The following is a 57361-nucleotide window of genomic DNA, read 5'->3' as shown; positions in this document are numbered from 1 at the left end:
ACTTCGTAATGAATTACGTATGTTCACTCAGAGACTTTGGTATTCATTTAGTGTCCGAAGACATTAAGAATCCATGTCACTTTGAGTGCCCACACAGATTGTCTGATAAATTGTTAAAGAGCAGTGCCGCTTCGTTTTCGCTGCGGCGCGGGGTGTGCATATTACGCTTTCCCGCTTCAGAGTCAAGCATTTATTTTCGCTTATCTCTGCTGACCCGGCGGCGTGTGTGCCGTTGTTCCGTGTCAGTGGAGGCGCATTATAGGGGGTAATTCTGAAGCTGCAAGGATAAAGTGAAAATTATTTACTGACTGCTCACTTTCCAGGCGATTTGCATCCCAGACCTCAATTCTGGCCTGGTTTTTAAACAAAAACGAGCCGCAAGCGGCCCGTTTTTGCGTTTTGTGACTTACTGCACTGCCACAATTTTGTCGTCGTTGGCTTCCAGACGGATAACTTTGCCCGGAATCAGCTCCCCGGAGAGTATCTGCTGCGCCAGTGGGTTTTCGATCTGTTGCTGGATTGCGCGTTTCAGCGGACGCGCCCCATAAACCGGATCGTACCCATTTGCGCTCAAGAGCTTCAGCGCATCATCGGAGATGTGAATTTCATATCCACGCTCTTCCAGACGTTTATACAGACGCTGCAGCTGAATCTGCGCAATCGACGCAATATGTTTCTCACCCAAAGGATGGAACACTACCACTTCATCAATACGGTTAATGAACTCTGGACGGAAGCTATGGCTTACCACGCCCATCACCAGATCCTTCATATGGCCGTAGTCCAGTTCACCGAAACGTTCCTGAATCAAATCGGAACCCAGGTTCGAGGTCATGATCACTACCGTGTTACGGAAGTCGACCGTTCTCCCCTGTCCGTCAGTCAGCCGTCCATCGTCAAGAACCTGCAGCAGAATGTTGAACACATCCGGATGCGCTTTTTCCACTTCATCCAGCAGGATGACGGAATAAGGACGACGGCGCACCGCTTCTGTCAGGTAGCCACCTTCTTCATAACCCACATATCCTGGAGGCGCACCAACCAGTCGCGAAACGGAGTGTTTCTCCATAAACTCGGACATATCGATACGCACCATCGCGTCATCGCTGTCAAACATGAAGTTAGCCAGCGCCTTACAGAGTTCGGTTTTACCGACCCCCGTAGGCCCCAGGAACAGGAACGAACCGATCGGACGATTAGGGTCAGACAACCCTGCACGGCTACGGCGAATCGCATTAGAGACCGCTTCAACCGCCTCGTTCTGACCAATCACGCGCTGATGCAGATCCTGCTCCATGCGCAGCAGTTTGTCGCGTTCGCTTTCCATCATGCGCGCAACCGGAATACCGGTCCAGCGAGCCAGCACTTCAGCGATCTCCTCATCCGTTACTTTGTTTCGTAACAGACGCATCGTTTTGCCTTCTGACTGTGTAGCGATCTCAAGCTGTTTCTCAAGCTCAGGAATTTTGCCGTACTGCAGTTCAGACATTCGCGCCAGGTCACCCACACGACGCGCTTGCTCAATGGCAATTTTCGCCTGTTCCAGTTCAGCTTTAATTGTCTGAGTACCCGAGAGTGAAGCTTTCTCCGCTTTCCACTCTTCTTCCAGCTCAGAGTACTGACGTTCTTTATCGTCCAGTTCTTCGTTGAGCATATCCAGCCGTTTCTTACTGGCTTCATCAGACTCTTTCTTCAGTGCCTGCTGTTCCAGTTTGAGCTGGATGATGCGACGGTCGAGCCTGTCCAGCTCTTCCGGTTTCGAGTCAATCTGCATACGAATGCTCGAGGCCGCTTCATCAATAAGGTCGATTGCTTTATCGGGCAACTGACGGTCAGCGATATAACGATGCGAAAGCGTGGCCGCTGCAACAATCGCCGGGTCAGTAATCTGCACATGGTGGTGCAGTTCATAACGTTCTTTCAGCCCACGCAAGATCGCGATGGTATCTTCAACGCTTGGCTCAGCAACAAACACTTTCTGGAAACGACGTTCCAGCGCAGCATCTTTTTCGATGTACTGACGATACTCATCCAGTGTGGTAGCCCCTACGCAGTGAAGCTCCCCACGAGCCAGGGCTGGTTTCAGCATGTTGCCGGCATCCATCGCGCCGTCCGCTTTACCCGCGCCGACCATGGTGTGCAGTTCGTCAATAAACAGAATGACGTTGCCTTCCTGTTTCGCCAGGTCGTTAAGCACGCCTTTCAGACGCTCTTCGAACTCACCGCGGTATTTCGCCCCGGCCACCAGCGCACCCATGTCGAGCGCCAGTACACGACGACCTTTCAGCCCTTCCGGCACTTCACCGTTCACAATGCGCTGCGCCAGACCTTCGACGATGGCGGTTTTACCGACCCCCGGCTCACCAATCAGCACCGGGTTGTTTTTGGTACGACGCTGCAGTACCTGGATAGTACGGCGAATCTCTTCATCACGGCCGATCACCGGGTCAAGCTTGCCCTGCTCGGCACGCTCGGTCAGGTCGACCGTAAATTTTTTCAAAGCCTGACGTTGGTCTTCGGCTCCCTGATCGTTCACGCTTTCACCTCCGCGCATTTTCTCAATCGCCTGAGTCACATTGGCGGTGGTTGCGCCGGCAGATTTCAGCAGGTCGGTCAAGGTACCGCGTGATTCAAGCGCCGCCAGAACGAAAAGTTCTGACGAAATAAAGTTGTCCCCACGTTTTTGCGCCAGCTTGTCGCAAAGATTCAGCACACGCACCAGATCCTGAGACGGCTGAACGTCGCCACCGGTACCTTCTACCTGGGGTAAACGGCTCAGAGCCTGATCGATGGCGGTGCGTAACTGGCCAGCATTAATGCCGGCAGACGTTAATAACGGACGCACCGATCCCCCTTCCTGATTCAGCAAGGCGCTCATTAAATGAAGAGGTTCGATGAATTGGTTGTCGTGCCCCAGTGCAAGGGACTGGGCATCGGCGAGAGCAAGCTGGAATTTATTAGTAAGACGATCCAGACGCATAACTCCTCCCATAACAGGTCAAATTTGCTACTGGAGATTAAATGAGGTCATCCCTCAATTATTCAAGGTTAATGACCTGAATTATGTGAAAAGAAAACGGCACGTTCCGGATCGTCTTGATTCTTTAGGTTATATCAGCCAAATAAAACTTGCCATACGACCTGTCGTCTTGTCGCGGCGATAAGAGAAAAAATCACCCTTTTCGGTGAAGGTACAGCGATCGCCGCCGAAGATCTGCGTCACGCCGACATTATTCAGGCGCTGGCGGGCCAACAGGTAAATATCGGCCAGATATTTTTCACCGGCAGGAAGGAAAGCATCCGCGGCTTGCAGATCTTTCTCCATAAAGGCTTCGCGGACCTCGGGTCCCACTTCAAACGCACGAGGACCAATGGCCGGGCCGAGCCAGGCCATGATATTCGCAGGGTCATCTTTAAAGCAGGCGACGGTCTCTTCGAGCACACCTTCACACAGACCACGCCAGCCCGCATGCGCTGCTGCCACCTCGGTACCGGCACGGTTACAGAACAGAACCGGCAGGCAATCGGCAGTCATTACCGCACATACCGTTCCCGGGGTATCACTGTAAGACGCATCGGCCCGTTTAGACGCATAGGGTTCGCCCGTTAACGGCAGTACCGTTTTACCGTGAACCTGTTCCAGCCAGACCGGTTTCGACGGTAAATTCCCGGCAGCAAACAGGCGTTTGCGGTTTTCTTCAACGTGCTCCAGGTTGTCACCACAGTGTGCGCCGAGATTCAAAGATTCCCACGCGCCCTGGCTCACACCGCCGATACGGGTTGAACTGCAGGCAGCCACGCCCTCAGGCAGTGGCCACTCCGGGACAATCAGTTTGGTCATAACCAGTCCACTTGATCTTTATGTTCTTCAAAATCAACACGCATGGCGTCAATAAGGTCGACCATATCCTGTGGGATCGGCGCGTGCCATTCCATCTGAATACCGGTGATAGGATGGTAAAGACGCAGCATCGTTGCGTGCAGCGCCTGGCGATCAAACTTACGCAGTACGCTAATGAACTCATCCGATGCACCTTTTGGCGGACGCGGACGACCACCGTAGACCTGATCGCCCACCAGCGGATGGGTAATGTGCGCCATATGAACACGGATCTGGTGAGTACGACCGGTTTCCAGACGCAGACGCAGACGCGTATGAATGCGGAAGTGTTCCATAATGCGGTAGTGCGTTACCGCAGGCTTACCCATCGGGTGCACCGACATATGGGTACGTTTGGTTGGGTGACGGCTGATAGGTTCTTCCACCGTGCCGCCAGCGGTCATATGACCAATGGCCACCGCTTCATATTCACGGGTGATTTCACGCAGCTGCAGAGATTCCACCAGACGTGTCTGAGCTGGAACGGTCTTTGCCACCACCATCAGACCCGTGGTGTCTTTATCCAGACGGTGAACGATGCCGGCGCGCGGAACATCCACGATAGGCGGGTAATAATGGAGAAGTGCGTTAAGCACCGTGCCATCAGGGTTCCCCGCGCCCGGATGAACAACCAGGTCACGTGGCTTGTTGATCACCAGGATGTCATCATCTTCATAGACGATGTTCAGCGGGATATCCTGCGGCTCGAAGCGGATATCCTCTTCGATTTCAGCATTGATGGCGACGGCTTCCCCACCTAACACTTTCTCTTTTGGTTTGTCCCAGATCTTGCCGTTTACCAGCACGCGCTGGTCAAGGATCCATTCTTTTATGCGTGAACGCGAATAATCAGGGAACAATTCGGCCAAAGCCTGATCTAAGCGTTGACCGAGCTGATTTTCGGAGACTGTTGCGGTGAGTTCTACTCGTTGTGCCATAAACTGCTTCTTCGTTTAACGTTGGGTTTTACGGCTTTGCCGTTTAATATAGTGTGCTATTGTAGCTGGTCTTAATCGGGAGCAGGAACAGAGTTTCTCCCGGACAAACATTTGAGGAAAGTCAAAACGTCATGACGCGCATGAAATATCTGGTGGCAGCGGCCACGTTGAGCCTGGCTTTGGTGGGCTGCTCCGGTTCAAATGAACAGGTCCCTGACAATCCGCCGAATGAAATCTATGCGACTGCACAACAAAAGTTGCAGGACGGTAACTGGAAACAGGCGATAACGCAACTGGAAGCGTTGGATAATCGCTATCCATTTGGTCCGTATTCGCAGCAGGTACAGTTAGATCTCATCTATGCCTACTATAAAAATGCCGATCTGCCGCTGGCTCAGGCAACCATCGATCGTTTCATGCGTCTGAACCCGACTCATCCTAACATCGATTACGTCATGTACATGCGCGGTCTTACCAACATGGCGCTGGACGACAGTGCCCTGCAAGGTTTCTTCGGTGTGGATCGTTCTGACCGTGACCCGCAGCATGCGCGTGATGCTTTCAACGACTTCTCCAAACTGGTGCGCGGCTACCCGAACAGCCAGTACGTCACTGACGCGACCAAACGTCTGGTGTTCCTGAAAGATCGTCTGGCGAAATACGAATACTCCGTTGCGGAATACTATACCCGCCGTGGCGCATGGGTTGCCGTGGTTAATCGTGTAGAAGGTATGCTGCGTGATTACCCGGATACACAGGCAACGCGTGATGGCCTGAAGCTGATGGAAAATGCTTACCGTCAGATGCAGATGACCGCACAGGCTGACAAAGTGGCGAAAATCATCGCCGCGAACAGCAGCAACACCTGATATTGCCTCAATGCAAAACGGCAGCCTTAGGGCTGCCGTTTTTTTTATGCGTTCAGAGATCAGCTGAAGCGGTTTAGCCTCAACACATCCTATCAACTATGACCGCAAATCGGGCCTTCCACAAGGTAAATATCACCTCTTCCTGCCCTGCCTCACAAAAAACATTCCCTGACAAAAACCGACAAAATAACGTGATCTAAATCACACATTTTGACATTAGGACAGGTATGCTGGAATCACCAAGACGGAAAGACAAGAGGTAAAATTTATGACAATGAACATTACCAGTAAACAAATGGAAATTACTCCGGCAATCCGCCAACACGTCGCAGACCGTCTCGCCAAACTGGATAAATGGCAAACACATTTGATTAACCCACATATCATCCTGTCCAAGGAGCCGCAAGGTTTCATCGCTGACGCAACTATCAATACTCCAAACGGCCATCTGGTCGCCAGCGCAAAACATGAGGATATGTACACCGCTATTAACGATTTGATCAACAAGCTGGAACGGCAGCTCAATAAAGTGCAACACAAAGGTGAAGCCCGTCGCGCCGCAACGTCGGTGAAAGACGCCAGCTTCGCGGAAGAAGTTGAAGAAGAGTAATCCTTTAAATTGAGTTTACCGCCAACGCGCCTTCGGGCGCGTTTTTTATTGACAGCGTGAAAACAGTACGGGTACTTTAACGGTATCAACGACAGGATGATTTCATGAAACACACACCGTTTTTCTTCGCATTCTTTTTTACCTTCCCCTGATTGGGAGGCGTTTCGTCGTGTGATAAAGAATGCGAAGACGAACAACAAGGCCTCCCACACCGGGAGGCCTTTTTTATTAATAACGATAAACGAGACAGGCAACACTATGACACCGGAAAACCCGTTACTGGACCTGCGAGTGAAAATCAGCGCACTGGACGAAAAATTACTGGCCCTGCTAGCAGAACGTCGCACACTCGCCATCGAAGTGGGAAAAGCCAAGCTGGACTCCCATCGGCCGGTGCGTGATATCGACCGTGAACGCGACCTGCTGGAACACCTGATTCAGCTTGGCAAAGCGCACCACCTCGACGCCCATTACATCACCCGTTTGTTCCAGCTCATCATCGAAGACTCCGTTCTGACCCAGCAAGCGCTACTCCAGCAGCATCTGAATAAAACGAACCCGCACTCTGCACGTGTCGCCTTCCTCGGCCCTAAAGGCTCTTATTCTCACCTTGCCGCGCGCCAGTACGCAGCACGTCATTTCGAAGAGTTTATTGAAAGCGGCTGCGCAAAATTTGCTGATATTTTCAATCAGGTCGAAACCGGACAGGCGGATTACGCCGTCGTACCGATTGAAAACACCAGCTCAGGCGCCATTAACGACGTGTACGATCTTCTGCAGCACACTACGCTGTCGCTGGTTGGCGAGATGACCATCCCTATCGATCACTGCGTACTGGTCTCTGGCTCAACCGACCTGAGCCAAATCGAGACGGTGTACAGTCACCCACAACCGTTCCAGCAGTGCAGTCAATTCCTCAACCGTTATCCGAACTGGAAAATTGAGTACACCGAAAGCACTTCTGCGGCGATGGAAAAAGTGATGCAGGCCAATTCCCCGGCGGTGGCCGCGCTTGGCAGCGAGGCGGGCGGAGCGCTGTATGGCCTGCAGGTACTGGAACGCAACCTGGCGAACCAGACGCAAAATATCACCCGCTTCGTGGTACTGGCCCGTAAAGCCATCAATGTCTCTGAGCAGGTTCCGGCTAAAACGACGCTGCTGATGGCGACCGGGCAGCAGGCGGGTGCGCTGGTTGAGGCCCTGCTGGTACTGCGTAACCACAACCTTATCATGACGAAGCTGGAATCTCGCCCGATTCATGGTAATCCGTGGGAAGAGATGTTTTATCTGGATATCCAGGCCAACCTGGAATCTGCATCCATGCAGAAAGCCCTGCGTGAACTGGGAGAAATCACCCGCTCAATGAAAGTGCTGGGCTGCTATCCGAGCGAAAACGTCGTGCCGGTTGACCCCGCTTAACGTTCGATAAAGCGGCTTTTCTTCATCCCTGCCACGCTAACGGGCAGGGTGAAGATGGCGCCGGAGAGCGGATACTGCGCCACTTCATCCGCATCCATATTTTCCCGCGTGGTCGTGATAAACAGGGTCTTCATATCCTCGCCGCCAAAGCAGACCATCGTCGGACAACGAACCGGCATGCGATACTCTTCCAGTTGCTCCCCCTGCGGTGAAAAGCGCGCAATACGCCAGCCATCAAACATTGCGCTCCAGTAGCAGCCTTCTTCATCCATCGCAGCACCGTCGGGTATGCCCTCCCCCTCTTTAAAGCGGCGGAATATCTCGCGTTTCCCCGGCTCACCTTGCTCATCAAGCGGCGTGCGGTAGATAACGCCATTTGGCGTGTCAGAGGTGAACATCCACTGTTTGTCCGGGCTGAATGCCAGACCGTTGTGCCCGTGAATATCACACTGGATCACTTTCGGCGTCAGGTCATTATCGATACGCATCAGCATGGCGCCGTCGTAATCCCCCGGCCCCCAGAAGGTTCCCGCATAGAACCGTCCATGATGATCGGTACCTCCATCATTAAAACGCGCCAGTTGCGGGTTAGAGGGGTTATCACACACCTTGCGCTGAAGCAGACCGTGCTTGTCAGCAAGCCAGATGCCATTGCGCATCGCGACGATAAAGCCGCCACGCTCACGCAGAGCGAAACAGCCTACTTCTTCATGGAAAGAGAGTACCGTGTGTTCCGCGGTGGGCAGATGATAACGGTGGATCTCCCCCTCCAGAATATCTGCCCAGTAGAGCGCATGCTCTTCGGCACTCCACGTCGGACATTCGGGCAGATGCCCGGTGTAATTCAACAGCGGCTGCGGTTCGGCCATAACAGTTCCCCAAAATGAAAAAAGCCAGCATTGCTGGCTTTTAGTATATACATCATCGCATTACTGGCGACTGTCATTTGCCTGACGCAAAAGCGTGCGGCTCTCACTCTGAAAACGTTGCGCATAATCGCCAAACCAGTGCTCGACTTTACGGAAGCTGTCGATAAACGCCTGTTTATCGCCATGCTCCAGTAAGGTGATCGCTTCACCAAACCGCTGGTAGTAACGTTTGATAAGCGCCAGGTTGTTCTCAGAGGACATAATAATGTCGGCGTAAAGCTGTGGATCCTGAGCGAACAAACGCCCGACCATCGCCAGTTCCAGGCGATAGATCGGTGAAGAGAGCGCCAGCAGCTGTTCAAGCTGCACATTCTCTTCCGCCAGATGCAAACCGTAGGCAAAGGTCGCAAAGTGGCGCAGCGCCTGAATGAACGCCATGTTCTGATCGTGCTCTACCGCGCTGATCCGGTGCAACCTGGCACCCCATACCTGAATCTGTTCCAGGAACCACTGATAGGCCTCCGGCTGACGACCATCGCAGTACACCACAACCTGCTTCGCCAGGCTGCCACTGTCCGGACCAAACATCGGGTGCAGGCCAAGCACCGGGCCAGTATGCGCCGCCAGCATCGCCTGCAGGGGGCCATTTTTGACCGATGCAAGGTCAACCAGGATGCAATCTTTCGGCAACGGTGGAAGCTTGCCGATGATCTGCTCCGTCACGTGGATAGGCACGCTGACGATAACCATCCCCGCATCGGCCATCAGCGCTGGCGCGTGTTCCCAGTCCTCTTTTTCCAGAATGCGAACCTGATAACCAGAAAGCGTCAGCATTTTTTCAAACAGACGCCCCATCTGGCCCGCACCACCCACAATAACCACCGGGCGCAGGGACGGACAGAGGGTTTTGAAGCCCTTATCGTTTTCGCTGGAATAGGATTCCCGCATTACGCGACGCAAGACATCCTCAATCAGATCCGGCGAGACGCCCAGCGCCTGGGCCTCTTTGCGCCGCGAAGCCAGCATGGATGCCTCACGCTCCGGGACATAAATCGGCAGGCCGTATTTGCTTTTTACCTCACCCACTTCGGCAACCAGAGCCATACGGCGCGCCAGCAGGTCCAGCAACGCCTTATCCACTTCATCAATTTGATCGCGTAACGCGGTCAATTCAGCAACCATAACTACCCTCTTAAGCCAGACGCGTCGCCAGCTGGCCGCTTACATCTTTATGGATCTCACGCAGCAGCGCGTCGGTGGTTTCCCAGCTGATGCAGGCATCCGTGACGGATACGCCGTGCTTCATTGCGCTGCGCGGTTGTTCAGATGACTGATTGCCTTCATGAATATTGCTCTCAATCATCAGACCGATAATAGAACGGTTGCCGTCTTTTATCTGTGCCACCACAGATTCCGCAACCGCAGGCTGACGACGGTAATCTTTATTCGAATTACCATGACTGCAATCTACCATCAGTGCCGGGCGCAGTCCCGCCTGCTCCATCTCTTTTTCACACTGTGCCACATCTGCCGGGCTGTAGTTCGGTGCTTTACCACCGCGCAGGATCACGTGACCATCCGGATTACCCTGCGTTTGCAGGAGGCAAACCTGCCCCGCCTGGTTAATGCCAACAAAACGGTGCGGCATTGCCGCGGCACGCATGGCGTTAATTGCGGTGGCCAGGCTGCCATCGGTACCGTTTTTAAAACCAACCGGCATCGACAGGCCAGACGCCATCTCGCGGTGGGTTTGTGATTCCGTGGTACGTGCCCCAATGGCAGACCAGCTAAACAGGTCGCCCAGGTACTGCGGGCTGTTCGGATCCAGCGCTTCAGTGGCCAGAGGCAGCCCCATGCTGACCAGCTCCACCAGCAGGCGACGCGCAATTTTCAGCCCTGCTTCCACATCAAACGAGCCATCCATGTGCGGATCGTTAATCAACCCTTTCCAGCCAACGGTGGTACGTGGCTTCTCAAAATAGACGCGCATTACCAGATAGAGGCTATCGCTGACCTCCTCCGCTAATGTTTTAAATCGACGAGCGTACTCAATGGCGGCTTCAGGATCGTGAATAGAACAAGGACCACATACCACCAGCAGGCGCGGATCGCGGCCAGCGATAATGTCTGAAATGGTCTGACGCGAGTGCTCAATTTGAGCCTCCTGCGCGACGCTCAGCGGGAATTCCGCTTTCAGTTGATCCGGAGTAATCAAAATCTGTTCGTCAGTGATATGTACGTTGTTCAGCGCGTCTTTTTGCATGATTGCGATCCTGTAAAGCTCGTTTGCGATAGTTGTTTTCCTCGAAGAGGTGAAACAACGATACCATAACAAGTAAAGATTTCAATCCAAAATACGTACACTTTTCTTTACGAATGCCAATTTATTGCAAAAATCAGCCGCCATAGCCGTAAACTTTAAATTACATCCTTACTTTCCGTTACCAGGCTATGCTGAAGAAAAAAGGAGAATGGCTATGCGTTCAATTGCTCTGGTGCTGTTGTCGCTCATTTTATCGGGTTGCCAAATCAATCCTTATACCTTCCACCCGGACTGGACCAGCCCCAGCTGGTTTGATGCAGGTAAAGAAGACGCCATGAATGGTCTGCCGGTTAAAGATAACCAGACGCTGGCCGATAATTTTAATGATCCACAAGTTGATCGTAGTGAATATCTCCGGGGATATGCAGACGGACAGAAGAAAGTGTGTGAAGAAGGTTTTCTCCACGCCTGGGGATTAGCGGGCAAATCTTTTCCTGCCAGCTGCGATACTGCTGAAAATGCAGCAAAACTGCACGAGTCATGGCAAAAAGGCATGGATGAAAGCATGCGCTCCAGCAGACTTAATTAAGCCTCTTTTTATTCACCGGAATATAACAAAGTGTAGGATTTAGCTTAGGTCGAGGCAGGGAAAATTCTGACATAATGACGGCTTTGGTAAACAATGGTATTCTGCCCACAACTCTTAAGGACATCTATTTCCGGAGCGAAGTGGCGGATTCTGGTGAGAAATTTATCCTTGATCTCTTTTTTCCGACTCACTCTGGTGCTAATGCTGTTCCTTATGGTGGGCGCAGCGGCGGCAGGCACGTTCACCGAAACCGATAAATCGGTACGTTCGATCGTTTCAGGTATTGTGAGCTACACCCGATGGCCGTCACTTTCCGGCCAGCCAAAACTCTGTGTTTATGCTTCTTCTCACTACACGCATGCACTCACCAGCAAGGACGGGCAAAGCGAATTACCTTATACCCCCGTTATTGTGCGTAACGATCAGGAAGCCCTGTCCGCGACGTGTGATGCTATTTATTTCGGGGCGGAATCCCCCGTAAAACAACGTGAATTAATAAGTCAGTATCAGGGCAGAGCATTGCTATTAATCTCAGAGCAAAATCCGGAATGTATTATTGGCAGCGCCTTTTGCCTGATAATTGATCGCAACCATGTCCGGTTTTCCGTCAATCTGGATGCGCTGACTCGCAGTGGCGTGAGAGTCAATCCGGATGTATTAATGCTCGCACGGAATAAGCAGCATGGATAAAGATTTCACTTCAGCGCCACGTCCGACGTTTAAAAGAACACTCAGACGAATCAGCATGATAAGCGTCATCATCACGATGACATTAATATGGCTGCTCCTCTGTTTTGCCTCCGTCGTGACATTAAAGCAATACGCACAAAAGAATCTCGAATTAACCGGCGCCACCATGAGCCACAGCCTTGAAGCCTCCCTGGTGTTCAACGATTCAGTGGCAGCCAATGAAACGCTTGCCGCCCTTGGCAAACAGGGCCAGTTTGCCGTGGCTGAAGTCCTCAACGTGCACAAAAAACGCTTTGCGTACTGGTCGTGGAACCCGGCGGATAACAACGACACCCTGGGCGCACTGGTCAGCCGCTGGCTTTTCCCCGAGCCGATTTCCCAGCCTGTATTCCATAACGGCTCAACGATTGGCGAAATACGCCTTACCGCGCGTGACAGCCTGATAAGCCACTTCATCTGGATGTCGTTTGCCGTTCTCACCGGCTGTATTTTGTTTGCGACGGTGGTCGCACTGACCATTACGCAATCCTTGCATCACGGCATGGTTACAGCGCTGCAAAACATTACTGACGTCGTTCATGACGTACGCACTAACCGTAACTTCTCCCGACGGGTGAAAGACGGGCGGATTGAAGAGTTTCACCAGTTTGGCGAGGACTTCAACAGCCTTCTGGATGAAATGGAGGAGTGGCAGCTTAAACTGCAGGCGAAAAACGCCCAGCTATTACGCACCGCCATGCACGACCCGCTGACGGGTCTTGCCAACCGTGCGGCGTTTCGTAACAGCATCGCGGCATTAATGAATGACCCCTCAGCAAAAACAAACTCGGCCCTGCTCTTCCTCGACGGTGATAATTTTAAGTTTATTAATGACACCTGGGGACACGCGGCAGGAGACTGTGTGCTGATTGAAGTCGCCAGAAGAATGGTCGAGTTCGGTGATAAGCGCCATCAGTCATACCGCCTTGGCGGCGACGAGTTTGCCATGGTGCTGTACGACGTCCATTCAGAGCCTGAGGTTCAACATCTTTGTGCTGCCTTATCGCAGCAGTTTATCCGCCCGTTCGAATTGCATAACGGGCAAAAAGCATCAATGTCACTCAGTATTGGCTTTGCTCTGGCGTGGGAAAATGGTTCTGTGGAAGCATTACTGGAGAAAGCCGACCGCAATATGTACCTGGTTAAAAACCAGCGTACAAAAACGATAAATTAGAAGGGAAACGATATGTTAAAGCGATACTTCGCGCCGTTGTTATTAGCCTCAGTCGTGCTGGCAGGTTGCCAGTCACCGCCGCAAGGCAAGTTCACTCCTGAGCAGATTGCGGCGATGAAGTCTTACGGTTTTAACGAACTGAACGGCGACTGGTCTCTTGGCCTGTCAGATACCATCCTGTTTGATAAAAACGACGCCAGGCTGCGTGCGGAAAGTGAAACGCAGATCAAGACCATGGCCTCTCGCCTCGCGGCAACCGGCCTGAACCACGCGCGTATGGACGGTCACACGGACAACTACGGCGAAGAGCGCTACAACGAAGCGCTGTCATTGAAACGTGCAAATGCGGTAGCCGACGCCTGGGCGAAGGGAGCCAATATCCCGCGCAGCAACCTCACCACGCAGGGGTTAGGCAAAAAATACCCTGTTGCGAGCAACAGTACTGCAAAAGGGCGCGCTGAAAACCGCCGGGTTGCGGTGGTTATCAGCACGCCATAAGGTTATTTAACCGATGATTCTGCGAGCGACACGCCTGTTGCCGCTCGCCAGCGCAGCCAGTCGACCAGCACAAACAGGGCCAGACTCACACCCATCACCGGCATCACCAGCCCCAGCAGGACACTCACCATCGCCGTGACGGCTCTTCCCCAGCCCGATAGCGCCAGCCAGCTCTGACAGAGCGTCTGAACCGGGTTCACGACCGATTGCGCCGGACGACGCATCCACCACATCCGGTATCCCCAGACGATCAGCACGCACAGGGCAATACCGAACGCGATCAGCAACAGCTGATTGGCCAGCCCAAACAAGATCCCCATGTGGAAATCCACGCCCCAGCGGGTCAGTTTTGCCATTAACGGGAAATCTTCAAACCGGGTTCTGTCCAAAATGTGCAGGGAGTGCGGATCGACCGACACCGCGTCGACCTGAGTAGGCCAGCTGCGATCGATTTCCGTCACGGTCCAGGCCTGTTCAGCCGTTTTCGCCGGGCGGATTTCGAGCTTGCTGGCATCTATACCCGCCGTGCGGGCGGTATGCAGGACGTCATCAAAAAGCGTCGGATCCATCACCATCCCGGGCATCATCATCCCGCTATGATGCCCCCGGTGCTCAGCGTGCTCGTCCATGATGGCAGGCACACCGGAGAGCGTAGTATTGACCTGCGGCGTAAGCCAGTTCATCCGGGCACGCAGTGTATCCACGTTACCGCCCGCCCACTGAGACCACGTCAGGCCTGTCGCTGAGAACAATAACATTCCCCCCAGCAACACCCAGCCCAGTGCCACATGCACACGACGGCGGTTCTGGAAACGGTTGTTCATCCGACGTTTTGGTCGGGTGTAAAACCACAGGGCGATTCCCCCCAGCGCGGCAACCCACATCCAGGAGGCGGCCAGCTCGCTATAGAGACGCCCGACATCGCCAAGCATCAACGAGGTGTGCAGATAATCGATGGTCTGGCGCAACGGCAGAATGCCACTCGTGCCGTACACCGTCATATCGCCCCGCACCTCAAGGCTCACGGGATCCACAAAGATAGCGCGGTTCTCCGACGGGCCAAGCGCAGGGTCAGCGAACATCACGCGGGTAGTATCACCGTCAACCAGCCCCGGACGAACGGCATGCAGGCGCAGATCTGAACCCACGGCGTTTTCCGCCACGGCAATCTGCTCGGCCAGAGGCCGTGCCTCTCCCACCGAATCCGTGTGCAACGCGTGCCGGTAGAGCGTGTTTTCCAGCTGCGGCGTCGCCACATACAGCGTACCGGTCAGCGCGGCGAAGAAGATAAACGGGCCAACAAACAGCCCGACATAGAAATGGAGTCGACGCAGCAGGTTTCCCCATGCCGCGCGCGGAGTGCAGGTAATCATACTTTTCCTTTTTAAGGCAAAAAGTTATCGATTTTTTTTAAAGGGAAAAAGCAGACTGCCGCGGCGGCGCGCGGGTATCAGGAAAGAGCCAAGGGAAAAAGTGCCAGTGGCTGACCGGCGGTTGCGGCGGTGTAACGCGGCTCCTTTGCAGTACGACACTGAGCAGTACAATCAGCGCCAGCATCACGCCCGGCACATGCGCTAACAGTACACAGTAGCCACACGCTTCCGCATGGTCGACGGGCATCGAGTGCGGCATATCGCCATGGTGCTCATCCATCGACATCATGCTCATGTCATGATGCATTCCCGGCATGGCGCTCATGGGATCTTTTTGCAGCGAGATGGAGATAAGCGGCGCAACCACGATCAGCAGGATCGCAAACAGCGCGGTCAAAGCCGCTGCGCGTTTCCAGTTATGCCGATGCAGTACGTTATCCACTTTCCCTCCCGTTAAGAGGCCAGCATTGTAAATGATTTATGACGAAAGGGTTAATACGAGAGGTGCGATGGAATAAAAAAGGGCCAGCCTTTCGGCCAGCCCTTTTTAACAGGATGTCGCTTAAGCGAATCTTAGTTCAGACGCTCTTTAATACGAGCAGACTTACCAGTACGCTCACGCAGGTAGTACAGTTTAGCTTTACGTACAGCACCACGACGTTTAACAGCAATGCTGTCAACTACCGGAGAGTGAGTCTGGAAGACACGCTCAACGCCTTCGCCGTTGGAAATTTTACGAACAGTGAATGCAGAGTGCAGACCGCGGTTACGAATAGCGATAACCACGCCCTCGAATGCCTGCAGACGTTTTTTGGAACCTTCAACAACCCATACTTTCACTTCCACGGTGTCACCTGGACGGAAGGAAGGTACGTCCTGCTTCATCTGCTCTTGTTCAAGTTGCTTAATAATGTTGCTCATAATTTAATCTCTTATCCTGGGTAAACTGATATTCGGGAGCGTATTACGCATTCCCATCATGTTCATGCTGCTGTTGCGCGTGTTCTTTTTTGAACTCGGCCAGCAACTTTGCTTGCTCTTCAGTCAGAGCCAGGTTTTCCAGAAGTTCAGGTCTTCTAAGCCAGGTTCGGCCCAGCGACTGCTTCAAACGCCAGCGACGTATCTCAGCATGGTTTCCTGACAGTAACACTGCCGGTACTTCCATCCCTTCTAACACTTCAGGACGAGTATAGTGTGGACAGTCCAGCAACCCATCAGCAAAGGAATCTTCCGTTGCCGAAGCTTCATGGCCCAGTACACCCGGAATGAACCGGGCAACGGAGTCAATCAGCGTCATCGCTGGTAACTCACCACCGCTGAGTACGTAATCGCCGATAGACCATTCTTCGTCAATCTCGGTTTGAATTACGCGCTCATCTATTCCTTCGTAGCGACCACAGACCAGAATCAATTTTTGATTCGTCGCCAGTTCGCTGACGCCCGCTTGATCAAGCTTGCGTCCCTGAGGTGACAGATAAATCACCTTCGCGCCTTCACCTGCCGCGGCTTTTGCTGTGTGAATGGCGTCCCGTAAGGGTTGCACCATCATTAACATCCCCGGTCCGCCGCCGTAAGGACGATCGTCCACGGTACGGTGCCGGTCATGCGTAAAGTCACGAGGACTCCAGCTCTGGATGTTCAGCAGGCCATTCTTTACTGCCCGGCCAGTTACCCCGTAATCGGTAATCGCGCGGAACATTTCAGGAAACAGGCTAATTATGCCAATCCACATAGCGCCGTCTTTTACCGTTTATCCGGAGAATTTAAAAACCAGGATCCCAATCTACTTCAATCGTTTGAGTAGCGAGATCGACTTTCTTGATAACCTGTCCATCGAGGAACGGAACCAACCGCTCCTTGATGCCAAATGCATCTTTCAGGTTTGCCCTAATGACGAGAACGTCATTTGACCCGGTTTCCATCATGTCGATGACTTTCCCCAGGCTATAACCTTCAGTGGTAACCACCTGGCAACCCATAAGGTCTTTCCAGTAGTAGTCGCCCTCTTCCAGCTGCGGCAACTGCGACGAATCCACGATAATTTCACAATTAGTCAGTGCATTCGCGGCATCACGATCGTCAATGCCTTTCAGCTTGATGATGATGTCCTGATTGTGGTGACGCCAGCTTTCCAGCTCGACCTCTTCCCACTTACCGGCTTTCTGGATAAACCAGGGCTGGTAATTAAAAATGCTATCAGCGTCTTCAGTGGAGGAAAACACTCTGAGCCAACCACGAATACCGTAGCAAGAACCCATTTTGCCCAATACAATCGGTTCAACAGGTGCTTTATTGCTCATCATGACCACCGTGACAGATTAAGCTGCTTTGTTTGCTGCTTTGATCAGCGTAGCAACGCGATCGGAAACAGTAGCGCCCTGGCCAACCCAGTGAGCGATACGATCCAGATCCAGACGGGTTTCTTCTTCAGAACCAGAAGCGATCGGGTTGAAGAAACCAACGCGCTCAATGAAGCGACCGTTGCGTGCATTACGGCTGTCAGTAACAACAACCTGGTAGAACGGACGCTTTTTAGCGCCGTGACGTGCTAAACGAATAGTTACCATAACATCCTCTTGTGTGAATAAAACAACCGGGCCCCATCGAGGAACGGAGCCCGGGTGTCATATTAAAAGCCCGAAAATTTTACTGATTTCTGGGGAAAATGCAATCAGCAGTTAAAACTCTGCTGCAAAACACGGCCAGGGTGCGCTTTTCGGGCACACCCCGGCATCAAAATAGCCAACAGCCAGGCGATTAACGGCCAGGGAATCCTGGTGGCATCATGCCCTTCATGCCACGCATCATCTTCGCCATGCCGCCTTTCTTCATTTTCTTCATCATGCGCTGCATGTCGTCGAACTGTTTCAGAAGGCGGTTTACGTCCTGCACCTGCATGCCGCAACCGGCTGCGATACGGCGTTTGCGGGACCCTTTGATGATGTCCGGGTTAGCACGTTCCTTGAGGGTCATCGAGTTGATGATCGCCTCCATACGCACCAGCACCTTGTCATCCATCTGCGCTTTTACGTTGTCAGGGATCTGGCCCATGCCCGGCAGTTTGCCCATCAGGCTTGCCATGCCGCCCATGTTTTTCATCTGACGCAGCTGCTCAAGGAAATCGGTCAGGTCAAAACCGTCGCCTTTTTTCAGCTTGCTGGCCAGCTTCTCAGCCTGGGCGCGGTCAACCTTGCTCTCGATATCTTCGATAAGCGACAGCACGTCGCCCATGCCGAGGATACGGGAGGCGATACGGTCCGGGTGGAACGGCTCCAGCGCTTCGGTTTTCTCACCCACACCGAGGAATTTAATCGGCTTGCCGGTGATATGACGAATCGAAAGCGCCGCACCACCGCGGGCGTCACCGTCCACTTTGGTCAGCACTACGCCGGTTAACGGCAGCGCTTCGTTAAACGCTTTCGCGGTGTTCGCCGCATCCTGACCGGTCATGGCGTCAACAACAAACAGGGTCTCTACCGGATTGATAGCGGCATGCACCTGTTTGATCTCATCCATCATCGCTTCGTCAACGTGCAGACGACCGGCGGTATCCACCAGCAGCACGTCGTAGAATTTCAGCTTCGCCTCTTTCAGCGCCGCGTTAACGATGTCGACAGGCTTCTGGGCAACGTCAGACGGGAAGAAATCCACGCTGACCTGCTGCGCCAGGGTTTCCAGCTGTTTAATCGCCGCCGGGCGATAGACGTCCGCAGAAACGACCAGCACTTTTTTCTTGTGCTTTTCTCGCAGGAATTTACCCAGCTTACCCACGCTGGTGGTTTTACCCGCACCCTGCAGGCCCGCCATCAGCACAACTGCCGGTGGCTGTGCCGCCAGGTTAAGCACCTGGTTCTCTTCGCCCATCGCCGAAACCAGTTCGTTACGGACGATTTTGACGAACTCCTGACCCGGGGTCAGGCTCTTGTTAACTTCATGACCAACCGCCTTCTCTTTAACGCGGTTGATAAAATCACGAACAACCGGCAACGCGACGTCTGCTTCCAGCAGCGCCATGCGCACTTCGCGCAGCGTTTCCTTGATGTTGTCTTCGGTAAGGCGTCCGCGGCCGCTGATGTTGCGCAGCGTGCGCGACAAACGATCGGTTAAATTATCAAACATTGTCTCTCGCCTGAGTAGAAACGTTGGGTCGCTGGCAGCGACACATACACAGAATTTTGCCGGAGTATAACATGAAGGCGGCTTTGTTGTTATGCAACGGTTGGAGCAGGCGTCACGTAACGTTATACTGCTTCTCTTTCTTATTAAGACAACTGTCGATGCCTATATGCCTGTTTTCGCACTGATCGCCCTTGTTGCCTACTCTGTCAGCCTCGCGCTGATCATTCCTGGACTGCTGCAAAAAAACAGCGGCTGGCGACGCATGGCTATTCTTTCGGCGGTGATCGCACTGATAAGCCATGCGTTCGCGCTGGAATCGCGCATTATCCCCGGCGATGGCAGCGTACAGAACCTGAGCGTGCTCAACGTCGGCTCGCTGGTCAGCCTGATGATCTGTACGGTGATGACCATTGTCGCCTCTAAAAACCGTGGCTGGCTGCTACTGCCGATTGTGTATGCCTTCGCGCTGATCAACCTGGCCCTGGCCACGTTTATGCCCAATGAGTTTATTACGCATCTGGAAGCGACGCCGGGAATGCTGGTGCATATCGGCCTGTCACTCTTCGCTTATGCAACGCTCATTATCGCCGCGCTCTATGCCATGCAGCTCGCCTGGATTGACTACCAGCTGAAAAACAAAAAGCTGGCCTTTAACCATGAGATGCCGCCGCTGATGGTGATTGAGCGTAAGATGTTCCACATCACGCAGGTCGGTGTCGTGCTGCTGACGTTAACGCTGTGCACGGGCTTGTTTTATATGAAGAACCTGTTCAGCGTAGAGAATATCGATAAAGCGGTCCTCTCCATCATCGCGTGGTTTGTCTATATTGTCCTGTTATGGGGCCATTATCATGAAGGCTGGCGCGGTCGTCGCGTGGTCTGGTTCAACGTCGCGGGCGCGGGCATTCTCACCCTTGCCTATTTTGGCAGCCGCTTCATACAGCAATTTGCTGGCTAAGTAACAAAGGAGTTCCCCCTGGAACACATCTCTACCACCACGCTGATCATTACCCTGATCGTCATGGTGGTCATCTCCGCCTATTTCTCCGGCTCGGAAACCGGCATGATGACCTTAAACCGCTACCGGTTACGTCATCGTGCTAAGCAGGGTAACCGTGCCGCCCGTCGCGTCGAAAAACTGCTGCGTCAACCGGATCGTCTGATCAGTCTGGTGCTTATCGGTAACAACCTCGTCAACATTCTTGCCTCTGCGCTCGGTACCATCGTTGGGATGCGCCTGTACGGCAACGCCGGCGTCGCCATTGCCACCGGTGTGCTGACGTTTGTAGTGCTGGTGTTTGCAGAAGTGTTGCCTAAAACCATCGCCGCGCTCTACCCGGAAAAAGTGGCCTACCCCAGCAGCTTCCTGCTCGCGCCACTGCTGATCCTGATGATGCCGCTGGTCTGGTTACTGAACATGGTGACGCGTGTCCTGATGCGGATGATCGGTATCAAAGCAGACGTCACCATCAGCAGCGCGCTCAGCAAAGAAGAGCTGCGCACCATCGTGCATGAATCGCGCTCGCAGATCTCCCGGCGTAATCAGGACATGCTGCTGTCGGTACTGGATCTGGAAAAGGTCAGCGTTAACGACATCATGGTGCCGCGTAACGAGATCGTCGGCATTGATATCAATGACGACTGGAAAGCCATCGTCCGCCAGCTGACCCACTCCCCGCACGGGCGTATCGTGCTGTACCGCGACTCTCTGGACGATGCCATCAGCATGCTGCGCGTGCGTGAAGCTTATCGTCTTATGACCGAGAAAAAAGAGTTCACCAAAGAGGTGATGCTCCGCGCCGCCGACGAAATTTATTACGTGCCGGAAGGAACGCCGCTCAGCACCCAGCTGGTGAAGTTCCAGCGTAACAAGAAGAAGGTCGGCCTGGTGGTCAATGAGTACGGGGATATCCAGGGGCTGGTGACGGTTGAAGATATTCTGGAAGAGATTGTCGGGGACTTTACCACCTCAATGTCCCCTTCCCTTGCGGAAGAAGTCACCCCGCAAAACGACGGCTCGGTGCTGATCGACGGTAGCGCGAACATTCGCGAACTCAATAAAGCCTTTAACTGGCATTTACCGGAAGATGAAGCGCGCACCATAAACGGGATGATTCTGGAAGCACTGGAAGAGATCCCGGCGGCGGGCACGCGGGTGCGCATTGAGCAATACGATATTGATATCCTGGACGTGCAGGACAATATGATTAAGCAGGTGAAAGTCCTGCCGGTAAAACCGATTCGGGAAAGTATTGCTGAGTAGAGAGTAGGCCGGGTACGGCGCAAGCCGCCACCCGGCACTACAGATGGCAAATTACGCTTTCGCTTTCGCCACGGTAACCATTGCAGCACGAATGGTACGACCGTTCAGGGTATAACCTTTCTGCATCACGCCAAGCACTTTACCGGCTTCAACGTCTTCTGATTCCACCATCGCAATCGCCTGGTGTACGTTTGGATCCAGCGGAACGTTGGTATCGCCAACCACTTCCACGCCAAACTTACGTACCACATCCAGCATGGATTTCAGCGTCAGTTCGATACCTTCGATCATCGCGGTGTTGTCCGGGTTTGCTTTATCAGCCACTTCCAGTGCGCGATCCAGGCTATCAATCACCGGCAGCAGTTCGTTGATGAATTTCTCCAGCGCAAATTTATGCGCCTTCTCAACGTCCTGCTCGGTACGACGGCGCAGGTTTTCCATTTCCGCCTTGATGCGCAGAACACTGTCGCGTTCGCGATTCTGTGCTTCTACCAGCTGAGCTTCCAGATTCGCAATTTTTTCATCGCGCGGGTCCACCTGCTCAGCAGATGCGTCCGGCTCTACAGCCTCAACATCATCGTGCTGTTCCGTGATAATTTCTTCAGGGGCTTGCCCCTCAGGCGTTTTCTGTTCTTTACTACTCATGAATTTCTCCGCGTTTTTCTGCATTCATATCGCTAACTTCGCTTATTATGGGGATCAGTTTCCGGGATTCAAGGGAACAAGACAGATTGTCATCATTCATCAGGCACAAGGACCTCCAGAAAATGAATAATCATTTCAGGTGTATTGGGATCGTCGGGCATCCGCGTCACCCTACCGCATTGACGACACATGAAATGTTGTATCGCTGGCTGTGTAGCAAAGGCTATGAAGTGATGGTCGAGCAGCAGATTGCCCAGGAGCTGCAGCTGAAGAGCGTCAAAACCGGCACGCTGGCGGAAATTGGCCAGCAGGCGGATCTCGCCGTGGTGGTCGGTGGCGACGGCAATATGCTCGGCGCGGCCCGAACGCTCGCGCGTTATGACATCAAGGTCATCGGTATCAACCGCGGCAATCTCGGCTTTCTGACCGACCTCGATCCGGACAACGCCCAGCAGCAGCTGGCCGACGTGCTGGAAGGTCATTATATCAGCGAGAAACGCTTTTTGCTGGAAGCGCAGGTGTGTCAGCAGGACTGCCAGAAGCGCATCAGCACCGCGATTAACGAAGTGGTGCTCCACCCCGGCAAAGTGGCGCACATGATTGAGTTCGAAGTCTATATCGACGAAATCTTCGCCTTCTCGCAGCGTTCTGACGGGCTGATTATCTCCACGCCGACAGGGTCGACTGCCTACTCGCTCTCTGCGGGTGGTCCGATCCTCACCCCTTCACTGGATGCCATCACCCTGGTACCGATGTTCCCGCACACGCTCTCGGCGCGTCCGCTGGTGATCAACAGCAGCAGCACCATTCGTCTGCGTTTCTCGCACCGCCGTAACGATCTGGAGATCAGCTGCGACAGCCAGATTGCGCTGCCTATTCAGGAAGGTGAAGATGTTCTCATTCGTCGGTGTGATTACCACCTGAATCTTATTCACCCGAAAGATTACAGCTATTTCAATACATTAAGCTCGAAGCTTGGCTGGTCAAAAAAATTGTTCTGATTTTGCATCCAGTACTTTACTGTATATAAAACCAGTTTATACTGTATGAAAACACAGTTATGGTTTTTCATACAGGAAAACAATTATGCTGGCACAACTGACCATCAGCAACTTTGCCATAGTTCGTGAGCTTGAGATCGATTTCCACAGCGGCATGACGGCGATCACCGGGGAAACCGGAGCGGGTAAATCCATTGCCATAGATGCCCTCGGCTTGTGCCTCGGCGGCCGTGCAGAAGGTGACATGGTGCGCAGGGGCGCAAACCGTGCCGATCTCTGCGCTCGCTTCTCCCTGAAAGATACCCCTGCTGCCCTGCGCTGGTTGGAAGAGAACCAGCTGGAAGACGGACGTGAGTGTTTACTTCGTCGCGTTATCAGCAGCGATGGTCGTTCCCGCGGCTTTATCAACGGCACTGCAGTCCCGCTTTCCCAGCTTCGCGAGCTCGGCCAGTTACTCATTCAGATCCACGGCCAGCACGCGCACCAGCAACTCATTAAACCGGAGCAGCAGAAAGCGCTGCTTGATGGCTATGCTGGTGAGTACGCACTTACTCAGCGCATGGCGGAGCACTATCGCCAGTGGCATCAAAGCTGCCGTGAGCTTGCCCAGCACCAGCAGCAAAGCCAGGAGCGTGCCGCCCGCGCTGAGCTTCTGGAATACCAGCTTAAAGAACTCAACGAATTTAGCCCGCAGGCGGGTGAATTTGAGCTTATCGACGAAGAGTACAAGCGCCTGGCTAACAGCGGTCACCTGCTCTCAACCAGCCAGAATGCCCTTAACATGCTGGCTGACGGTGAAGACGTGAACCTGCAGAGCCAGCTGTATAATGTTCGTCAGCTCATCACCGAGCTGGCCGGCATGGACAGCAAACTCTCTGGCGTACTGGATATGCTGGAAGAGGCCGCGATTCAGATTTCAGAAGCCAGTGACGAACTTCGCCACTACTGTGAACGTCTGGATCTCGACCCGAACCGTCTGTTTGAGCTGGAGCAACGCATCTCCCGTCAGATCTCGCTGGCGCGCAAGCACCACGTTATGCCAGAAGAGCTGCCTGGCTATTATCAGTCCCTGCTTGATGAACAGCAGCAGCTTGACGATCAGGCTGACTCGCTGGAAACCCTGTCACTGGCGGTGAACCTGCACCATGAACAGGCGCTGACGACGGCGAAACAGCTGCATGAGATCCGTCAACATTACGCCCAGGAACTGAGTCAGCACATCACCGACAGCATGCACACGCTGGCGATGCCGCACGGCGTATTCACCATCGATGTCCGTTTCGAAGAGAACCATCTGACGGCGGAAGGTGCGGACCGTATCGAATTCCGCGTCACCACCAACCCGGGGCAGCCGTTGCAGCCCATCTCTAAAGTGGCTTCCGGCGGTGAACTGTCGCGTATCGCGCTGGCGATTCAGGTGATTACCGCACGTAAAATGGAAACCCCGGCGCTGATTTTCGATGAAGTGGATGTGGGGATCAGCGGCCCAACAGCGGCAGTCGTCGGCAAACTGTTGCGCCAGTTGGGTGAATCAACGCAGGTCATGTGTGTTACCCACCTGCCGCAGGTGGCCGGGTGTGGTCATCATCACTTTATCGTCAGCAAAGAAACTGACGGTGAAATGACGGAAACGCACATGAAGCCACTGGATAAACGCGCACGTCTGCAGGAGCTGGCACGCCTGCTGGGCGGCAGTGAAGTCACGCGAAATACGCTCGCGAACGCGAAAGAACTGCTGGCGGCATAAACTTTTTCGGGATCTCAGGGTCATAGAGAACAACAAAAACGCCGCCAGACCGGTTTCAAAGTGGGGCAAGGTCTATTATCATCGGCATATAACATATGAGCCGCGTTCTGCTCGGGCCCGAAAAGGAATCAAATCACTATGCGTTGTAAAATGCTGACCGCTGCCGCAGCGGTTCTTCTGATGTTGACCGCAGGCTGTTCCACTCTGGAGAAAGTGGTTTACCGTCCTGACATCAACCAGGGGAACTACCTTACCCCTAACGATGTGTCCAAAATCCGTGTGGGGATGACACAACAGCAGGTCGCTTATGCACTTGGAACCCCAATGATGTCCGATCCGTTCGGCACAAACACCTGGTTCTATGTATTCCGTCAGCAGCCGGGCCATGAAGACGCGTCCCAGCAGACGCTGACGCTGACCTTCAGCAGCGCCGGTGTGTTGACCAACATCGACAACAAGCCTGCCCTGACCAAATAATCAGGTGTCAGAGATGCAAAAAGGTGCTCAATGAGCACCTTTTTTGTCTTCCTTCATCACCCTCGCCCCTTTGAGAACAGGCTTAAGGTGAGGAGCGAACTACTTACCCGATTTCTCCGCACGCTGGCGACGCAGCTCTTTCGGGTCGGCAATCAGCGGGCGATAAATTTCGACCCTGTCACCCTCATTCACCACATCAGCCAGTTTGACCGGACGGCTGTAAATGCCGACTTTATTTTTCGCCAGGTCGATGTCACGACGAAGCTCAAGGATGCCAGAAGCGCGAATAGCCGCCTCAACGGTCGCACCTTCTTCCAGCATCACACGCTGCAGATATTGCTTCTCCGGCAGCGCATACACCACCTCGACAGCTATCTTATGCGACACTGTAAACCTCTTTGGCGCGGGTCGTGAACGCCTGAACCATATTCGAGGCCAGCTCTTTAAAGATGCGGCCAAACGCCAGCTCAATCAGTTTATTGGTAAACTCAAAGTCCAGCTGGAACTCGATGCGACAGGCATCAGCGCTGAGGGGGGTAAACTTCCAGCCCCCCATCAGGGTTTTAAAAGGACCATCTACCAGATGCATCAAAATACTCTGATTGCTCGTCAGCGTATTGCGGGTGGTGAACGTCTTGCTGATCCCCGCTTTGGAGACATCGACCGCCGCCGTCATCTGCGTCGGGCCAGACTCCAGCACTCGGCTCCCGGTACATCCCGGAATAAACTCTGGATAAGACTGAACGTCGTTCACTAACTGATACATTTGTTCCGCGCTGTATGGAACAAGCGCAGTACGGCTAATCTGAGGCATAGCATTTCCCATGGTCACACAACCGACAAATAATAACATTTATCACCTGTTAAAAAAACGCTAAGCCTCATCTCGTGCTAATATAGCGCGTTAGACCTCACAGGACGCAATGAGGTGACTTTTTGAAATCAGATTACCGATGGCTTTACGATACTTATGACGAAGAAAAAAGCACATAAACCAGGCTCGGCGACCATTGCGCTCAACAAGCGTGCTCGCCACGAGTATTTTATTGAAGAAGAATTCGAAGCTGGCCTTGCATTGCAGGGCTGGGAAGTAAAATCGCTGCGCGCCGGGAAAGCCAACATCGGTGATAGCTACGTGATCCTGAAAGATGGCGAAGCCTTCCTGTTCGGTGCCAACTTCACGCCGCTGACCGTCGCCTCGTCACACTACGTGTGTGACCCAACGCGTACCCGTAAGCTGCTGCTGAACAAGCGTGAACTGGAGTCCCTTTATGGGCGCATTAACCGTGAAGGCTTCACCGTGGTTGCCCTGTCGCTGTACTGGAAAAATGCCTGGTGCAAAGTGAAAGTTGGCGTCGCGAAAGGTAAAAAACAGCACGACAAACGTACCGATCTGAAAGAGCGCGAATGGCAGCTCGACAAAGCACGTATTATGAAAAACGCAGGACGTTGATTCTGCGCACTTATTGTACTATTCAATAAGTTAGCGTTCCGGGCTGGTATCCAGGATCTAAAATCTGGTATACTCAGTTCAACACTATTGGGGCTGATTCTGGATTCGACGGGATTTGCGAAACCCAAGGTGCATGCCGAGGGGCGGTTTGCCTCGTAAAAAGCCGCAAAAAAATAGTCGCAAACGACGAAAACTACGCTTTAGCAGCTTAATAACCTGCTCTGAGCCCTCTCTCCCTAGCTTCCGCTCTTAAGACGGGGATTCAAGAGAGGTCAAACCCAAAAGAGATCGCGTGGAAGCCCTGCCTGGGGTTGAAGCGTTAAAACTAATCAGGCTAGTACGTTAGTGGCGTGTTTGTTCGCAGCTGGCGTGCGAATGTAAAGACAAACTAAGCATGTAGTACCGAGGATGTAGAAATTTCGGACGCGGGTTCAACTCCCGCCAGCTCCACCAAAATTCTCCATCGGTGATTACCAGAGTCATCCGATGAAGTCCTAAGAGCCCGCACGGCGCAAGCCCTGCGGGCTTTTTTGTGCCCTCAATTTGTCCCGCGAAGTCCGAAGAGAACTAATTAAATCCGAACCTTTTAGGCCCATTGATAGGCCCAACGAAAAGCTTTATTGTTTTCGTTGGGCCTAAACGCAGGGAGACTCCCCATGGCAAGAAAAACCAAGCCGTTAACCGATACGGAAATCAGAGCCGCCAAACCTAAAGATGCCGATTACCAGCTGTATGATGGTGACGGGCTTACTCTGTTAATCAAGTCCAGCGGTAGTAAGCTCTGGCAGTTCCGTTACTATCGGCCTCTGACCAAACAACGAACCAAACAGAGCTTCGGTGCCTACCCTGCCGTCTCACTTTCTGATGCACGTAAACTCAGAGCCGAATCTCAAGTTTTATTGGCGAAAGACATTGATCCTCTGGAACATCAGAAAGAACAGGTGAGAAATTCTCAAGAGGCCAAAACCAACACTTTCCTGTTAGTTGCCGAGCGTTGGTGGAATGTGAAGAAAGCCAGCGTAACAGAGGACTATGCCGACGATATCTGGCGCTCGCTTGAGAGAGATGTTTTCCCAGCAATCGGTGATATCAGCGTCACTGAGATTAAGGCTCATACTCTGGTTAAAGCAGTTCAGCCGGTTCAGGCCAGAGGTGCATTAGAGACCGTCCGACGCCTTTGTCAGCGAATTAACGAAGTCATGATTTATGCGCAGAACACGGGCCTGATTGATGCGGTTCCCAGCGTAAACATCGGGAAAGCATTCGAGAAACCGCAGAAGAAAAACATGCCTAGTATCCGCCCGGATCAACTTCCACAATTAATGCAGACTATGCGCACGGCAAGTATCAGTGTGTCCACGCGGTGTCTGTTCATGTGGCAGCTTCTGACCATTACCCGCCCTGCCGAAGCTGCAGAGGCTCGATGGGATGAGATCGATTTCAATGCTAGCGAATGGAAAATTCCTGCAACCCGAATGAAGATGAACCGGGACCATACGGTTCCACTATCCGATGAGGCTCTCTCTATTCTGGAAATGATGAAGTCACTCAGTGGTGACCGAGAGTTTATCTTTCCCAGTCGCATCAAACCAACCCAGCCGATGAACAGTCAGACAGTGAATGCAGCCCTCAAGCGTGCAGGCTTAGGAGGTGTACTTGTTTCACACGGCTTGCGTTCTATCGCCAGTACGGCACTCAATGAGGAAGGATTTTCACCTGATGTCATTGAAGCAGCATTGGCTCATGTAGACAAAAATGAGGTACGTCGTGCCTATAATCGTAGCGATTATCTTGAGCAACGTCGTCCGATGATGCAATGGTGGGCTGATTTTGTGATAAATGCGGATCGTGGAAATGTAGTTGATCGTGGAGTAAAAGGTCTCAGGTTAGTCGGTTAGCTAAAACTCGATGAAAAGTGCTCCCCTCGATGAGGGGGGCTCTCTGCACGGTATCTTCTTTGACCTAGCTTGTTGTTAAAACTTGATAGTTTAGTCAGCAGCTAATCATCATTACGCAAAAAATATTTCTCTTTATCTTTAATTTTTCTCATATTTAAGGGTTATTATCTGGCTCAATTGAATCCATCGTAGAGCCCGACCATGATACGTTGCCATCTCGCTCGCAGGATGGGAGAGTGAAAAATGAAGATCTCTGACGTTTTGCGTCAAACCGGTCTTAGCCGTAATAGCGTAACTTTAATGTACAAGGAAACGACATCTAAGATTGAACTCGGGGCGTTGGATAGCGGCCAGAAAAAAACCAAGGCAGCAAAGCTACCCGGGCTGAAAAACTACCAGACGCTGAACAATTGGATGGGAAAAAACAGTATTTTCCAGTAATTACATAATGTTGGCACGGTCATTGCTGAAACTTGCTTATGTGGGACGTGGGCCGGTTGGGGTATAAAATTATTATGAAATCATTTAACTTTGAATTCTTACGACCTGAGAATGATTTGCTCGCCAACCTCGGTGGTCTGGCCGAAGCGGTACTGCATGTTGATCCAGGCAGCGCCCTCACCCGCCTGCGTAGTTTTGCTGAAGAACTGACCAAGGCTATTTACAAGCACGAACTGCTGCCACGCATGCCACAATCCAGCTTCTATGAGCTGATCAAGAGCCCGGTTTTTAAAGACTGCGTCAGCAAATCGCTGGTTCATCAGATCAATTTTTTGCGTATACAAGGTAACGATACAGCGCACGGAGCCGAAGGCGAAATACGTAATGCACAAATGGCACTGGAGACTGCACATCAGTTGGCCATGTACATGGGAATTAAGTACTACAACAAAAAAAAGGATCAAATTCCCTCTTTTGTCGATGTAAAAGACCCAACGGCAACTCTGAATCAACTTCAAAAATCAGTTTCTAGTTACGAAAAAGAACTGCAAAAACAGCAGGAAGAGCTCGAAAGAGTGATGGCACAGGTGGAGCTTGAACGAACTCGAAATATCGATAAGCTTGAGCCTATCGTCAAGTCCGATCAACATAAACGCCAGCAACAGAGCCAAAAAGTGGCTGATAGCCTGCAATGGAACGAAGCTAAAACCCGTGCATTGTTGGTCGATGCCATGCTGTTGCAAGCCGGTTGGGATACTAAGAACCCCGATCAGGTTGGTCAGGAATTTGAAGTTCTCTTTCCCAACAATCCCTCAGGTAAAGGCCGGGTGGATTATGTTCTATGGGGCGATAACGGTCAGCCGCTGGCCGTTATCGAAGCGAAAAAATCTGGTAATACTAATCTTCAAGCAGGTCGTGAGCAGGCTCGCTTTTATGCCGATGCCTTTGAGCATATGGGTTATCAGCGCCCGGTAATTTTTTATTCCAACGGCTACGAAACTTTCATTTGGGACGATCACCAATACAATACCTATCGTCCGGTGTATGGCTTCTACAGTAAAGACAGCCTGGACTATCTGATCTATCAACGCCATTACCGTGCCGCTGAATTGGAAAAATTCAACCCAGAACTTAGTATTGCTGATCGCCCTTACCAGATTGAAGCCATCAAAACAGTTGCGGCCCATTTCCAAAATCAGCGCCGCAAGGCATTGATTATTCAGGCAACCGGTACAGGAAAAACCCGCGTTGCCATTGCACTAGCTGAATTACTGCTTCGCACTGGTTGGGCCAAACGTGCTCTTTTTTTGTGTGACCGCAAAGAGTTGCGGGTGCAGGCCGATGATGCGTTTAAGCAAAATCTACCATCTGAGCCGCGATGTGTGATCGGTGAAACCAATAAGATTGATCAAAGTGCACGTATCTATATTGCTACTTATCCCGGCATGATGAACCGTTTCGCTCAATTGGATGTGGGCTTCTTTGATCTGATCATTGCTGATGAGTCTCATCGCACGATCTACAACAAATACCGCGACCTGTTTGAATACTTCGATGCCCTTCAAGTGGGCCTGACAGCGACTCCCGTGAAATTTATCAGTCGCAATACGTTTGATATATTCGACTGCGAAACTACTGACCCTACATTTGAATTTGGGCTGGACGCAGCGATTAACAATGAGCCATCATATTTGGTACCGTTTCGGGTAAAAGATCTTACAACCGACTTTCTGCGTGATGGTATTCACTACAATGACCTTACTGAAACACAGAAATTCCAACTCGAAGAAGACTTAGGTAAGGAAGAAGCCCGGAACACCACCATTGCGGGTAAAGACATTGGCCGCAAGATCTTCAGTGAAGATACTGACCGCATTATTCTGGAAAATCTGATCAACAATGGCATTAAAGATGAAACCGGTTCTCTAATCGGTAAAACCATCATCTTTGCCCAACGTCAGGAACACGCTGAGCACCTTGAAAAAATCTTCTGCGAGTTGTACCCGCAGTACGGTACCAAAGTATGCAAGGTCATCCACAATGACATTCCCCATGTCGGAAGCCTAATCAAGGAATTCAAAAAGGCAGACAATGAATTTCGAATCGCTATTTCGGTCGACATGCTCGATACGGGCATCGATGTACCCGAAGTGGTTAACCTGGTATTTGCCAAGCCTGTTAAAAGTTGGGTAAAGTTCTGGCAGATGATTGGCCGAGGCACGCGCCTGAGGCCTGATCTTTTCGGGCCAGGCAAGCACAAAACTGAATTTCTGATTTTTGACCATTATGGCAACTTCGATTTCTTTGAAGAAGAATACCAAGAGCCTGAAGACACCGGTGGCAAGTCCTTACTGCAAACCACATTCGAAGCCCGGTTTGAACTTGCACAGGCAGCCTTACGACAAAATCATGCTGCCGCCTTTGATGCCGCTATTGAGTTATTGCGTGCAGATATTAACGACTTGCCTGATACCAGTATTGCAGTAAAACGTGAATTGCGGGTTGTACACCAGTTACAGCAAACCGATTTATTAAAGCGCTTTGATGCTAAAACCCAACATTTGCTGGTCAATAATATCGCTCCATTAATGTCAGCCCGTGTGTTACGCGACAAACACGCTATTCAACTGGATAAGCTCATAGCCATCATAGAGCGTAACCTGGTGGAGCAAGCAAGCGGTTTTGACGATGGTCGAGCTCAACTGTTAACTGAGCTTGATACACTGGCGGTTAACATTCAGACCGTACGCCATAAAGATGCCATCATAGCGGAAGTGCGCAGTGCAGACTTCTGGCGAAACACCACTATTGATAAGTTGGAAGAGGCTCGCAGAGAACTGCGCGGCATTATGAAATATCGACAAACTAATAGTGGCGGTGTGTACTCCATGCCAACAACAAAAACAAGTGACTCTGGCTTACATGCTAAAGACCGCGAGATAATAATCGCAGGTGCCAACGAGGCGATGCTCTACCGCCGCAGACTCAAAAATATTCTGGATCAAATGATCTCGAACAATCCTACTTTGCAGAAAATCCACAAAGGCGAATCTATTACCGAGCAAGAACTGAAAACTTTGACCTCTACCATTCTCACCAGCAATCCCGGTGTGAGTTTGGAAGTTCTCAATGAATTCTACGGTCGCACAGCTAACCAACTGTACCTAACTCTGCGTGAAATAATAGGATTGGACCCTCAAGCCATCGAAGACCACTTTAAAGGCTTTTTGCACACCCATCCTACACTTACAGCAAAGCAGGTGAGCTTCATGAACTTACTGAAAAATTACATCGCCCAGCACGGTTCTATAGTGATCGACACTCTATATGACAAGCCTTTCGTTTCAGTTTCGCACGAGGGCGTTGACGGCATATTTCCCCCCGATGACGTTGGCGAGCTGATAGCTGTGTTGGGGCCTTTTTTGAAGCAGGAAGATTCCCGTAATTTAGTTAACGAATGAAAACGATAAATGTAACGTTATTCGGATTAAGTATTTTTGATTGGATAAGTGGCGAAGCAGCTTATCTGACACTTTTTAATGAACAGAGAAAAACATGCTAACTGGCCAAATACGTAACGATATCGACAAACTTTGGGAAAAATTCTGGACTGGTGGTATCACCAACCCTCTAACAGTTATAGAGCAGATCAGCTACCTGATGTTTGCCCGTATGCTCGATATGCAAGAGGACATGGCTGAGCGCAAAGCGAACCGCACGGGCAAAAATTTTGACCGACTATTCCCCACCACACCTGCAGGGCAACTACTACGCTGGAAAAATTTTAAAAACATTTATGGTAAAGAACTGCACAAGCACCTAAAGCAAAATGTTTTCCCTTACTTCGCAAAACTCGGCAAGAAGTCCGACGAGCATGATGGTTTGGGCAATGAAGGTAGCGCTATCGAAGCCTTGGGTCATATCGGTGTATATATGCAGGATGCCGATCTTGAAATCAAAAATGAATCGGTACTGGTCAGCGCTGTGGAGATGGTGGATGGACTACCTCTGACCAACAGCGACGTCAAAGGCGATATTTATGAATATCTACTCAGCAAACTTACCACCGCCGGTATCAATGGCCAGTTCCGCACCCCACGACATATTATCGACGCCATGATCGAACTGGCTGCTCCCCAGCCTACTGAAACTATTTGCGACCCGGCTTGTGGCACCGCCGGATTCCTCACTCGCACCATGGAATACCTAAACCGTGTGCATTCCAGTAAAGCTGGTATTTTTGAAGACGAGGAAGGTAACAAACATTACTCTGGCGACCTGTTAGAGCCTTACCGCAATCATATCAACAAACACATGTTCTGGGGCTTCGATTTCGACACAACAATGCTGCGTGTCAGCAGTATGAACATGGCTTTACACGGGGTGAATGGAGCCAAGATTCTCTATCAGGACAGCCTCAGTAAATCCATTAAAGAAAACTTCCCACAGCAGGAAGAAAACTTCTTCGATGTCATCCTCGCTAACCCGCCATTCAAAGGAAGTCTGGACGAGAGTAACACTAATCCTGATGTGTTAGGTTTAGTTAAAACTAAAAAGACAGAGTTACTATTTGTTGCCCATATTCTGCGAGCACTTAAGCTCGGTGGTCGTGCCGCGGTGATCGTGCCCGATGGGGTTTTATTCGGTTCGTCCAAAGCCCACCAGCAACTGCGCCAGGAGTTGATAGAAAATAATCAACTTGAAGGTATCGTGAGCCTACCTAGTGGTGTGTTTAAACCTTATGCCGGTGTAAGCACCGCCATTTTGATGTTTACCAAAGGTGGCAGCACAGAGCATGTGTGGTTCTATGATCTGCAAGCCGACGGTTATTCATTGGATGATAAGCGAACCCCGCTAAAAGGAGAAGGCAGTAACGACCTGCCCGATGCCATCACTAAGTGGAAGCAATATTGTTCTTTGGTACAGAAGAATGCTTCAGCGGGAGAGATCAACAACGCGTTTGGGGACAAAACCCAGAAAGCCTTTGTTGTAGATGCAAAAGATATTGTCGCCAATAAATTCGACCTATCTATAAACCGCTACAAGAAAGTGGTGTATGAAGAAGAATTTTTTGAGGACCCGAAAACTATTATTAAAAAGCTGAAAGTTCTGGAAAGCGAGATTATGGCTGATCTGAATGATTTGGAGGAGATGCTATGAGTTGGCCATTAGTTGCTATCAAAGATGTCGCTAAAGTTATAACAGGTAAAACACCTTCAAAATTGGAGGATGATAACTTTGGTGGAGAAATTCCATTCATAACTCCCTCAGAACTGAGCGGCAGCATTTATGTGAGTGATAGCCCCCAAACTATTACTGAAAAGGGCGCTTCGAAGTTAAAGCTTGTTCCAAGAGATGCTGTTATGGTTTGTTGTATCGGCTCTTTAGGGAAGCTTGCGATTGCTGCACGAGAAGTAGCGACAAACCAGCAAATTAACTCTGTTATTTTCGATAAAGATAAAGTTTATCCAAAATATGGATACTACTGCCTCTCTCGATTAAAACCGATTATGGAGTCTTTGGCTTCATCGACAACGATAGCAATTATAAATAAAAGCAATTTTGAATCATTAGAGATTCCTCTTCCATCGCTAACCCAGCAAAAACGCATCGCCGACATTCTAGACAAGGCTGATGCAATACGTCATAAACGCCAGCAAGTTCTCAGGATCACCGACGAATTACTTCACGCTGTATTTTTGGATATGTTTGGTAATCCGGTGACCAATTCGAAAGGATGGATGATAGTAAGTTTGGGGGATGTTCTCGAATCAATTGAGAGCGGAAAAAGTCCTAGATGTGAAACCAGACGGGCAGCGCAAGATGAGTGGGGAGTACTGAAATTGGGAGCGGTAACAAAATGTAATTACCTCGCTGGTGAAAATAAAGCAGTACTCCCTGATTTTGTTCCAGATCCGAGATATGAAGTTAAGAAGAATGATTTACTCTTTACCAGAAAAAATACTTATGAATTGGTAGCGGCTGTTGCATTAGTCGAAGATACCAGAAGTAAATTATTATTGCCTGATTTAATTTTTAGGCTCAATACTAACAATCGCGTTGATAAGTATTTTTTATGGAAATTACTTTCAAATAGGTCCATGAGGTCTAAAGTGCAATCTCTAGCATCTGGTGCAGCAGGATCTATGCCAAATATTTCACAAGCAAATCTGAAAAAATTAAATATCATTTTGCCTCCTATAGAGAAGCAGAGACAGTTTCAGAATATATGTAGGAATGGGGCTTTGCTAAAAAATAGAGTTGAGAAATTTGTGAACGATCAATCAGATTTGTTTGCTTCTCTCAATCAGCAAGCTTTTTCAGGCCGACTCTAAGGAGAGAGTATGCTAAACGAAATCCAAATAAATGCACCTATAGCTACCTATCTGAATCCGACAAGACTCACTGATCTTCGTCGTATCAATTACATTTTTGGTGCGAATGGTACAGGTAAAACAACCATAAGCCGTGTTATTGCCCAACAGCAAGGGCACAATCATTGTCCATTAGTATGGCATGGTGGAACAGAGCTTGAACGGATGGTGTATAACCGGGATTTCGTCGATCGAAACTTTAATCAGGACGGCCCCCTGCAGGGTGTTTTTACCTTAGGTGAGAATCAGGTTGAAGCCGAAAAAGAAATCGCTCGTTTACAGCCTGAAATAACTAAGATAAATGATCAAATATCAAGTATAAATATCCAATTGGATGGTTCAGAAGAACAAATAGGCAAACGTAAAGAGCTTCAAGACCTCGAACCTGTACTGCGGGAAAAGTGTTGGAAGCAGAAACAACTTCATGACACCTACTTTCAGGCTGCATTTTCTGGCGTAAGAAATAATTCCGAAAATTTTAAAAGCCGCGTGTTAAGTGAGCACACATCAAATACGGCTGATTTGCTCACTCTGGAAGTTCTGAAACTCAGAGCACAAACTGTTTTTTCAAGAAACATTGAGCGTGCAACGGTACTTGGAAATATGCTAGCCGACGATCTTATCGCTATCGAGATAAATGCATTACTGCAAAAAGTGATTATCGGTAATCAAGATGTTGATATCGCAGCTCTCATAAACTATTTGGATAACAGCGACTGGGTAAAGCAAGGCCGTAAGTATCACGAACAGAATCCTGAGACATGTCCTTTCTGCCAACAGCCTACGGACGATAATATCTCTAACAATCTTGCGGCATTCTTTAGCGAAGCCTATGACAACGACATCCAATTGCTAAGAGAATTGCAAGCAGGCTACCAAATGGCTAGCGATCAACTGACAGCATCCATACAACGCAATGCGGACATTAATAACCCATTCCTGAATGTTGATCTATTTAATACAACAGCCTTGACTCTTGTTGAACGTCTGAAATCCAATCAAACTAAATTGACAAATAAGATCAATGAACCAAGTCGAAAAGTGGAAATGGAGTCAGTCCAACCTCTGATTTCCCAGCTGCAAAACTTAGTAATAGAAGCCAATGAAGCAACAACACGTCATAACCAAACCGTGGATAATATTGCCAATGAGAAGCAGACATTAACTTCACAAGTCTGGCGCTATGTATTAAATGAATTAGCAGATGACTTGCTTCTGTATCAGCAAAATAAAAACCGCTATACAAGCACCATTAATGGCATGGAGAAGTCGCTGACAGATAAAAATACTCAGATCAACAGTCTGAAAGATCAAATTAAAGAGTTAGAAAGGCAAACAACATCTATTCTACCAACTATTACAGCTATTAATGACCTGCTACTGAAATTCGGTTTTAATTCCTTCTCGGTCGGTCAAACCGATGAAGGTCGTCACTATCGAATAATCCGCGCGAATGGTGAAGATGCTAGTGGTTCACTGAGTGAAGGTGAAAAAACATTTATCACCTTTTTGTATTTTTACTATCTAATTAAAGGATCCCAATCCTCTTCAGGAATCACAGCGAATCGGGTGGTCGTTTTTGATGACCCAATATCTTCGTTAGATAGCGATATTCTTTACATTGTCAGTAGCCTTATTAAAGAGTTGATGGAAGAGGCGGCAAGCCAGAATTCAAATATAAAACAGATATTTATACTGACACATAATATCTATTTTCACAAAGAGATAAGTTTCAATAGAAGAAGGTCCTCTGATGGTGTACTCAGTGAGGAAAGTTTCTGGCTGGTAAAAAAATTACAAAATGGTTCGGTTGTTGAGCGCTGTGACAAAAATCCAATCCGATCAGCCTATGAACTGCTATGGGAAGATGTGAAATCAGAAAATATTTCCAGTATCAGCCTTCAAAATACATTACGCCGAATACTTGAAAACTACTTCACTATGTGGGGCGGAATGAGCAAAGACGAAATCTGCTCCTTATTCGAAGGGCGTGACAAGTTGATTTGTCAGTCTCTTTTTTCCTGGGTTAACGATGGTTCTCACTCGATTCATGACGATCTTTATATTAATCATGGTGAGCAAACTAATGAAGCGTATCTTCGTGTATTTCGCACCATTTTTAATAAAGCGGGTCAGCGTGGCCATTACAATATGATGACAGGTTCTGTCATCGAAGAACTGAATGTTCACTTTGGTGATCAATCGGTGGTTATTGGATCAAAATTGGAATCAGTAAAATGAGAATAACTAAAATATCACTGACGAACTTCCGCTCGTTTAAACACACTCAAACAATCGATATTGCACCAGTGACACTTTTATTTGGACCGAATAGTGTCGGTAAGAGCTCTGTGCTAATGGCACTCGCTTATGTGCAGCAAATTTTGAAACATGGCCATTGTAATCCCCAAAAGCTAGATTCCTTGGGTAATAAAACGATAGGTGGTTTTCGTGCACTTGTTTATGGCCAAGATCTAAAAAATACAATTAGAATTCGACTGGATTATTCGCCGGATAAAACGCCGTTTGTCTACTATGGTGCTAATGTCGACGAAATGACAAACCATGTTCAAAGCGTCAGCTATGTTTTGATGAATGACTTTGGTGGCAGTACCGAATCTGGAGCGGTGGAGTTTGAAATTGCATGGTCAGAGCGTTTTAAGCGGGCTTATGTAAAGAATTACCGCGTCTGGACTAACGATATCTACGTCGGTTGTATTAGTTCTTCTGAAGATCAAAGAAATAGCGTGATTCGAGAGATCAATACCCAACACCCTCTGCTCATACCCTACAATAATGATGATTGGCTTGAGAGGGAATATGGGGAAGTAGAACAAAGAGAACCTCTTGAGCTGGACGAATATCATACCGAATTTGAGCAGGTTCTGAATCATTTGAATCCTAATCCGGCGGCCACAGCTGCTATAGCGGATAAAGACAATTCAGGAGCTGACTTTGTTAATCGTATTGCTCCTGTTGCTTTGGCTTGTAGAAGTGGTGCGGTCCCTTTGCTTGGAGTCCCTGTTATGACCAATTTGGTTGGGCAGGATTTTGATGAGTTAGAGGAGCACTTTAACTTTCTGGTCGTACAGGAAGTGCTGAGTCAAGCTTTCGTCTTACCACTGGATAAGCTACTGGAATATTTGGATAAAAGCGTTCAGATTGGCCCACTTCGTCTGGTGCCGGATAACGATTATGTGCCGAATCCTCATCCCGAGCAAATTGACTGGGTAGATGGTTCAGCGGCATGGGATTTACTTTACAAAGACCCAAACAGTAGTGGTTCCATCGAAAAGCTCATCAGAAACACAAGTGACTGGTTTGCATCTAGCGACAAACTCAATGCAGGTTATGAGATCATCAACCAGTCGATCGCTGAGATAGCAAATATCGATAGCGATGATGAACATATGGGGTTGCTCAGAAAGAGGCATGTTTTCTTTAGAGAGCTACGTAGCAATATTCTGCTGTCAGCAAATCAGCTGGGCACGGGTATTTCTCAAGTTCTTCCTATAGTTGTTGCAGCAAATCATGATGACATTGCACTCATAAGCGTTGAGCAGCCGGAGCTACATGTCCATCCTCGCTTTCAAGTAGAGATTGCAGATGTCTTTCTCCAGACAAAAGATAAACACTCGTTTTTGATCGAGACGCACAGCGAACACTTGATTCTTCGGCTTCTAAAAAGAATAAGGCAGACCACAGATAATCAGCTACCTAATGATTCTAAGCCTGTGCATGGGGAAGATGTTTCAATTGTTTACCTGGAGCCTACAGAGAACGGTGTGGTGACGAAGCGAATTCGTGTGGATGAAGATGGCGAATTTGTTGAACGTTGGCCTCACGGCTTCTTTGTTGAACGTCGAGAGGAGCTTTTGTCATGATATACGAATATGCACTTGATCCTGTCGTTTTATCTACATGGGCGTCCAATGAGCGTGACTACGCCGAGTTTCTTAGGGAATACGGCTTGGGCACTCCTCGCATGATCAGTAGTTTCCCCAAGAAAAAAAAATCTAAACTTCGTAGCTACTTGCTCACGTTTTGTCCTGAGGTAAGCCAATCATTAGCTGCTCAGAGATATACCGAAATGGTTGTCAAACTCGTGGATTCATTAGTTATCCGGGAGATTCAGGAACCTGAGGTAGTTAATTGGCAGGAAAACGCTGTTATTGAGAATCACAGAATTCCTTTTGGCGTTATTTTGTCATCAATGGCGATTGCAGAGGATAATAACATAACTCCACATTCAATGTATTCGCATGACAGTATCTGGAATCATCCTGATCAGTTGGTTGTTTCCCGCACGAATGCAGGTCTCTTCTCTATCATCTCAAATTTAGTATCTCTTGCTGAAAGCAAAATTGTCATTATTGATCCTTACGGTTGGACAGCGGAGTCAGTGAGTTTTATCCGATTTATGCTTCAATCCATCCCTCGCAATCGAGTTAGTGGTAATTTTCCAGCAATAATTCTGTTTTACAAGGAAAAACGGGGTAGCGAGAATGGCGGTAGAGGAAGTCCTTCTGCTGATCACGTCAGGAATCAGATTCTAGAGGGATTAACAGGTGATTTGTCGAATCTACAGGTTCAGGTTTATGAGCTCAGGGAGAGAGGCGATGCTGACGTTTTTCATAACCGCTGCATCTTGACCGAGCATGGGGGGATCATTACTGGTCATGGTTTCGGAGTATCTGGTTCACAAGAGCATACAGATGATGCAGTATTAATGAGATTAACTATGTATCAGAAAAAGTGGGATCAATTTGTAGAGCGAAATGGTTACGAGGTAGTTTCTGAGGCCTAAAATGTATTAGTCACAACTTGATCTAACACATGGCCTTGAAGGGTTGAGAGTTACCGGTTTTGGTATGGGTGTCGATTTCATTTTTAAAGATCGAACAGCTTAAATGTGGAGTGCTTACATTCACCGTGAAAAAATTAAACACAATTCCAAGTAGCACTTCATATACAAACGTCTAAAACGCGTCGGGGCATTTATTGAATAAATATTCTCTACTAATTGGATCATTACCTTATTTCAGAACTATCAAACCCCAGAGCCATGTCGTAACAACTATTGTCATTAAGATACCAAGGGAAGATGCATGGCTGATTCAATAAAAGGACATAATAATATCGAATTTTAGAGTAACTATTTTTTCTTACCGTTTTATGCCGCAAATACAAATTTCTGGCTGATACACTAAAACCAAACCCCATAAACTTAGATTTAATTTTTTCTGAAATTGTAAGACTATTATTACCCTCGTAATAAATCGCCAACTCTGGTTCTACCCAACGGCTAACCTCAATATCAAATGCTCCAAGCGTTCCCAGCCAGCTTCCCTGCGTACCATCAAACATACGTTTATGAAAATAAAATCTGCTCATATTTTTAAGAAGTATTTTAACATCTAAATCCGAAACATCGCTGTTACACTGAAAAACCACAAAGGAACTAGGCTTATTTTCCAGCAACCAAACATCAACAAGCCTTTTATAGTAATCAGAAATGTTCTTTCGCTCTGTAAAGGACATTCGGAGATCTGCAGCGGGTAAAACAAGAGTACCATTTTTATTGAGGGAGGTTATCACCTGCACTGCTCTTTGCAGCATCTTAAACTCAAAAAGTATGCCTGCACGAATGAACAAAAGTGATAATTCTGAATCAGACTTCTTCACAAACTGGTCACGATGACGTGAGTATTTTCCACATAAAACAATACCCAGACTCACCAGCTCCCGATAAAAAAAGAGAGGAGCATCAGGATATTCCAGTGCATAGCAACATTCGGTAAGACGATATCTGATAAAACGCGGCATGGTAGATAATATCTTATCATTAAATAACTCTTCTGTTGCCTGAAAAAAGAACCCTCTGTCAACACCATTAAAATCAGCAATATTGCAAAGTAAAGCGACACTATAATTTCGGTTGTGTTCAACAAATTGCTCGAGAAGTTCTCTGTTATAAGGTGCATCACCATCAACACCTTTATTATTGTGCTCAACTGTATCCGAAAAATAGTTGCTATCAATAGACAAGTAGATTTCAAGAGCACCCAGCAAATAATGCTTTGCTATCTGAGCCTGTTTTCCGGTTATCCCTGCATTCTGAAGTATGCTGTTGATTCTGCCAAAAATACGGCCATACCACTCTTCTGCAACGGGGTCTGCGCATATGAGACTCATCATCACCTGGCTGAAGTGAAGACTGTCGATAGCATCAAAAGCGGCTTTCTGTACGGATGTTGTGGCTGGCATAAGTTAGTGTCAAAAAAAGTAAGTAGTAATTGCCAATTTTAGACACTATTCGACTTCATTACCATCCATCGTATACCAGCCAGTCGGCTCAGGTATTGAATAACGGAGAACCGTTATTCAACAAATAACTTACATCCATACAGTTCAATGAGATAGAAAGATGACCACCTACACCCAGACGGTAAAAATCCTGCGCATGCGAGCAGTTGCGGCCAAACTCGGCATCGCTCGTTCCACCATCTACGACTGGCTTAATGCCAAATCCCCACGTCACGATCCGGCGTTCCCGAAGCCTTATCCTCTCGGCAAGCAATCTGTTGGCTGGCTCGAATCCGAGCTGGATGAATGGGTTCTCCAGCGCAGAGCTGCATAGACCCCACCTCTCGTTTCGCAAGGCGAGGTGTTTTCACCGACGCCCCCATAATCCACCTCAACTATATGCCCTAATCCTGCGGGATAAGGGCATCAGTGGTGTTTCACGACATAAACTCAGGATAAGCAATATGACGTACAACCCAATTACGACTCTCTCGCAGCTGGTAAGCCAGTCAGAGGAATCGTCCTTTCCAATCACTGCCTTCCCGCAAGCCTTACAAGATGTTATTCGCTATCTTCAGGATGGCAGTAAGTATTCAGCCGTGTTAGCAGCCAGCACGGTATTAGCTGCCGTCTCAAACTGCTGCCAGTCACTGATTGAAGTTTTCAATAATAATCACGGCTCATCAGAGCCGACAGCGCTTTACTGTATGACACTTGGTGAATCGGGTTCAGGAAAAACAACCCTCAGCAAACTGGTGATGAAACCGTATGATGCATTGAAGGCTGAACTGGCGCAGGAATACCTGGAGAGACTGGCCACCTATGGACGTGATTTTGCCGTCTGGAAACCAGAATTGCAGGCTCTGGAAAGCAAACTCCGCACCGCAATCAAAAAGGATGACAATCCTGAGGAAATCCAGGCGAGGTTACAGCAACATATCGCTCGCAAACCCGTTCAACCGATTATGCCAATCCTTGTATACAACGATACCTCGCTTGCGGCTCTGCTTGATGGATTGAGCGTATATCCGAGCGCTTTTTTACGGTCTGAAGAAGGAAGTCGCTTTTTCGAGCATTGCAATATCGCTCAGCAGGCATTCTATAACGAGGCATGGGATGGAGGGGTTTATGATTATAAGCGCAGCAATCGCGAGCCCTGTAGTTTCAAACCAACACTGACGGTATCGCTCATGTTGCAGCCATCTCTTTTTCTCAGTTATATGAAAAAACATGGTGCTGAAGCATTAGACAGTGGTTTCTTATCTCGCTTCCTGTTTGCCTGCATTCCATCCAACAATCATTATCCTTCCGGAGATATGAGCTATCGTTACCGCCAAGATACATTTTCCCGTGATGAGGAGGCTTTACGCGCTTTTCATAACCGGATTACTGCATTGCTGGCAAAACAAAAAGAACTTATTTGGTCCGCGGAAGTAAAGAAGAAAACACTCAAACTCTCACCTGATGCGGTTGCATATTGGGAAGGTAAACACGATGAGTGGATTTCAAGAACAATGGCTGACTCGTCATGGTCATTCATTAAGCCGATGGTAATGAAAGCGAATGGGAATACTTTGCGCATCGCTGCATCGCTTCATTACTTCGTTAATCAGGATGATGAGACTATTTCTCTGGATTCTCTTCATCGAGCAGCGGCTATCATGGAATGGTATCTCAGTCATACTGCAGAGTGGTTTTATCAGTTCACTCCACACTACAAATTCCTGCAAGACGTACAGGAACTCACCCAATGGATCCGTCATAAATTCGCATCCAACAATGGTTTGCCGTTCAAAAAGAATGACGTTATTAAATATGGACCGAACAAGTTTCGCCGAAGTGATAAGCTGGAGCCACTTTTGAATTACATTATGAACACCGGTGAATTTATCTACATCCACAAATCTCCGCCGCATTCGGCGGTATATATCACCTGGCGTATGCCCAATGGGCACTATGCCCCTATTGCAGAACATAATGTACATCACTATTTACCTCCACAACAAGATACTGACCAGATTAGCTAGCAGTTCTCAATCGTACTGCTGACGCTGATTCTCATTGTTTCGCAATGATGCGTAATTGTTATCAATAACTCGTATTCAAGGGCTCGTGATCCTCTAGTATCAACGAGCCTTTTTCTTTTGAAAAAGTTTCCGGTGGTCAGTTTTAGCTCCGCTACAATCGCTACAGTAGCGAGTTGTAGCGGCATTTTGAAAGATATCCGCAGTGAAAACACACCAAATTGCTTAATTATCACCCATCACTGGCCAGGACATTTAAATCGCTACAGGCCTGCTACAACAGATTGCAACGTACGCATGTTAACATTTTGCTACGAATAAAACCGCTACAACGTGGCTACAGCCTCTTTCAAATCACAAACTATCAATGCCAGAAATAATCAGGACTGACTACAACCAAAATTACGCATCCCATCAGAACTGTCTTTGGTGGCGAGTTTCGTTAAATACGACAAACTGCGCTCCAACTGGCTGTAATAGTACTCAAAGTTTTTACCCTTCTTATCCAGCCTAAAATCCCCTTCCCTAACAAAATGCACCAGTGGGTAATACTTTTGATAGTCAGGCGTGATATTGAGACACAGCGTTCTCATCCAGGCTTCCATAATCATCAATGCCAGATTATGGATATACAGACCTTGTATGGGATAGTAGGTGCCCGCATTACAGTACACATCGTTATTCAGCATCAATGCCACATGATAATGCTTCTTCCCTTTTTCTTCACCAAACTCTCTCGACCAGGCATATCGAACATTACAGGAGCGAATACGTTTACCCTGGGAAGCTTTACGTTTCTGCGTATGCTCAATCTGAGATTTCAATGACTCAATAAACCGGGTTATCAATGTAGGGTCTGCCTTGTAATGCTCATAATTCTCATCAGGCAATCTTAGTATGATATTTAACACAAACGTTCTTGGGTATTCCTGTAAAGACTTATCAAGTGTTTCACGAATACGGTCCATATGATGCCGATTACTCACTCCAAAAGGACTGATGAATGTTTTCACGTTTAGCTCCTGATATTAATCATCTCAATACGATGGACTGGATATGTAATTTATCACTGCTATTTATATTTGCATTATTGTGATGGGGGTGTGGTAATACTAAATACAATACTTCTTTATTATTATAATACCAATCAGCCACATATATCCTTCTGCATGTTAAATTTTCAATAGAAGAAGGAAACATCTAAAAACGTCAATTCACTTACATAATATAGTCCGTATTTGGTCCGAAGTTAAATCATCTGAATAAACTAATAACAACCTGCATCAAAGCGATTTATTAATAATGCATCGATAAAAACATATCGCAAAAAATTTCATACCTATATCACTCAAACGAACCAGGACTGCTCTCTATTTCCGGACTGCATCTTGTTGATCTGCGACACCGATCGATACTCAAACCATGATAGCCACAAGCTATCGTTTTATGTTTATTGATCGTTTTAATGATAGATAATGACGATCAATTTCAGCAAACCGATCTGTATTAACGATTATCCCATCCCCTGCCAAATGCATACGATTGGATGGCCTCAGACAAAGCTCAAAGGCCATTTTTGTCTTATAAAACACTTAGTAAGGATTTTTATGTTGAAGATAACCTCTGTACTGCTCTTGAGTGCCATGCTGTTCAGCACTGCTTCGCACGCCATGGGCCGGGAACAGCAATGGGGTAGCTGGTTTGGCACTATCAATGTGATGGAGTTTGAACTTAACACCGAAAACAGCGCAGGCGAACGCATGACTCTGACCTGCCGAGACAATCAGCTGGTTGTGGGTTACAGCGCACCAGATAAAGCTCATGCAGAATCTCCCGACGAAGGACAAAAAACGGTGGGACTGAATATCAACGCAGTGCATTACCAGCCTGGCGAGGCGGCCTTTATGGCGCTTAAAAATACAAATGATGATGGTCGAATTGAAGTCACCCAGATGAACGAGCCTTTATCTCACCCCTTTAAAGCCGCTGGACTGCATGACGCATTACAGGACCTGACCTGGAAAGACTGCATTAGCCATTAATCTCCTCCCCCACTACAAACTCACCCGTATCGTTAACAATAATGAATAAGGATGTCTTTATGTCGACATTACTCTCACGCCTGGTTTTACTCCCGATCCTTTTGTTCCCGGCACTTAGCTTTGCCATCACTATCCAGGGGCATATTCACCCTGAGCGGTACACCTTCTTTCTTACGGAGAACGGCGGTGAAATGCTGCGTGATATGAACAATGAGGCAGTCAGCGTCAAACTCAACAATAGAGCCGGTTTCAACGCTGAGGCACAAAGCAAGGCTGCGGCGGCAAATATATCTCCCTTACTGTATGCCGCCTCACCGCTTGAAGAGAACTTTATCCGCTACGACGGAAAGCCTGTAAAAGTCCTGACCTGCCTCATCACCACCCGCAACATGCCGGGCCAGAACAAAAATTATGCATGGGAGGAAACCTACTGCCTGGATGAAACTGGTGCGGCCTACATTGGCACTAAAGGCTGGCCGTCTCGCACTATTTTCAGTAAGAGCTGTGCCGTGGGCGCTGCTGATTGCCCTGTTTACCTGAGCATGAACAACGACCCACAAACCCTGCGTAACGACACTGTTCAATATGTTCCTTACAACCGCGAGCGCGTGAATGGGCAGAAAGAACATAATCATGAGCCAAAACCAACGCCTGCAGAAACCGTTGCAGAGCAGGACGGTTATGTGGTGAGTTTTGTAAAAGCCAGCAACTGCGCAGACAACAAGCTCATTGTGAAGAACACAAGCTCGGGGAAAAGCGCGGTAATTGCAGGACTAAACGGGTGCACGTTTGATCCAAAGACCAATGCAGTCATCATCTTTACCCAAAATGAATACGTCGGCGTTTACAGTGGCCCCACTAACGCTTCTCAGGAAATAGCCTCCGCAGACCTTCCCTAATCACTCACCCTGTCCGGTATAGGCTTCCTGCGATGCCGGACGTTTTATGGACTTACCAATGAAAAACGCAAAATCGCCAGGCGATGCCGTGCCAGAAGAGCAACCGCAGGATCTGACCTGGCCCGTTGTTTTCAGTGTCGCCGGACTCACGCTGCTGCGAAGCAAATCGGTTGTATGCCAGACGCTCGGCGCAACCCTGACGACGCTGAGCCTGATAAGGCTTATAAAAAAACTCGCCACCCTTGCCTAAAAAGTTCGTTGTCAGGCAAGCGGTCTATACCTGCGTCTAAAACTCACTCGCTCAGGAAATATCGACGCTGGCTGCAACGCACCGCTATCAACGGACTCTCCGTCGTTGCAGAGGACAGACTCAATGATGACATTTTTATGTTATCCGTCTCCAGCAAAGTCTACCGGAGCTTGCCGCTGCCCATCAGGAGGTTCGTTAAGCGTGAATGGTGTCTTCGATGTCTGCATTACGGAAAGCCCATGATTCTGAGGCGATTGCAGCATCTTCGGACCCACAGAGACAATTCGTCTGCGTTACCTGACGATAAAGCCGCAGAACAGCACGAACAAACCCCGCACCAGCACTGAATACTTTCCCTCAATCCAGAACCACTCTTCGGAGTGGTTTTTTTATGCCCAATTCAAAGGAGATACCCATGCGATTAGCCAGCCGCTTTGGCCGTATAAACCAGATACGCCGTGACCGGCCTCTGACCCACGAAGAGCTGATGAGTCATGTCCCCAGCGTGTTCGGGAGTGACAAGCATGAATCTCGTTCAGACCGTTATACCTACATCCCTACCATCACCATCCTCGAAAGCCTGCAGCGTGAAGGCTTTGAGCCGTTCTTTGCCTGCCAGACGAAGGTTCGGGACCAGAGCAAGCGGGAGCTCACCAAACACATGCTTCGCCTGCGTCGTGCCGGACAACTGACCGGGCATCAGGTGCCGGAAATCATTCTCCTCAACAGCCATGACGGCTCATCAAGCTACCAGATGCTGCCGGGGCTGTTTCGTGGCGTTTGTACTAACGGTCTGGTCTGCGGCCAGTCATTCGGAGAAGTGCGCGTACCGCATAAAGGCAATGTCGTCGAGAAGGTGATTGAAGGGGCTTACGAAGTGCTCGGGGTCTTTGACCGGGTGGAGGAGAAGCGCGATGCAATGCAGTCGCTGGAGCTACCAGCCCCGGCCCGTCACACGCTGGCAAATGCCGCGTTGGAATATCGCTTTGGTGAGGACCACCAGCCGGTCACGGTATCGCAGTTGCTGACCCCACGTCGCCGGGAGGACTACAGCGATGACCTGTGGACCGTCTACCAGCGCATGCAGGAGAACCTGATGAAAGGAGGTCTGTCGGGGCGAACCGCTCAGGGGAAAAGCAGTCGCACCCGTGCTGTTACCGGCATTGATGGTGATGTGAAGCTCAATCGCGCCCTGTGGGTTATGGCAGAAAACATGCTCGCGTTTTTCGGGCGTTAAACAACAGTTCCGGCATAAGGAGATAGTTTGATGGATACACAAAACCTTCAGTTCACTGAGCAAACAGCAACCACGGCCTCAGTGGTCCCTGACGAGTTACACATCGGCTTCTGGCCGCAGCACTTTGGCTCCATCCCACAATGGATAACCCTTGAACCTCGTATTTTCGCCTGGATGGACCGGCTGTGTGTAGATTATCACGGCGGTATTTGGCGCTTTTCGACGCTCAGCAACGGCGGCGCTTTTATGGCTCCCGAGTCAGCGCAAAATGAGAAGGGGGCATTGTTCAACAGCATGAACGGCAACGGCGCGGAACTTACTGGCGAAGCGGCAGGGATCGTCGCCTGCCTGATGACATACAGCCACCATGCCTGTCGTACGGAATGTGACGCGATGACTGAGCACTATTATCGCTTACGTGACTTTGCGCTGAACCATCCAGAGCGCAGCGCCATTATGTATCTAATCGACTGAGGAATCCCTGACATGAATACTGCATTATCCCCGGTGTCAGCACAGCCCGAACTCTTTCCGCTGACGGTTATGAGCCAGCATGGTTGCCTGCTTCCCGCGACATCCGGATTGACACCTTATGCCCAACGGACCATTCGCCGCGCTATCAATCTGCTGGATAAATTTCTGCGCCAGCCCGGTATAGCCTTTACCTCAAGCACTGCTGCCCGTGACTGGCTTCGGTTACAACTGGCAGGACAAGAACGGGAAATGTTTATGGTGCTCTATCTCGATAACCAACACCGTTTACTGGAGAGCGAAACGCTATTTGCCGGTTCGGTTAACCATGTCCAGGTCCATCCTCGTGAGATAGTGAAGTCAGCGCTTCGATTCAATGCGGCAGCTGTTGTATTGGCGCATAACCACCCATCCGGCGATCCGGAGCCCAGCCAATGCGACCGCAACATTACGGGCAGGCTTAAAGAAGTGTTAGCACTAATTGATGTGAAAACGCTCGATCATCTGGTTGTCGGCCAGGATGGTATTGTGTCGTTTGCGGAGCGAGGGTGGATATGAAAATCATCAGTAAACGCCAGGCAATGGCCTTGTACCGACAGCATCCAGGCTCCCGGCTGTTTCGCTTCTGTACCGGCAAATATAAATGGTCTGGCAGTATCTGCCATTATGCTGGCCGGGAAGTTCAGGACATACGTGGCGTTCTGGCCGTGTTTGCTGAACGTCGTCAGGACCGCAATGGTCCCTATGTGATTCTTCGTAGCGTCACTCTCAATTAATCCTTCCCTTTTATCAGGAAAAATAATGAACAATCATTCAGAATCCGGTACCAAGCCGGAGAGTCCCGCCTGCCAGCTGTGGGGACTCAAACGTGCTATTACCCCCTGTTTTGGGGCTCGTCTGGTACAGGAAGGCAACCGGGTGCATTTTCTCGCTGACCGCACCGGGTTTAACGGTGCTTTCAGTGACAACGATGCATTGCGCCTCGACCAGGCCTTTCCGTTGATACTCAAACAACTGGAGTTGATGCTGATTAGCAGCGAGCTCAATCCCCGCTATCAGCACTGCGTCACGCTTTACCACAACGGACTCACCTGCGAAGCCGACACACTCGGCTCCTGTGGCTATGTCTACATTACTATCTATCCTGAGCAGACTGAGCCGCAGTAAATCCCCGCTTATTCCCTGAACATCACAGAGTAAACATCATGCAAACCTTATCATCACACCCGACACGGGCGACTCAGCCCAATCTGTCACCCGTTGAAACCTGGCAACGGCTGCTGACTCATCTGTTATCGCAGCACTATGGCCTCACGCTGAATGACACACCGTTCAGTAATGAAACCACCATCCGTGAACATATAGATGCCGGAGTATCGCTCAGCGATGCGGTGAACTTTCTTGTCGAAAAATACGGGCTTGTCCGTATCGACCGAAAGGGATTTTCGTGGCAAGAACAAACCCCGTATATTTCCGTAGTGGATATTCTGCGAGCAAGGCGCTCTACCGGCTTGCTAAAAACTAATGTGAAATAAACGCTTAAATACAGAGCAGACTGAAGGAAAGCAAAATGCTAATCTCACAGACGAAGAGACTCCCGCTGTAACCTCCCCTCCCCCGAAAAAACCTGACATTTTCTTTTAGGACCAACAATGGGACCAAAATGAAAATTGAACTGAAGGTTATCAGCTATTAAACAACAAGTTACACAACCAATTCAGACTCCGCCAGCCCAAAATTCTCCATCGGTGATTACCAGAGTCATCCGATGAAGTCCTAAGAGCCCGCACGGCGCAAGCCCAGCGGGCTTTTTTGTGTCTGTCGTTGTCCGAGGGCAACCAGCTTAATCCAGAGAAATTGAGGCAGCTCTCGCGTTTAGGAAAAGGGCTCGTCGTGCCCTCGATTGCAATTTCTGTTTACGAAATTTATACCGCTGAGGATAAGATCTCAGAATCGGAGCGGCAAATAGCGATAAACGCCGCAGGCTGCGCAATAGTGGGATTGATGTGTGGGCCAGATTCATCTGTTTGTGTACTTATTGGTGGTTTTGTCAGCGGTGCTCTTGCAGTATGGGAGATGGGGAGTGTGTGGAATTGATTATGCAACAGGTTAATTCAATATCTCTGGTAAAGGGTCAGGAAGCGACAGATTTATCCCAGGCGCAGCCTAACGTAGTGATCAATGGCAATAGCACAGACATTATTGTACCAGGGCAAATACTGGAAACAGCTGTTCAGGTTAATGATCATCGCTATATCTTTTTTTAACGGATGACATTATTTTCGAGGAGTCACTGACAATTGCTCTTATCGATGTTAAGGATGGCGTTAAAGAAATCGTCCGTTTGGGTAACGAGTATTCGATGGGGAGTTTTGAAGTATTATCCGTTACAGTAGCTAGTATCAATTTCAGATTCATTGGTAATTTTCTCTCGACAGTGAACAACGTCGACTCCCCGCGCTTAAGGCTTCCTTTTGGTTCAGACCCCAAGGTGTAAAACGAGAGGCTGGCCTGAAAAAATACATGACGATTTCAGCCACTCCTGCGCCAGAGAAAGTTCGTTGATGCGACTTTCTGCAAAGCGCAACGTCAGTACGTTAACATTGTAAAGGCAACGACAAGACCTCTTATTATGTAGCTCGTAAAGCTACATTCTCCTGGAGGTGCCAGTATCTATTCACACGCTCAATTTATCCAGGCATAAGTCTGGAAAAACTCAGTAAATCAACATCCTTAACAGAATCTACAGTTCCGAAATTACGCCACCCGCGTATACTGCATTCACGCCACCGAAAAACACCTGAACGCAAAAGGATTCGCACCCATGACAGCGTCCTCAAACCGCATAGCAAGCCAGGCTATCGTGGCTCTCACGTTATTGCTCAGCGGCTGCGTTTACCATGATTATCCCTCCCCTCGTATTGAGGGCACATTGAATAACGCAGGAAGACCGCTGCCCCGGGTAACCGTTTCGTTAGTGGAATTCGACCGACACATTGCCACGACACAAACGGATAATAACGGGTATTTTTCTTTCGTACCGCAGGGAGACTGGCATGTTTTTATACCCGTCGGACCGCAAGATCGCCTGAGTAGCTGGACACTGACAACAATCGACCCTCAGGGACAAAAACGCGATATTTACACCTCCCAACGCTTTGGCGGGCCTTTTTCAGGCTATTCCAGGAGCGACAGCGTGAAACTGTTCTGCGAACTCTCCCCAACAAGCGGGGAGAGTCAAAATATATTTTGCGAAGCTCAGTGAGTTAATTAACTTTACTCATGGCCAAAAGCCACCAGTAATATGTATATACACGCCCCAGGTACACGGCATTGAACCTGAAAGTAATTAATTCCTCTGCGTAACTAAATACGCTTCACGGTATAACGCCAAAATAACATTACAGTTTTTTCCTAAAGCCACGCCGCTTCGTCTGTGCCATGCTGAATCACGCTCATAACCGATAACGTTAAATGAGGATATTATGAAAAAAACAATTATTGCATTATCTGCCGTTCTGCTGGCTTCCCCAGTATTTGCTGCGACCACACATGCAACTGACGATACCGTCGCTGCGGCGAAGGCAAACGCCAACGACGCGAAGCAAAAACTGCACGAAGAGCAGAATAAAGGCGAAGAGCTGAAGCTGAAACAGAAGCATGCTGCAGAGGGTAAAACCGAAAACTTAGGCAGCAAGGTCAGCGAAGATTCCCAGAAAGCCTGGCATAAAACCAAAGAAGGTACCGAGAAAGGGTGGGATGCCACCAAAGAAGGTGCTGAGAAAGGCTGGAATAAAACCAAAGAAGGTGCCAGCGAGCTGGAAAAGAAAGTCACTGAGTAATCCCTTCGAAAGGCCGCAGACGCGGCCTTTTTTATTCCCTCCTGCCCTGCTTCCTGCAGACTAAACTTGTCTCAGGGGGACTCCATCATGAACAGCGAACACACCGCACCTGAAACCCAGGGCGTTACCGTTGAATTACTCTCCGTCGTCGATCTGGGTCCGGAAATAGCGGGCATGGCCGGGCGCCAGCTTCGCATGCGCAGAGTCACTCTCGCTCCCGGCGCGGTCTTTGGTCCGGTGCATAATCATATCGACAGGCCCGGCACTGTGTTTATCCTTGAAGGTACCATCACCGATCATCGTCACGGTATTGCGACTGATTACGGTCCCGGTGTCGGCTGGCCGGAAGATCACAACACGGTCCACTGGCTGGAAAACCGGGGTCCGGTAACCGCCGTCGAGATCTCGGTGGATATTATTAAGACGTCCTGACGCCTAAAAGCCGAATAGATCCCCGGGGTTGCGCGTTAACGCCTTGCCACCCCTAAAGAGATCCTGAGATGTTGCGACGCCTGGTTATTCTGTTCGTGTTGCTCTGTCCGCTGGCGCAGGCCGCCCTGCAGAGCTATACCATTGATACTGAAAACACCGCCATACGGTTATCCTGGCACGCCTTCGGGGGGATCCTCTCCTGGGCCAGATTCAGTGGCGTCACGGGTTCCGTAACGCTTAACCCGGATAAGGATATCGATGACCATATTCATGTCACCCTTCCCGTGGCCACCCTGGTTGCCTCAAACAGCCTGCTCACCTGGCAACTGAAAAGCGACATGTTTTTTGAATCTGAACGTTATCCTGTTATCGAATTTATCAGCTCACGCGTGGTCGCTCAGGGTTCAGGAACGTTCAGGGTGTTCGGAACATTGACCGTACGCGACATTGCCCGCCCGGTCATTCTGGACGCCGTCGTGAAAGATCCGCACGCGCCGGTCCTCACGCTGGATGCGACGACGACCATTTCGCGCGCGGCCTACGGCATGGATAAATTTGCGCTGGTCGTTGATGACAGGATTGCCATCACCATTGCGATTCAGGCTAACGGCATCCCGTCATCCTGAAATCAGGCTTTGCAGCTGCTCTGCACTGCCCCGCAACTGTGGGAGCGGGTTGCGGCCGATCAACACAAACTGATATCCCGCTTTCTGCCACCACACCAGGTTCATGTCGTGCCGCTGTTCCTGTTGAGCGGCTGTCGTTGTCTGCTCTGTCGGGGAGATACACAGCGCCATCGGGCCGTAGTCGGCATTTATCCAGGCTATTTGCGCAATAGAGGTGGTTTCATAGCGCAGCATGCGGACCATTTTAAGCTCTGCTCCATGCAGGATAAGCTGTGACGCCTGAAGTTGCAGGCCGATATCCTGCGCTGCCCGTTCCAGCCCACGCTGCAGAACATGCGGCGCACTGTCCATATCCAGCAATGTCTCGACGCTGTAAAGCGACATGTATTGCGCTTCGAGGTCACGAATATGGGCGTTTTCATCAGAAGGTGCGAAAGCGGGTCGCAACCCATATCCCACGCCGGAACCGACCACCAGGAAACTGACCGACGCGGCAATGAGTGCGCGCCGGCTTACGCCAGCCAGGCTAGCGGGCTTCGGATCGGGCAGTTCCGCCAGCCGGGCCTGCATCTTCTCCAGAGGAGCATCATCCAGCATAGCGGCAAACGCGCCGGGGTAATCCGCATTGCTTTTCATTAACTCGGCGGTCCGCCCGGAGAGGCGCTCGTCACGTCTCAACTCTTCTTCAAATTTTTGCGCGTCGGCATGACACATCTCGCCATCTATCCATGCCACGATAGCCTCATCGTTATAGGGCGCTGTAAAACGGTGCGCGTTCAAGAGCGTTTCTCCTTAACCGGGGGCAAGGCATCGGCAGACGCTGCCAGCGTTGCCCGTGCCGTCGCCAGTCGGCTCATTACGGTACCGATCGGCACCGCCAGGGTGTTCGCGGCTTCCTGATAGGTAAAGCCTTCGACATACACCAAAAAAACCGTGTTGCGCTGGGCTTCCGGGAGCGCGTTGACGCGCTGCATCACCTTCAGGTAATGCAGGTGCGTCTCATCCTGTTCACGGGTATCCGGTGCCAGAAGCTCGTCGCTGGCGACAAACCCCTGCCCCTGACGAACATGGCGTGCCCGAAGCTCAGAGATCCAGATGGAGTGCAATATCGCAAACAGCCACCTGTCGATACGCGTACCGGGCATGTACTGACTGCTTTTTTCAAGCGCGCGGACGCAGGTGGACTGAACCAGCTCTTCGGCGACATCCCTGTTTCGCGACAACACCAGCCCATAACGCCAGAGACGTGAGAGGTGTGCGGCTAACTGTTGGCGAACCTCACGGGTAGCGATGTGTTTTCCCTCCACGAGAAAATCAGGATTCCGGATGTCCGTTAATGGCAGCCTGCAGGTCACGGTACTCTTCACAGGACTGGCCGCAAATACCGGCAATCACTTTCAGTTGCTCTTTGGCCAGATCCGGACGTCCCTTGACCATCCACGCCTCGCCCAGATATTCACGGGCTTTGGCATAATCCGGGGCGATAGCCAGCGCACGCTGATAGTAACCGATACCTTCATCCGTACGACCCAGTTTGCGGGTGGCATACCCGCGATAGTTCCATGCTTCAGCCGTGTTGTTATTTTTTAGCGAATCAAGAAGGTTCAGCGCCGCCTGGTACTCGCCTTTTTTAGCAAGGTGATAGGCATAGTTGGTTTTGTCCTGATCGCTAAGGCTGCTGCTCTTATCGGGCACACATTTCTGAGTTGCACTGTCATACACCTGTCCGGACGGACAGTCGGGAGTTTTGCTCTCGGTACTATTATCGCCCATCGCCAGCGCGAGAGGAGACAACAGGGAAAAAATCAGCACCGGGATCAAACGCACAGAGGTGGTGTTCATAAAAGGCTCCAGGGTGAATGGGAATGACGTCAGTAAACGCGTGAGCGATGCATTTTATTCATTCCCGGGCCCCTCTTTTTTTCTCAGAATCATGTTGACGTCGTATCCCCATTAAATGTTGACCGGGATATTTTATCTTTACTCCCTGTTAGTTATTATTTTTCTCTCAGTAGCAGAATCCCGGCACCGCACAAGAATATATTTTTAATTAATTGCCAACATAATATATGTTATATCAAAAACGTTACCCTAACTTAAACGCACATTAAGCTGGCATAAACAATAGCGTTTAACGCCATCCTATATAAAGTCCCCTGCTAAATATTTATTCATGCCAAATGATAAAACACCGCAATTCACAAACAAATAAAAATACAATAAATACAACAAGTTATATTTTTTAAATTATAATAGCCAGCTATGAATTAATGCCCCCTTCAACGCTTCACACAGTGTTTACAGATGCTTAATTTGCACATTCAGACTTTTCTGGCTATATCATTTTTATATCGTCAAAACCAATACCTCTATTAATTACAGGGTTTTATACAACACAAAAATACAAATAAACGACATTCTCTCTCATGAGTAATTAGATTCGCTCTGATGTTGCCACTCTGGATTATGGCGGGCATCGTTCGCTCTAAAAAAATAACGGTGAGTGCTGCGTAAATAACAGCAACTCCGCCGGGGGCGTGCTTTACCTTCCGCAGAGATGGCGCATCTTGCACGCCGTTCACGACAACTCTGCTGGAGTAATACCTAAATGAGCCAAATCTCTGTTATATCGAAACTCACTGGCGTGGAAACTACCACGGAAGGCACACAGGTTACGCTGAGCCATTCCTCTATCGTTGAGCTTCATGTAGAGCGAGCCGATGTCTCCCACTTCGCCCGCAGTGGTAACGATCTGGTGGTCACGCTGCACTCTGGCGAGGTCATTACCCTGAAGAATTTCTACGTCACCGACGCGGAGGGGGTGAGTCAGCTGGTCCTGGAAGAGAGTGACGGTGCGCTGTGGTGGATTGAAGATCCTACCGGGGCTGCTACCTACGAATCTATCGCCTCCACGGACGTATTACTGGCGGCCTCAGGCGGTGATACCGGTGGCGCAGCCATCTGGCCATGGGTACTCGGTGGTCTTGCTGTCGCAGGCGGGATCGCTGTCGCGGCAAGCAGCGGCGGCGGAGGGGGTGGCGACGATGATGATGACAATACGAACCCCGGCACGCCGGGCAATCCTTCCGATCCGGATACCACACCGCCAAATGCGCCTTCCAACCTTCAATTCTCCTCAGATGGTAAAACTGTCACAGGTACTGCCGAACCCGGCAGTACGATTACGCTGAAAGACGCGGACGGCAATCTGGTCGGCACGGGTAAAACCGGTAGCGACGGCAAATTCACCATTGTTCTGGGCACACCGCTGACGAATGGCGAGCAACTTACCGCCACAGCAACCGACTCATCAGGCAATACCAGCCAGGCCGGCCATGTTACAGCACCGGATACCACCGCACCCGATGCGCCCGATATCGTAATTGTGAATGACGACGTTGGCGGAGAAACCGGACCGCTGACTAACGGTCAGCGTACCGATGATGCCCGCCCCACCTTCAGCGGCATCGGCGAAGCAGGCAGTACCATCACCCTGTACGATAATGGTCAGCCGATTGGCACGACCAAGGTTGATGCCAGCGGAAACTGGACCTTTACCCCGGGTACAAATCTCGCTAACGGAAGCCATTCCATTACTACCAC

59 protein-coding genes, 1 other RNA gene and 1 other annotated feature (1 of these 61 running past the window's edge) are annotated in these 57361 nt (G+C 49.7%); of the genes, 39 read left to right on the top strand and 21 right to left on the bottom strand.

All coding sequences use genetic code 11. The annotated features are described in order from the left end of the window. Nucleotides 1-406: 406 nt before the first annotated feature. The 3 genes from clpB to rluD form a co-directional block, all read right to left on the bottom strand. Nucleotides 407-2980, bottom strand: coding sequence for an ATP-dependent chaperone ClpB (gene clpB / locus L466_RS15460; RefSeq protein WP_032680474.1), 2574 nt, complete (start codon nucleotides 2978-2980; stop codon nucleotides 407-409). Between the two features lie 129 nt (nucleotides 2981-3109). Then, on the bottom strand, nucleotides 3110-3841 hold the full coding sequence (gene yfiH, locus L466_RS15465) for a purine nucleoside phosphorylase YfiH (protein ID WP_020883923.1): 732 nt from the start codon (nucleotides 3839-3841) through the stop codon (nucleotides 3110-3112). After that, nucleotides 3838-4818 (bottom strand): 23S rRNA pseudouridine(1911/1915/1917) synthase RluD, encoded by a 981-nt coding sequence (gene rluD / locus L466_RS15470; protein WP_014171235.1) that lies wholly within the window; start codon nucleotides 4816-4818, stop codon nucleotides 3838-3840. The genes yfiH and rluD overlap by 4 nt, the downstream gene beginning before the upstream one ends. A gap of 131 nt (nucleotides 4819-4949) precedes the next feature. Here rluD and bamD point away from each other — a divergent pair, with 131 nt between their 5' ends. From bamD to pheA, 4 genes are all read left to right on the top strand, one after another. Next, nucleotides 4950-5687, top strand: coding sequence for an outer membrane protein assembly factor BamD (gene bamD / locus L466_RS15475; RefSeq protein ID WP_013098339.1), 738 nt, complete (start codon nucleotides 4950-4952; stop codon nucleotides 5685-5687). A 268-nt stretch (nucleotides 5688-5955) separates the two neighbouring features. Next, the gene (raiA, locus tag L466_RS15480; RefSeq protein ID WP_003863162.1) at nucleotides 5956-6297 is read left to right on the top strand and encodes a ribosome-associated translation inhibitor RaiA; all 342 of its coding nucleotides are present in this window, start codon (nucleotides 5956-5958) and stop codon (nucleotides 6295-6297) included. Nucleotides 6298-6400: 103 nt separating this feature from the next. Next, nucleotides 6401-6526 (top strand) — a sequence feature (Phe leader region). Beyond that, nucleotides 6402-6449, top strand: coding sequence for a pheA operon leader peptide PheL (pheL, locus tag L466_RS23600; RefSeq protein ID WP_001386991.1), 48 nt, complete (start codon nucleotides 6402-6404; stop codon nucleotides 6447-6449). Its footprint overlaps the feature before it by 48 nt. Before the next feature lie 29 nt (nucleotides 6527-6555). Next, nucleotides 6556-7716 (top strand): bifunctional chorismate mutase/prephenate dehydratase, encoded by a 1161-nt coding sequence (gene pheA / locus L466_RS15485; protein ID WP_032680473.1) that lies wholly within the window; start codon nucleotides 6556-6558, stop codon nucleotides 7714-7716. Here pheA and L466_RS15490 read toward each other — a convergent pair. From L466_RS15490 to aroF, 3 genes are read right to left on the bottom strand one after another with little or no spacing between them, the layout of a single operon-like run. Continuing rightward, a complete protein-coding gene (locus L466_RS15490) occupies nucleotides 7713-8585 on the bottom strand; it encodes an SMP-30/gluconolactonase/LRE family protein (protein WP_032680471.1) in 873 nt (290 codons plus the stop codon). The genes pheA and L466_RS15490 overlap by 4 nt on opposite strands. Nucleotides 8586-8645: 60 nt before the next feature. After that, nucleotides 8646-9767, bottom strand: a complete 1122-nt coding sequence (tyrA, locus tag L466_RS15495; RefSeq protein ID WP_014171239.1) for a bifunctional chorismate mutase/prephenate dehydrogenase — start codon at nucleotides 9765-9767, stop codon at nucleotides 8646-8648. 10 nt (nucleotides 9768-9777) lie between these two features. Beyond that, complete coding sequence (gene aroF, locus L466_RS15500; RefSeq protein ID WP_032680469.1) at nucleotides 9778-10848, bottom strand: 3-deoxy-7-phosphoheptulonate synthase AroF; 1071 nt, start codon at nucleotides 10846-10848, stop codon at nucleotides 9778-9780. Between the two features lie 214 nt (nucleotides 10849-11062). On the opposite strand from aroF, the gene L466_RS15505 reads away from it, so the two are divergent. The 4 genes from L466_RS15505 (at nucleotide 11063) to L466_RS15520 (ending at nucleotide 13838) form a co-directional block, all read left to right on the top strand. Continuing rightward, nucleotides 11063-11437, top strand: a complete 375-nt coding sequence (locus tag L466_RS15505) for a DUF2799 domain-containing protein (protein WP_032680468.1) — start codon at nucleotides 11063-11065, stop codon at nucleotides 11435-11437. A 201-nt stretch (nucleotides 11438-11638) separates the two neighbouring features. Next, a complete protein-coding gene (locus L466_RS15510) occupies nucleotides 11639-12127 on the top strand; it encodes a regulatory sequestration protein YfiR (protein WP_020883918.1) in 489 nt (162 codons plus the stop codon). Beyond that, nucleotides 12120-13340, top strand: a complete 1221-nt coding sequence (gene dgcN / locus L466_RS15515; RefSeq protein ID WP_032680467.1) for a diguanylate cyclase DgcN/YfiN — start codon at nucleotides 12120-12122, stop codon at nucleotides 13338-13340. Before L466_RS15510 ends, dgcN begins: the two co-directional genes overlap by 8 nt. Before the next feature lie 12 nt (nucleotides 13341-13352). Further along, complete coding sequence (locus tag L466_RS15520) at nucleotides 13353-13838, top strand: OmpA family protein (RefSeq protein ID WP_014171244.1); 486 nt, start codon at nucleotides 13353-13355, stop codon at nucleotides 13836-13838. 2 nt (nucleotides 13839-13840) lie between these two features. On the opposite strand, the gene L466_RS15525 is transcribed toward L466_RS15520, so the two are convergent. The 7 genes from L466_RS15525 to ffh all read right to left on the bottom strand — a co-directional run bounded on the left by L466_RS15525 (nucleotide 13841) and on the right by ffh (nucleotide 19330). Further along, the gene (locus L466_RS15525; RefSeq protein ID WP_032680466.1) at nucleotides 13841-15211 is read right to left on the bottom strand and encodes a PepSY-associated TM helix domain-containing protein; all 1371 of its coding nucleotides are present in this window, start codon (nucleotides 15209-15211) and stop codon (nucleotides 13841-13843) included. 37 nt (nucleotides 15212-15248) lie between these two features. Beyond that, entirely contained in the window at nucleotides 15249-15653 is a 405-nt protein-coding gene (locus L466_RS15530) for a DUF2946 domain-containing protein (RefSeq protein ID WP_025203431.1), read from the bottom strand. A gap of 131 nt (nucleotides 15654-15784) precedes the next feature. Next, nucleotides 15785-16132 (bottom strand): 50S ribosomal protein L19, encoded by a 348-nt coding sequence (rplS, locus tag L466_RS15535; RefSeq protein ID WP_002914145.1) that lies wholly within the window; start codon nucleotides 16130-16132, stop codon nucleotides 15785-15787. Between the two features lie 43 nt (nucleotides 16133-16175). After that, on the bottom strand, nucleotides 16176-16943 hold the full coding sequence (gene trmD, locus L466_RS15540) for a tRNA (guanosine(37)-N1)-methyltransferase TrmD (RefSeq protein WP_014171247.1): 768 nt from the start codon (nucleotides 16941-16943) through the stop codon (nucleotides 16176-16178). Between the two features lie 31 nt (nucleotides 16944-16974). Continuing rightward, a complete protein-coding gene (rimM, locus tag L466_RS15545) occupies nucleotides 16975-17514 on the bottom strand; it encodes a ribosome maturation factor RimM (protein WP_032670210.1) in 540 nt (179 codons plus the stop codon). Between the two features lie 15 nt (nucleotides 17515-17529). Beyond that, complete coding sequence (gene rpsP / locus L466_RS15550; protein WP_014171249.1) at nucleotides 17530-17778, bottom strand: 30S ribosomal protein S16; 249 nt, start codon at nucleotides 17776-17778, stop codon at nucleotides 17530-17532. A 190-nt stretch (nucleotides 17779-17968) separates the two neighbouring features. Beyond that, the gene (gene ffh, locus L466_RS15555) at nucleotides 17969-19330 is read right to left on the bottom strand and encodes a signal recognition particle protein (RefSeq protein ID WP_014171250.1); all 1362 of its coding nucleotides are present in this window, start codon (nucleotides 19328-19330) and stop codon (nucleotides 17969-17971) included. 166 nt (nucleotides 19331-19496) lie between these two features. On the opposite strand from ffh, the gene L466_RS15560 reads away from it, so the two are divergent. Next, nucleotides 19497-20288 (top strand): cytochrome C assembly family protein, encoded by a 792-nt coding sequence (locus tag L466_RS15560; protein ID WP_003863130.1) that lies wholly within the window; start codon nucleotides 19497-19499, stop codon nucleotides 20286-20288. An 18-nt stretch (nucleotides 20289-20306) separates the two neighbouring features. Then, nucleotides 20307-21593 (top strand): HlyC/CorC family transporter, encoded by a 1287-nt coding sequence (locus L466_RS15565; RefSeq protein ID WP_032670206.1) that lies wholly within the window; start codon nucleotides 20307-20309, stop codon nucleotides 21591-21593. Between the two features lie 51 nt (nucleotides 21594-21644). Here L466_RS15565 and grpE read toward each other — a convergent pair whose 3' ends face one another. Beyond that, entirely contained in the window at nucleotides 21645-22238 is a 594-nt protein-coding gene (gene grpE, locus L466_RS15570) for a nucleotide exchange factor GrpE (RefSeq protein WP_020883911.1), read from the bottom strand. 122 nt (nucleotides 22239-22360) lie between these two features. On the opposite strand from grpE, the gene nadK reads away from it, so the two are divergent. The 3 genes from nadK to bamE all read left to right on the top strand — a co-directional run bounded on the left by nadK (nucleotide 22361) and on the right by bamE (nucleotide 25463). Further along, entirely contained in the window at nucleotides 22361-23239 is an 879-nt protein-coding gene (gene nadK, locus L466_RS15580) for an NAD(+) kinase (RefSeq protein ID WP_020883909.1), read from the top strand. 85 nt (nucleotides 23240-23324) lie between these two features. Further along, nucleotides 23325-24986 carry a DNA repair protein RecN gene (gene recN, locus L466_RS15585; RefSeq protein WP_032680465.1) on the top strand — a complete coding sequence of 554 codons (1662 nt, stop codon included), beginning with the start codon at nucleotides 23325-23327 and terminating at the stop codon, nucleotides 24984-24986. 138 nt (nucleotides 24987-25124) lie between these two features. Continuing rightward, nucleotides 25125-25463, top strand: coding sequence for an outer membrane protein assembly factor BamE (gene bamE, locus L466_RS15590; protein ID WP_014171256.1), 339 nt, complete (start codon nucleotides 25125-25127; stop codon nucleotides 25461-25463). 99 nt (nucleotides 25464-25562) lie between these two features. On the opposite strand, the gene L466_RS15595 is transcribed toward bamE, so the two are convergent. Next, complete coding sequence (locus tag L466_RS15595; RefSeq protein WP_032680464.1) at nucleotides 25563-25850, bottom strand: RnfH family protein; 288 nt, start codon at nucleotides 25848-25850, stop codon at nucleotides 25563-25565. Next, nucleotides 25840-26277 (bottom strand): type II toxin-antitoxin system RatA family toxin, encoded by a 438-nt coding sequence (locus L466_RS15600; RefSeq protein WP_024908332.1) that lies wholly within the window; start codon nucleotides 26275-26277, stop codon nucleotides 25840-25842. The genes L466_RS15595 and L466_RS15600 overlap by 11 nt, the downstream gene beginning before the upstream one ends. A 156-nt stretch (nucleotides 26278-26433) precedes the next feature. On the opposite strand from L466_RS15600, the gene smpB reads away from it, so the two are divergent. The 10 genes from smpB to L466_RS15635 all read left to right on the top strand — a co-directional run bounded on the left by smpB (nucleotide 26434) and on the right by L466_RS15635 (nucleotide 40436). Then, nucleotides 26434-26916 (top strand): SsrA-binding protein SmpB, encoded by a 483-nt coding sequence (smpB, locus tag L466_RS15605; RefSeq protein ID WP_008502505.1) that lies wholly within the window; start codon nucleotides 26434-26436, stop codon nucleotides 26914-26916. An 89-nt stretch (nucleotides 26917-27005) separates the two neighbouring features. Next, nucleotides 27006-27369, top strand: a transfer-messenger RNA (tmRNA) gene (ssrA, locus tag L466_RS22990). 203 nt (nucleotides 27370-27572) lie between these two features. Then, complete coding sequence (locus tag L466_RS15610) at nucleotides 27573-28814, top strand: integrase (RefSeq protein WP_032680463.1); 1242 nt, start codon at nucleotides 27573-27575, stop codon at nucleotides 28812-28814. Between the two features lie 243 nt (nucleotides 28815-29057). After that, on the top strand, nucleotides 29058-29255 hold the full coding sequence (locus L466_RS23920) for a helix-turn-helix domain-containing protein (protein ID WP_155962756.1): 198 nt from the start codon (nucleotides 29058-29060) through the stop codon (nucleotides 29253-29255). Nucleotides 29256-29329: 74 nt separating this feature from the next. Further along, the gene (locus L466_RS15615; protein WP_032681956.1) at nucleotides 29330-32716 is read left to right on the top strand and encodes a DEAD/DEAH box helicase family protein; all 3387 of its coding nucleotides are present in this window, start codon (nucleotides 29330-29332) and stop codon (nucleotides 32714-32716) included. A gap of 94 nt (nucleotides 32717-32810) precedes the next feature. Beyond that, nucleotides 32811-34415: a type I restriction-modification system subunit M gene (locus L466_RS15620; RefSeq protein ID WP_032680462.1), complete on the top strand. Its 1605-nt coding sequence runs from the start codon at nucleotides 32811-32813 to the stop codon at nucleotides 34413-34415. Then, a complete protein-coding gene (locus L466_RS15625; protein ID WP_032681955.1) occupies nucleotides 34412-35590 on the top strand; it encodes a restriction endonuclease subunit S in 1179 nt (392 codons plus the stop codon). Before L466_RS15620 ends, L466_RS15625 begins: the two co-directional genes overlap by 4 nt. Before the next feature lie 9 nt (nucleotides 35591-35599). Next, nucleotides 35600-37870: an AAA family ATPase gene (locus L466_RS15630; protein WP_032680461.1), complete on the top strand. Its 2271-nt coding sequence runs from the start codon at nucleotides 35600-35602 to the stop codon at nucleotides 37868-37870. Further along, the gene (locus L466_RS0122345) at nucleotides 37867-39513 is read left to right on the top strand and encodes an AAA family ATPase (RefSeq protein WP_032680460.1); all 1647 of its coding nucleotides are present in this window, start codon (nucleotides 37867-37869) and stop codon (nucleotides 39511-39513) included. The genes L466_RS15630 and L466_RS0122345 overlap by 4 nt, the downstream gene beginning before the upstream one ends. After that, nucleotides 39510-40436 carry a hypothetical protein gene (locus L466_RS15635; RefSeq protein ID WP_032680458.1) on the top strand — a complete coding sequence of 309 codons (927 nt, stop codon included), beginning with the start codon at nucleotides 39510-39512 and terminating at the stop codon, nucleotides 40434-40436. Before L466_RS0122345 ends, L466_RS15635 begins: the two co-directional genes overlap by 4 nt. A 224-nt stretch (nucleotides 40437-40660) precedes the next feature. On the opposite strand, the gene L466_RS15640 is transcribed toward L466_RS15635, so the two are convergent. Then, nucleotides 40661-41896, bottom strand: coding sequence for a hypothetical protein (locus L466_RS15640; protein WP_032680457.1), 1236 nt, complete (start codon nucleotides 41894-41896; stop codon nucleotides 40661-40663). Nucleotides 41897-42056: 160 nt separating this feature from the next. On the opposite strand from L466_RS15640, the gene L466_RS15645 reads away from it, so the two are divergent. Together L466_RS15645 and L466_RS15650 are read left to right on the top strand one after the other, a co-directional pair. Beyond that, complete coding sequence (locus tag L466_RS15645) at nucleotides 42057-42269, top strand: helix-turn-helix transcriptional regulator (RefSeq protein ID WP_021539885.1); 213 nt, start codon at nucleotides 42057-42059, stop codon at nucleotides 42267-42269. Between the two features lie 130 nt (nucleotides 42270-42399). After that, nucleotides 42400-43962, top strand: a complete 1563-nt coding sequence (locus tag L466_RS15650) for a YfjI family protein (RefSeq protein WP_032680455.1) — start codon at nucleotides 42400-42402, stop codon at nucleotides 43960-43962. A 377-nt stretch (nucleotides 43963-44339) separates the two neighbouring features. Here the strand turns inward: L466_RS15650 and L466_RS15655 are convergent, their stop codons facing one another. After that, nucleotides 44340-44972, bottom strand: a complete 633-nt coding sequence (locus L466_RS15655; RefSeq protein WP_050594864.1) for an inovirus Gp2 family protein — start codon at nucleotides 44970-44972, stop codon at nucleotides 44340-44342. Between the two features lie 594 nt (nucleotides 44973-45566). Here L466_RS15655 and L466_RS15660 point away from each other — a divergent pair. From L466_RS15660 to L466_RS15710, 13 genes are all read left to right on the top strand, one after another. After that, the gene (locus L466_RS15660) at nucleotides 45567-46001 is read left to right on the top strand and encodes a hypothetical protein (protein ID WP_032680453.1); all 435 of its coding nucleotides are present in this window, start codon (nucleotides 45567-45569) and stop codon (nucleotides 45999-46001) included. Between the two features lie 59 nt (nucleotides 46002-46060). Next, nucleotides 46061-46900 carry a hypothetical protein gene (locus tag L466_RS15665; RefSeq protein ID WP_032680452.1) on the top strand — a complete coding sequence of 280 codons (840 nt, stop codon included), beginning with the start codon at nucleotides 46061-46063 and terminating at the stop codon, nucleotides 46898-46900. A gap of 58 nt (nucleotides 46901-46958) precedes the next feature. After that, complete coding sequence (locus tag L466_RS15670) at nucleotides 46959-47150, top strand: hypothetical protein (RefSeq protein ID WP_032680450.1); 192 nt, start codon at nucleotides 46959-46961, stop codon at nucleotides 47148-47150. 415 nt (nucleotides 47151-47565) lie between these two features. Further along, entirely contained in the window at nucleotides 47566-48387 is an 822-nt protein-coding gene (locus tag L466_RS15675; protein ID WP_032680448.1) for a DUF932 domain-containing protein, read from the top strand. Nucleotides 48388-48417: 30 nt separating this feature from the next. Then, nucleotides 48418-48861, top strand: a complete 444-nt coding sequence (locus L466_RS15680; RefSeq protein WP_032680447.1) for an antirestriction protein — start codon at nucleotides 48418-48420, stop codon at nucleotides 48859-48861. 12 nt (nucleotides 48862-48873) lie between these two features. Next, entirely contained in the window at nucleotides 48874-49416 is a 543-nt protein-coding gene (gene radC / locus L466_RS15685) for a RadC family protein (RefSeq protein ID WP_032680446.1), read from the top strand. Then, nucleotides 49413-49634, top strand: a complete 222-nt coding sequence (locus L466_RS15690; protein ID WP_032680445.1) for a DUF987 domain-containing protein — start codon at nucleotides 49413-49415, stop codon at nucleotides 49632-49634. Before radC ends, L466_RS15690 begins: the two co-directional genes overlap by 4 nt. A 25-nt stretch (nucleotides 49635-49659) precedes the next feature. Continuing rightward, nucleotides 49660-50025, top strand: a complete 366-nt coding sequence (locus L466_RS15695) for a type IV toxin-antitoxin system YeeU family antitoxin (protein ID WP_032680444.1) — start codon at nucleotides 49660-49662, stop codon at nucleotides 50023-50025. Between the two features lie 38 nt (nucleotides 50026-50063). Further along, on the top strand, nucleotides 50064-50393 hold the full coding sequence (locus L466_RS22985) for a TA system toxin CbtA family protein (protein ID WP_071993098.1): 330 nt from the start codon (nucleotides 50064-50066) through the stop codon (nucleotides 50391-50393). 564 nt (nucleotides 50394-50957) lie between these two features. After that, complete coding sequence (locus L466_RS23915; RefSeq protein ID WP_237770636.1) at nucleotides 50958-51125, top strand: hypothetical protein; 168 nt, start codon at nucleotides 50958-50960, stop codon at nucleotides 51123-51125. Nucleotides 51126-52343: 1218 nt separating this feature from the next. Next, nucleotides 52344-52700, top strand: a complete 357-nt coding sequence (locus tag L466_RS15700) for a hypothetical protein (RefSeq protein WP_014171277.1) — start codon at nucleotides 52344-52346, stop codon at nucleotides 52698-52700. Nucleotides 52701-52787: 87 nt separating this feature from the next. Further along, nucleotides 52788-53132, top strand: a complete 345-nt coding sequence (locus L466_RS15705; RefSeq protein WP_032680443.1) for a cupin domain-containing protein — start codon at nucleotides 52788-52790, stop codon at nucleotides 53130-53132. Between the two features lie 68 nt (nucleotides 53133-53200). After that, entirely contained in the window at nucleotides 53201-53758 is a 558-nt protein-coding gene (locus L466_RS15710) for a YceI family protein (RefSeq protein ID WP_032680442.1), read from the top strand. Here the strand turns inward: L466_RS15710 and L466_RS15715 are convergent. The 3 genes from L466_RS15715 to L466_RS15725 are packed head-to-tail and all read right to left on the bottom strand — an operon-like array spanning nucleotide 53750 to nucleotide 55600. Next, on the bottom strand, nucleotides 53750-54538 hold the full coding sequence (locus L466_RS15715) for an anti-sigma factor family protein (RefSeq protein ID WP_032680441.1): 789 nt from the start codon (nucleotides 54536-54538) through the stop codon (nucleotides 53750-53752). The two genes, L466_RS15710 and L466_RS15715, sit on opposite strands and share 9 nt — an antisense overlap. Beyond that, nucleotides 54535-55065, bottom strand: a complete 531-nt coding sequence (locus L466_RS15720; protein WP_080346980.1) for a sigma-70 family RNA polymerase sigma factor — start codon at nucleotides 55063-55065, stop codon at nucleotides 54535-54537. Before L466_RS15720 ends, L466_RS15715 begins: the two co-directional genes overlap by 4 nt. Before the next feature lie 7 nt (nucleotides 55066-55072). After that, nucleotides 55073-55600 carry a tetratricopeptide repeat protein gene (locus L466_RS15725; RefSeq protein ID WP_032678808.1) on the bottom strand — a complete coding sequence of 176 codons (528 nt, stop codon included), beginning with the start codon at nucleotides 55598-55600 and terminating at the stop codon, nucleotides 55073-55075. Between the two features lie 766 nt (nucleotides 55601-56366). On the opposite strand from L466_RS15725, the gene L466_RS15730 reads away from it, so the two are divergent. Further along, nucleotides 56367-57361, top strand: the 5' portion of a protein-coding gene (locus L466_RS15730) for a BapA/Bap/LapF family large adhesin (protein WP_032680439.1). It continues 10180 nt past the right edge of the window; 995 of the gene's 11175 nt are visible here — the first part of the coding sequence; the start codon lies at nucleotides 56367-56369; its stop codon lies beyond the right edge, outside the window.

Source organism: Enterobacter sp. BIDMC 30, from assembly GCF_000534355.1.
GTDB lineage: Bacteria > Pseudomonadota > Gammaproteobacteria > Enterobacterales > Enterobacteriaceae > Enterobacter > Enterobacter ludwigii.
The sequence above is the reverse complement of the archived record's forward strand: the minus strand, read 5'-3'. Positions and strand labels throughout refer to the sequence as shown.

What these genes read in the sequence shown, in the direction of transcription:
- clpB (WP_032680474.1), bottom strand. Translation starts at nt 2,980, where the DNA reads ATGCGTCTGGATCGTCTTACTAATAAATTCCAGCTTGCTCTCGCCGAT.
- yfiH (WP_020883923.1), bottom strand. Translation starts at nt 3,841, where the DNA reads ATGACCAAACTGATTGTCCCGGAGTGGCCACTGCCTGAGGGCGTGGCT.
- rluD (WP_014171235.1), bottom strand. Translation starts at nt 4,818, where the DNA reads ATGGCACAACGAGTAGAACTCACCGCAACAGTCTCCGAAAATCAGCTC.
- bamD (WP_013098339.1), top strand. Translation starts at nt 4,950, where the DNA reads ATGACGCGCATGAAATATCTGGTGGCAGCGGCCACGTTGAGCCTGGCT.
- raiA (WP_003863162.1), top strand. Translation starts at nt 5,956, where the DNA reads ATGACAATGAACATTACCAGTAAACAAATGGAAATTACTCCGGCAATC.
- pheA (WP_032680473.1), top strand. Translation starts at nt 6,556, where the DNA reads ATGACACCGGAAAACCCGTTACTGGACCTGCGAGTGAAAATCAGCGCA.
- L466_RS15490 (WP_032680471.1), bottom strand. Translation starts at nt 8,585, where the DNA reads ATGGCCGAACCGCAGCCGCTGTTGAATTACACCGGGCATCTGCCCGAA.
- tyrA (WP_014171239.1), bottom strand. Translation starts at nt 9,767, where the DNA reads ATGGTTGCTGAATTGACCGCGTTACGCGATCAAATTGATGAAGTGGAT.
- aroF (WP_032680469.1), bottom strand. Translation starts at nt 10,848, where the DNA reads ATGCAAAAAGACGCGCTGAACAACGTACATATCACTGACGAACAGATT.
- L466_RS15505 (WP_032680468.1), top strand. Translation starts at nt 11,063, where the DNA reads ATGCGTTCAATTGCTCTGGTGCTGTTGTCGCTCATTTTATCGGGTTGC.
- L466_RS15510 (WP_020883918.1), top strand. Translation starts at nt 11,639, where the DNA reads ATGCTGTTCCTTATGGTGGGCGCAGCGGCGGCAGGCACGTTCACCGAA.
- dgcN (WP_032680467.1), top strand. Translation starts at nt 12,120, where the DNA reads ATGGATAAAGATTTCACTTCAGCGCCACGTCCGACGTTTAAAAGAACA.
- L466_RS15520 (WP_014171244.1), top strand. Translation starts at nt 13,353, where the DNA reads ATGTTAAAGCGATACTTCGCGCCGTTGTTATTAGCCTCAGTCGTGCTG.
- L466_RS15525 (WP_032680466.1), bottom strand. Translation starts at nt 15,211, where the DNA reads ATGATTACCTGCACTCCGCGCGCGGCATGGGGAAACCTGCTGCGTCGA.
- rplS (WP_002914145.1), bottom strand. Translation starts at nt 16,132, where the DNA reads ATGAGCAACATTATTAAGCAACTTGAACAAGAGCAGATGAAGCAGGAC.
- trmD (WP_014171247.1), bottom strand. Translation starts at nt 16,943, where the DNA reads ATGTGGATTGGCATAATTAGCCTGTTTCCTGAAATGTTCCGCGCGATT.
- rimM (WP_032670210.1), bottom strand. Translation starts at nt 17,514, where the DNA reads ATGATGAGCAATAAAGCACCTGTTGAACCGATTGTATTGGGCAAAATG.
- rpsP (WP_014171249.1), bottom strand. Translation starts at nt 17,778, where the DNA reads ATGGTAACTATTCGTTTAGCACGTCACGGCGCTAAAAAGCGTCCGTTC.
- ffh (WP_014171250.1), bottom strand. Translation starts at nt 19,330, where the DNA reads ATGTTTGATAATTTAACCGATCGTTTGTCGCGCACGCTGCGCAACATC.
- L466_RS15560 (WP_003863130.1), top strand. Translation starts at nt 19,497, where the DNA reads ATGCCTGTTTTCGCACTGATCGCCCTTGTTGCCTACTCTGTCAGCCTC.
- grpE (WP_020883911.1), bottom strand. Translation starts at nt 22,238, where the DNA reads ATGAGTAGTAAAGAACAGAAAACGCCTGAGGGGCAAGCCCCTGAAGAA.
- nadK (WP_020883909.1), top strand. Translation starts at nt 22,361, where the DNA reads ATGAATAATCATTTCAGGTGTATTGGGATCGTCGGGCATCCGCGTCAC.
- recN (WP_032680465.1), top strand. Translation starts at nt 23,325, where the DNA reads ATGCTGGCACAACTGACCATCAGCAACTTTGCCATAGTTCGTGAGCTT.
- bamE (WP_014171256.1), top strand. Translation starts at nt 25,125, where the DNA reads ATGCGTTGTAAAATGCTGACCGCTGCCGCAGCGGTTCTTCTGATGTTG.
- L466_RS15600 (WP_024908332.1), bottom strand. Translation starts at nt 26,277, where the DNA reads ATGCCTCAGATTAGCCGTACTGCGCTTGTTCCATACAGCGCGGAACAA.
- smpB (WP_008502505.1), top strand. Translation starts at nt 26,434, where the DNA reads ATGACGAAGAAAAAAGCACATAAACCAGGCTCGGCGACCATTGCGCTC.
- L466_RS15610 (WP_032680463.1), top strand. Translation starts at nt 27,573, where the DNA reads ATGGCAAGAAAAACCAAGCCGTTAACCGATACGGAAATCAGAGCCGCC.
- L466_RS23920 (WP_155962756.1), top strand. Translation starts at nt 29,058, where the DNA reads ATGAAGATCTCTGACGTTTTGCGTCAAACCGGTCTTAGCCGTAATAGC.
- L466_RS15615 (WP_032681956.1), top strand. Translation starts at nt 29,330, where the DNA reads ATGAAATCATTTAACTTTGAATTCTTACGACCTGAGAATGATTTGCTC.
- L466_RS15620 (WP_032680462.1), top strand. Translation starts at nt 32,811, where the DNA reads ATGCTAACTGGCCAAATACGTAACGATATCGACAAACTTTGGGAAAAA.
- L466_RS15625 (WP_032681955.1), top strand. Translation starts at nt 34,412, where the DNA reads ATGAGTTGGCCATTAGTTGCTATCAAAGATGTCGCTAAAGTTATAACA.
- L466_RS15630 (WP_032680461.1), top strand. Translation starts at nt 35,600, where the DNA reads ATGCTAAACGAAATCCAAATAAATGCACCTATAGCTACCTATCTGAAT.
- L466_RS0122345 (WP_032680460.1), top strand. Translation starts at nt 37,867, where the DNA reads ATGAGAATAACTAAAATATCACTGACGAACTTCCGCTCGTTTAAACAC.
- L466_RS15635 (WP_032680458.1), top strand. Translation starts at nt 39,510, where the DNA reads ATGATATACGAATATGCACTTGATCCTGTCGTTTTATCTACATGGGCG.
- L466_RS15640 (WP_032680457.1), bottom strand. Translation starts at nt 41,896, where the DNA reads ATGCCAGCCACAACATCCGTACAGAAAGCCGCTTTTGATGCTATCGAC.
- L466_RS15645 (WP_021539885.1), top strand. Translation starts at nt 42,057, where the DNA reads ATGACCACCTACACCCAGACGGTAAAAATCCTGCGCATGCGAGCAGTT.
- L466_RS15650 (WP_032680455.1), top strand. Translation starts at nt 42,400, where the DNA reads ATGACGTACAACCCAATTACGACTCTCTCGCAGCTGGTAAGCCAGTCA.
- L466_RS15660 (WP_032680453.1), top strand. Translation starts at nt 45,567, where the DNA reads ATGTTGAAGATAACCTCTGTACTGCTCTTGAGTGCCATGCTGTTCAGC.
- L466_RS15665 (WP_032680452.1), top strand. Translation starts at nt 46,061, where the DNA reads ATGTCGACATTACTCTCACGCCTGGTTTTACTCCCGATCCTTTTGTTC.
- L466_RS15670 (WP_032680450.1), top strand. Translation starts at nt 46,959, where the DNA reads ATGAAAAACGCAAAATCGCCAGGCGATGCCGTGCCAGAAGAGCAACCG.
- L466_RS15675 (WP_032680448.1), top strand. Translation starts at nt 47,566, where the DNA reads ATGCGATTAGCCAGCCGCTTTGGCCGTATAAACCAGATACGCCGTGAC.
- L466_RS15680 (WP_032680447.1), top strand. Translation starts at nt 48,418, where the DNA reads ATGGATACACAAAACCTTCAGTTCACTGAGCAAACAGCAACCACGGCC.
- radC (WP_032680446.1), top strand. Translation starts at nt 48,874, where the DNA reads ATGAATACTGCATTATCCCCGGTGTCAGCACAGCCCGAACTCTTTCCG.
- L466_RS15690 (WP_032680445.1), top strand. Translation starts at nt 49,413, where the DNA reads ATGAAAATCATCAGTAAACGCCAGGCAATGGCCTTGTACCGACAGCAT.
- L466_RS15695 (WP_032680444.1), top strand. Translation starts at nt 49,660, where the DNA reads ATGAACAATCATTCAGAATCCGGTACCAAGCCGGAGAGTCCCGCCTGC.
- L466_RS22985 (WP_071993098.1), top strand. Translation starts at nt 50,064, where the DNA reads ATGCAAACCTTATCATCACACCCGACACGGGCGACTCAGCCCAATCTG.
- L466_RS23915 (WP_237770636.1), top strand. Translation starts at nt 50,958, where the DNA reads ATGCAACAGGTTAATTCAATATCTCTGGTAAAGGGTCAGGAAGCGACA.
- L466_RS15700 (WP_014171277.1), top strand. Translation starts at nt 52,344, where the DNA reads ATGAAAAAAACAATTATTGCATTATCTGCCGTTCTGCTGGCTTCCCCA.
- L466_RS15705 (WP_032680443.1), top strand. Translation starts at nt 52,788, where the DNA reads ATGAACAGCGAACACACCGCACCTGAAACCCAGGGCGTTACCGTTGAA.
- L466_RS15710 (WP_032680442.1), top strand. Translation starts at nt 53,201, where the DNA reads ATGTTGCGACGCCTGGTTATTCTGTTCGTGTTGCTCTGTCCGCTGGCG.
- L466_RS15725 (WP_032678808.1), bottom strand. Translation starts at nt 55,600, where the DNA reads ATGAACACCACCTCTGTGCGTTTGATCCCGGTGCTGATTTTTTCCCTG.